Source organism: Pseudomonas sp. 273 (assembly GCF_029201425.1).
In the GTDB taxonomy this organism is placed as follows: Bacteria; Pseudomonadota; Gammaproteobacteria; order Pseudomonadales; family Pseudomonadaceae; genus Pseudomonas; species Pseudomonas delhiensis.
On sequence record NZ_CP116775.1, the window covers coordinates 5697124 to 5754093 of the forward strand.

A 56970-nucleotide genomic window follows, 5' to 3' on the forward strand; every position below is an offset into this window, starting at 1 on the left:
TAGGAACCCAGGCTGCCGTGGCCGGCGCCGTGGTTGTCGTGTGCAGCGGCGCTCATTACACGGCCCCCATCAGGTAGACGACGGTGAATACGCAGATCCAGACGATGTCCAGGAAGTGCCAGAACAGGCTCAGGCACATCATCCGGGTGTTGTTCTGCGCGGTGAGGCCACGAGTGCCGATCTGCGCCATCAGCACCAGCATCCACAGCAGGCCGGCACTCACGTGCAGGCCGTGCATGCCGACCAGGGTGAAGAAGGACGACAGGAAGGCGCTGCGGCTCGGGCCGAAGCCTTCGACGATCAGGTGATGGAACTCGTTGACTTCCATCGCGATGAACGCGGCGCCGCAGAGGAAGGTCACGCCCAGCCAGGCGATGGCCTTGGCCTTGGCGCCCTTGTGCGCGGCCAGCATGGCCAGGCCGTAGGTGCAGCTGGAGATCAGCAGGATCGCGGTTTCGACGGCCACGTAGGGCAGTTCGAAGATGTCCTTGCCGCTGGGGCCGCCGGCCGTATGGCCGACGAGCACAGCGTAGGTGGCGAAGACACTGGCGAACAGGATGCAGTCGGTCATCAGGTACAGCCAGAAGCCGAAGACCGTCATGCCACCCGCGTCGTGGTGTTCGTGATCGTGGTCATGCCCCGCTTCGTGGGCGACCGAGTGTTTGCTCAATACTGCCGTAGACATGGATCAGACCTGTTTGGCGAGTTGCTGGAAGTGGCGGTTCTCGATGCGCTCGATCTCGTCCGGCTGGACGTAGTAGTCCAGGTCGGTGACGTAGCTGCGCACGATGACGGAGGCGATCATGCCGACGAAGCCGATGCCCGCGAGCCACCAGATGTGCCAGATCGCAGCGAAGCCGAAGATGAAGGCGAACAGCGCGATGGAGAAGCCAGCGGCAGTGTTCTTCGGCATGTGGATCGGCTTGTAGGACGCCGGAGCCTGGTAGGCGCGGCCGTTCTGCTTCATTTCGTGGAAGGCGTCGACGTCACGCACCACCGGCAGTTCCGCGAAGTTGTAGTACGGCGGCGGCGAGGAAGTGGACCATTCCAGAGTGCGGCCGCCCCACGGGTCGCCGGTCACGTCGGCCAGTTGCTTGCGGTTCTTGATCGAGACGAACAGCTGGATCAGCTGGCTGAGGATGCCGAACAGGATCAGCACGGCGCCGAAGAAGGCCACCACCAGGTACGGCTTCCACAGCGGGTTGTCGTAGTGGTTCAGGCGACGGGTCATGCCCATGAAGCCGAGGATGTACAGCGGCATGAAGGCCATGTAGAAGCCGACCAGCCAGCACCAGAACGAACGCTTGCCCCACTTCTCGTCCAGCTTGAAGCCGAAGGCTTTCGGGAACCAGAAGGCGAAGCCGGCCAGGTAGCCGAACACCGCGCCACCGATGATGGTGTTGTGGAAGTGGGCGATCAGGAACAGGCTGTTGTGCAGCAGGAAGTCGGCACCCGGGATGGCCAGCAGAACGCCGGTCATGCCACCGATGGTGAAGGTGACCATGAAGCCCAGGGTCCACAGGATCGGGGTGTCGAAGCGCAGGCGGCCACGGTAGATGGTGAACAGCCAGTTGAACAGCTTCACCCCGGTGGGGATGGAGATCAGCATGGTCGCAACGCCGAAGAAGCCGTTGACGTCGCCGCCCGAACCCATGGTGAAGAAGTGGTGCAGCCACACGGTGAAGCCGAGGAAGGTGATCGCGGCGCTCGCCCACACCATCGAGGTGTAGCCGAACATGCGCTTGCCGGCGAAGGTGGCGGTGACTTCGGAGAAGATACCGAAGGCCGGCAGGATCAGGATGTACACCTCAGGATGGCCCCAGGCCCAGAAGAGGTTGATGTACATCATGGCGTTGCCGCCGAGCTCGTTGGTGAAGAAGTGCATGTCCAGGTAGCGGTCCAGCGACAGCAGGCCCAGGGCAGCGGTCAGGATCGGGAAGGACGCGACGATCAGGATGTTGGCGAAGGTGCAGGTCCAGGTGAAGATCGGCATCTGCATCAGCTTCATGCCCGGGGTGCGCATCTTGAACACGGTGACCAGGAAGTTGATGCCGGTCAGCAGCGTGCCCATCCCGGATATCTGCAAGGCCCAGATGTAGTAGTCCACACCCACGCCCGGGCTGTAGGCCAGCTCGGACAGCGGCGGGTAGGCCACCCAGCCGGTACGGGCGAACTCGCCCAGGCCCAGGGACACGTTGACCAGCATCGCACTGACCACCAGCAGCCAGAAGCTGAGGGAGTTCAGGAACGGGAAGGCCACGTCGCGGGCGCCGATCTGCAGCGGCACGGCCAGGTTCATCAGGCCGGTCATGAAGGGCATGGCCATGAAGATGATCATGATCATGCCGTGCGCGGTGAAGATCTGGTCGTAGTGCTCAGGCGGCAGGAAGCCGTGGTTGGCACCTTCGGCCAGGGCCAGCTGGCCGCGCATCATGATGGCGTCGGCGAAGCCGCGCAGCAGCATGATCAGGGCGACGATGATGTACATCACGCCGATTTTCTTGTGGTCGATGGAGGTCAGCCATTCGGTCCACAGGTAGGTCCACTTGCGGTAATAGGTGACCGCGCCGAAGACGCCGAGGCCCACAAGGGCTACGACCGCCAGCGTGATCATGATGATCGGCTCGTGGTAGGGCACGGCCGACAGAGTCAGTTTCCCGAACATCTGCGCGGTTACTCCTGGATACTCGGATTGGATTGCGTGTCGGCTCCGCCTTCGGCGTGCTCACCCTTGCCTTTGCCCATGGCCAGACCGGCACGCTCGTGCTTGGTCAGGATGTGCTGGAACAGGTCGGGGGTGACCGAGGAGAAGTAGGTGGCCGGAACGTTCTCGCTCGGCTTGGCCAGCTCGGGGAAGCCTTCTTCCTGCAGGCCGGCCGGAGCGGCCTTGACCTTGGCGACCCAGTCCTGGAAGCCCTGCTCGGAAGTGGCGATGGCCTTGAACTTCATGCCGGAGAAGCCGGCGCCGCTGTAGTTCGCGGAGATGCCGTCGAACACGCCTTCTTCGTTGGCGATCAGGTGCAGCTTGGTCAGCATCCCGGTCATCGAGTAGATCTGGCTACCCAGCTGCGGGATGAAGAAGGAGTTCATCACGGTGTCCGAGGTGATCTGGAAGTTCACCGGGGTGTCTTTCGGGAAGGCGATCTCGTTGACGGTCGCGATGCCCTGTTCCGGGTAGATGAACAGCCATTTCCAGTCCAGCGAGACGGCCTGGATGGTGATCGGCTTGACGTCGGAATCCAGCGGGCGGTAGGGGTCCAGCTTGTGGGTGGATTCCCAGGTCAGCCAGCCGAGGATGGCGATGATGATGCAGGGCACCAGCCACACCACCACTTCGATGCGGGTGGAGTGCGCCCAGTCGGGCATGTAGGTGGCCTTGGTGTTGGAAGCGCGGTACTTCCAGGCGAATGCCAGGGTCATGACGATCACCGGCACCACCACGAGCAGCATCAGCAGGGTGCAGGTGATGATCAGCGACTTCTCGTCAGCACCGATCTGCCCCTTGGGGTCGAACAGGACCATGTTGCAACCGCCCAGGGAGAGCAGCGGGAGCAGCAAGGACAATCTCTTCAGGTATCCAGAGTACTGGTCTATTTTCATCTTGCGGCCTTAATGGATGAACATAGCTACACCGCCCATGAGATTTACCCACGCAGGGTTCATGCTCGACGAACTGCCCGCCGCGCCTTCCGAGGCGAGACGTCTTGGTGGATCCATGGGGTAGCGAATCGGCGCTGCAAGAAAACAAGGCAAAAGGAACCCAGCCCGGCTTTCGCGTAGCGAAACCGATCCGTGTGCTGATTCGTTCCGTGTTATTCAGCGTGTTGGCACCTGCCCTGCCGCTTCCTTGGGAAGCCTGCCTGGCCAATACCTGTTCACGAGCGGATTGCCCTACTCGTCGTTGAGCAGAAACCCACCACAGTCAGCCCCTCGTTGTTATTCCAGCACCGCCTGCGGCGAGTGCCTGCCAAGGTTCTGCGACGCTGGAACCGAGGCGCTATGGGGTCAGGAATGGGCGGGCGATATTACAAGACATTTCAGAAACCACTGGCAAGGCCCTGCCCCTTCATTTTTAACAAGACATTTTCTCGCCAGGGTTAAGAATGGCTGCCGCGGCTGCTCGAAAAACGATCAATTCCCGCAGAAAATGCAAGGTTGGAAAATCGCTTTCCGGCGCCTTCCGAACGCCATCGTCAAGATGCCTGGATGCCCCATCTGGCGCGGCATCCAGCCGCATCGTGGGCGCCCCTTGAAAGACGCCCTAGAACAGCTTCGCCAGTCTGGAAATGACGCCGATCAAGCCGATTGAAAATGCGCTCGCAGATGCCCTGCGCAGAGTGCGACACATCGCCGCAGCAAGCGGTTCGAGGGGGAAAAGCGTTTCAGATTCTGACGGAATGGCCGTTTTTGACTGGGCAAAAACCGGCCGGATATGACTGATTTCACGAAGGGTACAAACGGTGAAAAACATTAGCCCGGCGAAATGACAGCCTCATTACGGATGGCTCGGCTTTTCGTAGGAGCGAGCTTGCTCGCGAACCGTGCTCACCGGTGACTGCATTGTTTCGGTCTGGCTCCTTACCCTCTCCCCAGCCCTCTCCCTGAAGGGAGAGGGGGCAGACGGTGCCGAGAGAAGGCCAGGTTTCAGCCGGCAGCTCTCGGTGTTGCCGGCTGACTCCAGAACATCAGTGCCTGCCCAACGGTCCCCTCTCCCTTCAGGGCGGGGCGCGCAGCCGAGGGTTAGGGAGAGGGAGCGGAGTTGACCCCGAGCGCAGACGTCACCCGCCGGTTCGCGAGCAAGCTCGCCCCTACGAAATCGAGCAAGCCCCGCCTACCGCCTCGAATGCCACAGCCATGAAACGAAAAAACCCGCGATCTCGACGAGACCGCGGGCTTTTCGTTGCCGTTCGCCTAAGCGATCGGCTGGAAGATGGTGGGTCGTGTAGGATTCGAACCTACGACCAATTGGTTAAAAGCCAACTGCTCTACCGACTGAGCTAACGACCCTCGATATGGTCGGGGTAGAGAGATTCGAACTCCCGACATCCTGCTCCCAAAGCAGGCGCGCTACCGGACTGCGCTATACCCCGCTTGGAAGTTGGCTCCGCGACCTGGACTCGAACCAGGGACCCAGTGATTAACAGTCACTTGCTCTACCGACTGAGCTATCGCGGAACGACGAGCCTTCCAATCCCTTCTACGTTTCGGCTTTCGCCGTTTCCCGTATCAGAGGCGCGCCATTTTACGGGTCTCGAACGGACTGTCAACCCTCTGATCCAAAAAGTTTTTCTTCTTTTTCTTTGCAGGCCGGCAGGCAGATTGCTATATCTGCATAAAACCCAAGTTGCCTCGCCCGCAGGCGATGAGATCACGGACAGGATCGCCCATGAGTTCGAAGGACACCCCGCCGTCTCCCAACGTCGCCAGCCGGGCCATCCAGCCACGCTTCGGCGAACTGGTACAGGGCTGCCGGCAATTGGCGATGAACCACCTGGCAGAGCTCTTGGGTGCGGTCTTCGCACAGGTCGACGACACCCTCTTCGAATGCGCCGAGAAAGCCGAGAACAACCAGGTGCAGGCGCTGTTCTTCGACAGCATGCGCGAGATCCGCCGCCAGCGCCCCACCCTCGAGCGCCTCTATCACCAGCGTTTCGCCAAGGGCCTGAGCGACTTCATGCAGGGCACCCTGCCCTCCCGGGCGCACCTGGAGGAGCTGGACGTCGAGCAGTTGTCCCTGGTCGGCAACGAGGAATACGAGGAAACCCTGCTCGTCACCAACATGGTGAACCAGGTCAAGGCGCAGTGCGCGCAGTCCCTGTTCGCCCTGGACCAGCGCCTGGCCCTGCTCAACAACGGCAGCAAGCTGGCCGAGGACAGCAACCCCTTCGGGCCCCAGGCCATCGCCCAGTGCTTCCGCGAGATGCTCGCGGAAAGCCGCTTCGCCCTGCGCATCAAGACCGTGCTCTATGTATTGTTCGACCAGCAGGTGATGCGCAACCTGCCGCCTCTCTATGAACAGCTGAACCGGCGCCTGACCGAGGCCGGCATCCTGCCCAACCTGCGCTACCGTCCCCAGCAGGGCTCGCACCCGGCACCACGCCCGGCATCACAGGCCCCCGGGCAGGCCACGCCAACGCCGCCGACAGGTGCCGCCGGCGGCAATGCCACGCAGCCCCAGGGCGCTCCGGGCGCCTCCAGCACAACCGAGGCGCCGCCGCTGGACTTCAGCGAGCTGCCGCCCTACCCGCCCAGCGACCAGCAGGCCCTTTACGGCGGCCTCAATGCCCTGCTCGCCGAACACCGGCGGCGCGGCCTGGACAACTTCGGCAACAGCGACAGCATCGTCCGCCTGACCCCACGCAGCGCCACCCGCACCTACAGCGCCGGGGAACTGCTCGACGCGCTCAACCGCCTGCAGCGCATCTCTGCCCAGGACCTCGCCCGGCGCATCCGCCAGCCCCAGGCGGTGCAGCAGTTCAAGGAAGAGCTGCACCAACAGCTGGAGGCCAGCAGCGACCACCCCGGGCAGAACAAGCTGACCGACCAGGAAGCCGACGTCATCGACCTGGTGGGCATGGTCTTCGACTTCATCCTCGATGACGAGAGCCTGCCGGACAGCTGCAAGACTACCCTCTCGCACCTGCACACCCCCTTCCTCAAGGTGGCCCTGCTGGACAAGGCGCTGTTCACCCAGCACCACCACCCGGCCCGCCGCCTGCTCAACGCCATGGCCCAGGCCGGCTCGCTGTACGGCGGCGACGGCGAGGAGCGCGGGCTGCTGGCGAAGATGCACTGGGTGGTGGAACGGGTGATCCAGGACTTCGCCGGCGAGCTGCGCCTGTTCGACGAGCTGCTCGGCGACTTCAACGAATACATCGCCAACATCCGCCAGAAGGCCGAACTGCGCGAACGCCGCGCCACCGAGGCGGCCCGCGGCCGCGACCGCCTGCTGGGCGCGCGCGAGCAGGCGATCGAGGTCATCCGCCGGGCCACCGCCGAGCGCGAGCTGCCGCAACTGGTGCGCAACTTCCTCGACCTCAGCTGGGCGGACGCCCTGACCTTCATCCTCTTGCGCAACGGCGACGACAGCGACGAATGGCGCCGCGCCTGCGAGATCGCCGAGCAGCTGGCCTGGAGCGTCACGCCGCAGGACAGCGCCGGCCGTGACCGCCTGCAGGCCCTGCGCCCGGCGCTGCTGGAGGACCTGCGCAAGGGCCTGGAAGTGCTCGGCGGCTACCATGAGGACGGCATTCGCCGCCTGCTGCAGGACCTGGTCGCCTGCCAGCACGCGATCCAGGCCCAGCAGCCTGAAATCGCCGCCAAGCTGCACCCCGAACTGCCGGAAAGCCCGCTGGGGGCGATGCTCGACGGCGAAAGCGTGGCCGAGCGGCAGACCGAGGAAAGCCTGTCCATCCGCGCCCGGGCGATCATGGAGGAGCTGCGCCGCATCGAGTTCGGCACCTGGTTCGAGTTCACCGACAGCACGCCGCCACGGCGCCTCAAGCTGTCCTGGTTCAGCCCCACCACGCGCAACTATATGTTCGTCGACCACCTGGGGCAGCGCGTCGCGGTCAAACCCATCGGCCAGTTGGCACTGGAGATGGAACAGGGCAAGGTACGCCTGGCCGGGGCCGGACAGCAGCCCCTGGTCGACCGCGCACTGGGTGCCATCTACCGCATGTTGCAGCGCTTTGCCGGGCGCCCCAACAGCCCATCCGAGGAGTAAGCGATGGACGAACGCCGCCAGCACAACCGGCACCGCACGGACCTGAAGGTCGAGGTCTTCGACCGCCACACCGGACGCAGCCTCGGCCGCCTGGCCGACCTGTCCATCGAAGGCTTCATGCTCTGTGGCGTCGACGTGCCGGCGGCGGACTCGGTGCTGGAATGCCGCCTGGTGCCCCTGCCGCCGCTGCACGAGGTGGGCGAGATAACGCTGGGCGCCGACTGCCTGTGGAGCCGCAAGGGCACCGATGGCCAACTGGACTGGGCGGGTTTCCACATCATCGACCTGGCGGACGACCAGGCGAAGGCGCTGGAAGAGCTGATCGCGCATCTCTGAGGGCGCTTCGCGCTATGCGAACCATCCTCCGATATCCCATCACTTGGTGAGCTCCTCGGAGGAGCGAGCTTGCTCGCGAATGGCAGCCGCCGGTAGCGCAGGTGCTTCAGGTTTACTCCGCCCCTCTCCCCAGCCCTCTCCCTGAAGGGAGAGGGGGCTTGTCCGTGCCGAGAGAAGGTATGGTTTCAACCAGAAATCACGGTGCCAGCCGGCTAACTCCAGAACACCCGACTCTGCCCAACGGTCCCCTCTCCCTTCAGGGAGAGGGTTAGGGAGAGGGCGTTCTTCAGGACATGCACCGAACCTGACCAGCAGAACGCTGTTCGCGAGCAAGCTCGCTCCTACAAAAGCAAAAAGCAAAAAAGAAAAAGCCCCGCAATGCGGGGCTTTTTCACAGCTACCGAGGTCAGGCGAAGACGATCTCGTCGTCCTCCACCTTGGCGTGGATCTTCGCGCCGGGGAGGAACTTGCCGGCGAGGATCAGCTGCGCCAGCGGGTTCTCGATCCAGCGCTGGATCGCGCGCTTGAGCGGGCGGGCACCGTACACCGGGTCGAAGCCGACGGCGATCAGCTTGTCCATCGCCTCCGTGCTCAGCTCCAGGCTCAGCTCGCGCTCGGCCAGGCGCTTGCGCAGGCGGCCCATCTGGATCTCGGCGATGCCGGCGATCTGCTCGCGGGCCAGCGGCTCGAACACCACCACCTCGTCGATCCGGTTGATGAACTCCGGACGGAAGTGCGCGTTCACCGCGTCCATCACCGCCGCGTGCTGCGCCTCGCGGTCGCCGATCAGTTCCTGGATCTGCGCCGAACCGAGGTTGGAGGTCATCACCACCACGGTGTTGCGGAAGTCCACGGTGCGGCCATGGCTGTCGGTCAGGCGGCCGTCTTCGAGCACCTGCAGGAGGATGTTGAAGACGTCCGGGTGGGCTTTCTCCACCTCGTCCAGCAGCACCACCGAGTACGGCTTGCGGCGCACGGCCTCGGTCAGGTAGCCGCCTTCCTCGTAGCCGACGTAGCCCGGCGGGGCGCCGATCAGGCGGGCCACCGAGTGTTTCTCCATGAACTCCGACATGTCGATGCGCACCAGCGCTTCCTCGGTGTCGAAGAGGAACTCGGCAAGGGCCTTGCACAGCTCGGTCTTGCCCACCCCGGTCGGGCCGAGGAACAGGAAGGAACCGCTGGGCCGGTTGGGGTCGGCCAGGCCGGCGCGGGAACGGCGCACGGCGTTGGAGACCGCGACCACCGCCTCGTGCTGGCCGATGACGCGCCTGTGCAGCTCGTCTTCCATGCGCAGCAGCTTCTCGCGCTCGCCTTCGAGCATCTTCGATACCGGGATGCCGGTCCACTTGGACACGACCTCGGCGATTTCCTCGTCGGTCACCTTGTTGCGCAGCAGCTGGTTCTCCGGCTTGCCGTGCTGGTCGACCATCTGCAGGCTGCGCTCAAGGTCGGGGATCACCCCGTACTGCAGCTCGGCCATGCGGTTGAGGTCGCCCTTGCGGCGGGCCAGCTCCAGCTCGGTCCTGGCCTGCTCGATCTTCTGCTGGATCTGCGCCGAGCCTTGCACCTCGGCCTTCTCCGACTTCCAGATCTCTTCCAGGTCGGCGTATTCGCGCTCGAGCTTGGCGATGTCTTCTTCCAGCTTGGCCAGGCGTTTCTTGGTGGCCTCGTCGTCCTCCTTCTTCAGCGCCTCGCGCTCGATCTTCAGCTGGATCAGGCGGCGGTCCAGGCGGTCCAGCTCCTCCGGCTTGGAGTCGATCTCCATGCGGATGCGGCTGGCCGCCTCGTCGATCAGGTCGATGGCCTTGTCCGGCAGCTGGCGGTCGGTGATGTAGCGGTGCGACAGCTTGGCCGCGGCGATGATGGCGCCGTCGGTGATGGTCACCCCGTGGTGCACCTCGTAGCGCTCCTTCAGGCCACGCAGGATGGCGATGGTGTCTTCCTCGCTGGGCTCGTCCACCAGCACCTTCTGGAAGCGCCGCTCCAGCGCCGCGTCCTTCTCGATGTACTGGCGGTACTCGTCCAGGGTGGTGGCGCCGACGCAGTGCAGCTCGCCGCGGGCCAGGGCCGGCTTGAGCATGTTGCCGGCATCCATGGCGCCCTCGGCCTTGCCGGCGCCGACCATGGTGTGCAGTTCGTCGATGAACAGGATGATCCGGCCTTCCTGCTTGGACAGCTCGTTGAGCACCGCCTTCAGGCGCTCCTCGAACTCGCCGCGGAACTTGGCGCCGGCGATCAGCGCGCCCATGTCCAGGGCCAGCAGGCGCTTGTCCTTGAGGCCGTCGGGCACTTCGCCGTTGACGATGCGCTGGGCCAGGCCCTCGACGATGGCGGTCTTGCCCACGCCGGGCTCGCCGATCAGCACCGGGTTGTTCTTGGTGCGCCGCTGCAGGACCTGGATGGTCCGGCGGATCTCGTCGTCACGGCCGATCACCGGGTCGAGCTTGCCGTCCTCGGCGCGCTTGGTCATGTCCACGGTGTACTTGTCCAGGGCCTGGCGCGATTCCTCGGCGTTGGGGTCGTTGACCGCCTCGCCGCCGCGCAGGTTGTTCACCGCGTTCTCCAGGGCCTTCTTCGACACGCCCTGGCCGAGCAGCAGCTTGCCGAGCTTGGCGTTGTCGTCCAGGGCGGCGAGCAGCACCAGCTCGCTGGAGATGAACTGGTCGCCCTTCTGCTGGGCCAGGCGGTCGGCCTGGTTGAGCAGGCGCGCCAGGTCCTGCGACAGGTTCACGTCACCCGTGGGGTTCTGGATCTTCGGCAGCGCGTCCAGCTCCTTGTTCAGGGCCGCGCGCAGGGCCGGGATATCGAAGCCGACCTGCATCAGCAGGGGCTTGATGGAACCGCCCTGCTGTTCGAGCAGGGCAGAGAGCAGGTGCACCGGCTCGATGGCCGGGTGATCGTGGCCAACGGCCAGGGACTGGGCATCGGACAGCGCCAGTTGCAGCTTGCTGGTCAAACGGTCGATTCGCATGGAGTTCGTCCTTCCTTCTAGATAGCGGGTCGGAGCGATACCTGCCCCTGGTGAAGAAACAACCCGCCGGGATGCCAGTTAGATAAGGTCGATTTTGGCTGCTTCAAGCCATTTGGCCATGACGCCGGTCAGTTCGTGCCGGCGTAGGGCCACCACGGCAGCGGCATTCGCAGGGGGAACGGCGTAGGCAGGGATTGTGTAGGAGCGAGCTTGCTCGCGAATGGGCCCCGCTGCGGAGCCTGTTCGCGAGCAAGCTCGCTCCTACGAAGATCGGGACCTACAGAGTCAGGCCAACCACACCAGGCTGGCCTGGCGGCCGGTGCGCGGATTGCGGCGGTAGGAATAGAAGCGCTCGGTGTCACTGAAGGTGCACAGGCCACCGCCGTAGACGGCGCTGACGCCCCGCGCGGCCAGGCGGATGCGCGCCAGCTGGTAGATGTCGGCCATGTAGCGGCCGGCATTGGCGCTGGGCACGAAGGCCGCCGCGGCCTCGGCGTGGTCGGCGAGGAAGGCTTCGCGCACCTCGGGGCCGACCTCGAAGGCCTGCGGGCCGATGGCCGGGCCGAGCCAGACCAGCACGTCCTCCGGCGGCACCGCCAGCTTGTCCAGGGTGGCCTCCAGCACTCCGCCGGCCAGCCCGCGCCAGCCGGCATGGGCCGCCGCCACGCGGGTACCGGCGCGGTCGCAGAACAGCGCCGGCAGGCAATCGGCGGTGAGCACCGCGCAGGCGATGCCCGGCGTGGCGCTCCAGTTGCCGTCGGCGGTCGCCACGCGGGACGGGTCGGCTTCCACCACCTCGACGCCGTGCACCTGGCTCAGCCAGGCCGGCCGGCAGCCCTGCGCCTGCTCCAGGCGGCGGCGGTTCTCGGCCACCGCCGCCGGCTCGTCGCCGACGTGGTCGCCGAGGTTGAAGCTGTCGAACGGCGCCTGGCTCACCCCGCCGGCGCGGGTGCTGACGCAGGCGCGCACGTTGGCCGGGGCCGGCCAGTCGGGGATGAGCCAGGGCGTGGTCATACGAAGGATTCGTTGTCCTGGCGCAACAGGCTGAGCAGCCAGGTGAAGTCGTCGGGCAGCGGCGACTCCCACTTCATGTGCTCGCCGCTGGCCGGGTGGTCCAGTTCCAGGAAGCGCGCGTGCAGGGCCTGGCGCGGGAAGTCGCGCAGCGACTCGACCAGGGTCGGGCTGGCCCCCGGCGGAATGCGGAAACGCCCACCGTAGACCGGGTCGCCCACCAGCGGGAAGCCGATGTGCGACATATGCACGCGGATCTGGTGGGTGCGGCCGGTCTCCAGCTTCACCCGGGTGTGGGTGTGCGAGCGGAAGCGCTCCAGCACCCGGTAATGGCTGATCGCCTGCTTGCCGGTGGGCACCACCGCCATCTTCTGGCGCATCACGCCGTGGCGGCTGATGGGCGCGTCGATCGTGCCGCCGGCAACGATCACCCCCACCACTATGGCCTCGTACACGCGGCTGACGCTGCGCGCCTGCAGCTGGGCGACCAGGTTGGTGTGGGCTTCCAGGGTCTTGGCCACCACCATCAGGCCGGTGGTGTCCTTGTCCAGGCGGTGCACGATGCCGGCGCGCGGCACGTTGGCCAGGTGCGGCACGTGGTGCAGCAGGGCATTGAGCAGGGTGCCGTCCTGGTGCCCGGCGGCCGGGTGGACCACCAGCCCCGCGGGCTTGTCGAGCACCAGGATGTGCTCGTCCTCGAAGACGATGTCCAGCTCGATGTCCTGGGCCTTCCACTCGCCCTGGGCCTCCAGCTGCACCTCCAGCGCCAGGCGCGAGCCGGCGTGGATGATGTCCTTCGGGCGCAGCACGGCGCCGTCGACGGTCAGGCGGCCGTCCTTGATCCAGCCGGCCAGGCGCGAGCGGGAGTGTTCGGGGAAGAGTTGCGCGGCGACCTGGTCGAGGCGTTGGCCGCCCAGGTCGAACGGCACTTCTGCCGCCAGTTGGATGAGATCGGACATGATGGGACACAGTAGGCGCGCCACCTTTTGGTGGGCGGCACGCTGTGGTTAAATACGGGGCCTTTGTCCCAGGGGTTCGCCTGGGGCGCCAATCATAACAGACGGATGCGGCCGCGACAGCCGACCGTCCAGGGACGCAAGCCGCCATGCAAGTGAAACACCTGCTGCTGATCGCCACCCTCGTCTTGGTCTCCGCCTGCTCGTCCAAGGGCGACAAGGTCGACGAGAACCTGAGCGAGAGCCAGCTGTACCAGCAGGCGCAGGAAGACCTCGGCAACAACAGCTACACCAACGCCATCAACAAGCTGAAGGCGCTGGAGTCCCGCTACCCGTTCGGCCGCTACGCCGAGCAGGCGCAGCTGGAGCTGATCTACGCCAACTACAAGAACGCCGAGCCGGAAGCCGCGCGTTCGGCGGCGGAACGCTTCATCCGCCTGCACCCACAGCACCCGAACGTCGACTACGCCTACTACATGAAGGGCCTGGCCTCCTTCGACCAGGACCGCGGCCTGATGGCGCGCTTCCTGCCGCTGGACCTGACCAAGCGCGACCCGGGCGCGGCGCGCGACTCCTTCAACGAGTTCGCCCAGCTCACCAGCCGCTTCCCCAACAGCCGCTACGCCCCGGACGCCAAGGCGCGCATGGTCTACCTGCGCAACCTGCTGGCGGCCTACGAAGTGCACGTCGGCCACTACTACCTCAAGCGCAAGGCCTACGTGGCCGCCGCCAACCGCGGCCGCTACGTGGTGGAGAACTTCCAGGAGACCCCGGCCGTCGGCGATGGCCTGGCGATCATGACCGAGGCCTACCAGCGCCTGGGCCTGAACGACCTGGCCGACAGCAGCCTGCAGACCCTCAAGCTCAACTACCCGGACAACCCCAGCCTGAAGGACGGCCAGTTCGTACCCCGCGAGGACGACGACAGCAGCCGCTCCTGGCTGGCCAAGGCCACCCTCGGCCTGATCGACTCCAACACCGCGCCGCCGCAGATGGAAACCCAGGCGAGCAAGGACGTGATGCGCCAGTACGAGGACGCCCGCCAGCAGATCCCGCGGGAACTGCAGCCGGAGCACCAGGACGAGGAAGTCGAGAAGCCCGACACCAGCGGCAAGAAGAGCCACTCCTGGTGGCACTACCTGACCTTCGGCCTGGTCGACTGATCGACCCGCCATGCAGAGGGAGGCTCCGGCCTCCCTTTTTCATGCCCGCACGGATCCTCCGCACAGTAGCGGGCAGCGCGACTTGTACGCCGTGGTGGCTCGGATAAACTGCGGCTCTTCGAGACAAAAGGGAACGCCATGGTCCGCCTGCTGTTCTGGATCCTCCTCATCGCCCTGATCTGGTGGCTGTGGCGCAAGGCCACCCGCCCGCAACGCCCGCCCCAGGCACCGCCGGACGACCAGGCCGAGCCCATGGTGCGCTGCGCCCAGTGCGGCGTGCACGTGCCGCGCGCCAAGGCGCTGCAGCACGAGCAGCGCTGGTATTGCAGCCAGGCCCACCTGCAGCAGGACAGCCAGCGGCATGGCTAGGGCCATCCCCATCAGCGGCCAGCAGGGGCAGCGCATCCTCCGCCTGTACCACCTGTACCGCCTGAGCATCGGCCTGCTGCTGGTGCTGCTGATCTCCAGCGACCTCGACGACCGGGTGCTCAACGTCGGCCAGTCCGCGCTGTTCCATGCCAGTTGCTGGAGCTACCTGATCGTCAACATCCTGATCGCCGTGCTGATGCCGACGCCGCGCCAGCTGCTGCCGATCTTCCTGCTGGCGCTGTTCGACATCCTCGCGCTGTGCGGCCTGTTCTACGCCGCCGGCGGCGTGCCCAGCGGCATCGGCAACCTGCTGGTGGTGGCGGTGGGCATCGCCAACATCCTGCTGCGCGGGCGCATCGGCCTGCTGATCGCCGCCGTCGCCGCCATCGGCATGATCTACCTGACCTTCTACCTCAGCCTAAGCCAGCCCACGGCGATCAACCACTACGTCCAGGCCGGCAGCCTGGGCGCCCTGAGCTTCGCCGCCGCCCTGCTGCTGCAGGGACTGGCACGGCGCCAGCAACTCACCGAGCACCTGGCCGAGGAACGCGCCACCACCGTGGCCAACCTCGAGGAACTCAACGCCCTCATCCTGCAGCGCATGCGCACCGGCATCCTGGTGCTGGACAGCCGGCACCGGGTACTGCTGGCCAACCAGAGCGCCCTGGGCCTGCTGGCCCAGCCGGACCTGGTGGGCAAGCTCGCCACCGCGCAATGCCCGGAACTGCTCGAAAGCCTGCAGCAGTGGGTACAGAACCCCTCGCTGCGCCCGCCGAGCCTGCAAGCACCCGAAGGCGGCCCCATGCTGCAGCCGAGCTTCATCCCGCTGCGCCGCGGCGAGGAGCAGCACACCCTGGTATTCCTCGAGGACATCTCGCAGATCGCCCAGCAGGCCCAGCAACTCAAGCTGGCGGCCCTGGGCCGTCTGACCGCCGGCATCGCCCACGAGATCCGCAACCCGCTGGGCGCCATCAGCCACGCCGCGCAACTGCTGCAGGAATCGGACGCGCTGGACGCCCCCGACCGGCGCCTGACGCAGATCATCCAGGACCAGTCGCGGCGCATGAACCTGGTGATCGAGAACGTCCTGCAGCTGTCGCGGCGGCGCCAGGCCGAACCGCAGCAGCTGGACCTCAAGCAGTGGCTGCAGCGCTTCACCGACGAGCAGCGCGAAGGCCTGCGCGGCGACCAGCAGATCCACCTGCAACTGGGCGGCGGCGAGATCCAGACGCGCATGGACCCCAGCCAGCTCACCCAGGTGCTGGGTAACCTGGTGCAGAATGGGTTACGGTACAGTGCGAGGCAGAACGGCAGCGGCCAGGTGTGGCTGAACCTGTTCCGCGACAAGGACAGCGACCTGCCGGTGCTGGAGGTGCTCGACGACGGCCCCGGCATCGCCCCGGAGCAGCTGGGCAAGCTGTTCGAGCCCTTCTTCACCACCGAGAGCAAGGGCACCGGGCTGGGCCTGTACATTTCCCGCGAGCTGTGCGAAAGCAACCAGGCCCGCATCGACTTCAAGAACCGCGACGAAGGCGGTGGCGGCTTCCGCATCACCTTCGCCCACCCGCGCAAGCAGAGCTGACAGAAAAGAGCATGAGCCGGCAAAAAGCCCTGATCGTCGACGACGAACCGGATATCCGCGAGCTGCTGGAAATCACCCTCGGCCGCATGAAGCTGGACACCCGCAGCGCCCGCAACGTCAAGGAAGCCAAGGAATACCTGGCCCGCGAACCCTTCGACCTGTGCCTGACCGACATGCGCCTGCCCGACGGCACCGGCATGGACCTGGTGCAGCACATCCAGCAGCGCCATCCCCAGGTGCCGGTGGCCATGATCACCGCCTTCGGCAGCCTGGACACCGCGGTCAACGCGCTCAAGGCCGGCGCCTTCGACTTCCTCACCAAGCCGGTGGACCTCGGCCGCCTGCGCGAACTGGTGGCCACGGCCCTGCGCCTGCGCTCGCCGGGCGCGGAGGATGCGCCGGTGGACAACCGCCTGCTCGGCGATTCGCCGCCGATGCGGCAGATGCGCAACCAGATCGCCAAGCTGGCGCGCAGCCAGGCGCCGGTCTACATCAGCGGCGAATCCGGCAGCGGCAAGGAACTGGTGGCCCGGCTGATCCACGAACAGGGCCCGCGCAGCGAAGTGGCCTTCGTTCCGGTGAACTGCGGCGCCATCCCCTCCGAGCTGATGGAAAGCGAATTCTTCGGGCACAAGAAAGGCAGCTTCACCGGCGCGGTCGAGGACAAGCAGGGCCTGTTCCAGGCCGCCAACGGCGGCACCCTGTTCCTCGACGAGGTGGCCGACCTGCCATTGCCGATGCAGGTGAAACTGCTGCGCGCCATCCAGGAGAAGGCCGTGCGCGCGGTGGGCGGCCAGCAGGAAGTGGCGGTGGACGTGCGCATCCTCTGCGCCACCCACAAGGACCTGGCCGCGGAAGTCGCCGCCGGCCGCTTCCGCCAGGACCTCTACTACCGCCTGAACGTCATCGAGCTGCGCGTGCCGCCGCTGCGCGAGCGCCGCGAAGACATCCCGCTGCTCACCGAGCGCGTGCTCAAGCGCTTGGCCAGCGACAGCGGCCTGGCGGCGGCCCAGGTCAGCGCCGAGGCCCTGGAGAAGCTGAAGAGCTACCGCTTCCCGGGCAACGTGCGCGAACTGGAGAACATGCTCGAGCGCGCCTACACCCTGTGCGAGGACGACGTCATCCAGCCCCAGGACCTGCGCTTCGCCGAGGCCACCGGCAACAGCGACGCCGGCGAAGCCAGCCTGGCGCAGATCGACAACCTCGAGGACTACCTCGAAGAGATCGAACGCAAGCTGATCATGCAGGCCCTGGAAGAAACCCGCTGGAACCGCACCGCCGCCGCCCAGCGCCTGGGCCTGACCTTCCGCTCCATGCGCTACCGGCTGAAGAAGCTCGGTATCGATTGATCAAGTGCCCGGGCAGAACCCACCCATGACGTAGGGCGGATAACGTTCCACGTTATCCGCCGTTTAACCTCGCTCCCCGGCCGGCTCGGGATTCGACCTTGGCGTGGGCGCTGACCCCAGGCGGCTCCAAGCTTGACCTTGGCGCTGGCTATCACATGGGATAAACGGCGGATAACCGCGAACGGTTATTCGCCCTACGCAAAACCCGCCCATGATGCAAGGCGTACCCCACGTATCAGGCCAACGGCGTCGCCACCAGGCGCCCTTCCGGCGCATAGGGCTGCGCCTCGATGATCGGCTCGCGCTTCAGCATCAGGTCCGCCAGCAGTCGGCAGGAGGCCGGCGCCAGCACCAGGCCGTTGCGGTAATGCCCGGTGTTCAGCCACAGGCCCTCGTGCCCCGGCACCTGGCCAATGAAGGGAATGCCCTCGGGCGAGCCCGGTCGCAACCCCGCCCAGTGTCCCACCGGCGCCTGCCCGGCAAGGGCCGGCAGCAGTTCCTCGGCGGAAGCGCGCAGGCTGGCCAGGGCCTCGTCCGTGGGCGTCTTGTCGAACCCGGCGTGCTCCAGGGTGCTGCCCACCAGGATATGGCCGTCGCGCCGGGGAATGGCGTAGCGCCCCTTGGCCAGCACCATGCTGGAAAGGAAGTCCGCCGCGCACTTGTAGAGGATCATCTGCCCCTTCACCGGCGCCACCGGCAGCTCCAGGCCCAGGCTGGCCAGCAGCTCGCCGCTCCAGGCGCCGGCCGCCAGCACGGTCGTCTCGGCCCGCAGTTCGCCGGCGGCGCAACGCACACCGCGAATGGCACCCTGCTCATGGATGAAGCCGCTGACCTCGCAAGCTTCCCGCACCTCGACGTTCGGCATGCGCCGCAACGCCTCGCGCAGCGAACGCGCCAGCCGCGGGTTGCGCACGTTGGCCACGCCCGGCATGTGGACCGCTTTCCGGAAACCGGCCCCCAGCGCGGGAACGGCATCGTGGACCGCCGAGATATCCACCTCCCGCAGCGGGCGAGCGTTGGCGCGGGCCCAGGCCAGGGCCTCGGCCTGGTCGTCCAGGTCCAGCCAGTAGAGGCCGGTGACGTGCACCTCGGGATCGACGCCGGTGTCTTCCAGGAGTTGTTGGCCCAGCGCCGGGTAGAAGTCCTGCGACCAGTGCGCCAGGTTCGCCACCGCCCGGCTGTAGCGCCAGGGGTAGAGCGGGGAAACGATGCCGCCGCCGGCCCAGGATGCCTCGCGCCCGGTCTCGCCACGCTCGACGAGGGTCACCCGCAACCCTTCGCGCCCCAGGGTCCAGGCGCTCAACAGCCCGACAACGCCACCACCGACAAGCAGAACATCCGACATACCGCTGCACCTCGAACCGACAGGAAACCGGACGGTCATCCGGCGCGCCACTATACCAACCCCGCCAAAGCGAAGCGCCCTACACCTTCGCCGGAAGCGACGCGCAACACCCTGGGCCCAGGCAGAGCGCCCAAGGCCCGATACTGCGACGGTGGGATAGCGCCAGGGATGGCACCATGCAAAAGAATCGCGGATTCAGCCTGCTGGAAGCACTGCTCTCGATCCTCCTGCTCTGGCTGGTCGCCAGCCTGGCCGTACCGGCCTTCGACAACCTGCTCCAGTCCCAGCGCAGCCTGGTCGCCCTGCACAGCCTGCGCGGCGCCCTGAGCCATGCCCGGCACACCGCGGTCTTCACCGACCGCCCGGTCAGCGTCGCGGCCCGTGAAGGCGACTGGGCCAAAGGCTGGGCGCTGTTCCACGACGACGACAACGACGGCCGGCCGCAACCCGGCGAGCCCCCGCTGCGCCTGCACCCAGCTTTGGAAGATGTGGAAATACGCCCGGACAGCACCTCCCGCCACTACATCCACTACCGCCCCCAGGGCCATGCCATCCGCCCCAACGGTGCCTTCCACGCCGGCCACCTGAAGGTCTGCTCCCGGCACGCCACCAGCCACCGGATCGTGATCAACCGCAGCGGCCGCATCCGCACCGAAAGCGCCCCCAGCTCCAGCCTCTGCCCACGCTGACCAGTACACAACCGCTCTGCGACCGAGGTCACAGATGACCGCCGGGCATGACCGGATATCGCGCGATTTGTATCGGCCATCCAACAAAAAGGGACATTTCCCACACAAATAGGCAGCATTTCCCTCAAGGTAAACAGGAGGAATGCGCCATGTCGCGCCCCAAGGAAATGGCGGGGTTCACGCTGATCGAGTTGATGATCGTGGTAGCGCTGCTGGTGATATTCGCCACCATCGCGCTGCCCAGCTTCAGCTACCTGATCAAGACCAACCGGACTCAGAGCGCCGCCAGCGAACTCGCCTCCCTGCTGCAATACGCCCGCGCCGAAGCGGTGACGCGCAATGTCGACATCACCGCGGCAGCCAGTGACGGGGCCTGGGCGGTCAGCCAGGGCAATACCACCCTTCGCAGGCTGGATAACCAACAGAGTTCGCTCAGCATCGAGCCGGCGACCGTATCGGTGACCTTCCACCCGAACGGTACCGCTTCCAGTAATACCGATATCTATATCTGCCAGGATGGCGATGCTGCTACTGGATACCAGTTGACCGTCAAGTTGACCGGCCAGGTAAGACTGTGGCCTCGGGGACAGGCGGAAGGCAATGAAGCGCTTGGGAGTTGCGGATCATGAATGACACTCGCAAGAAATCCCTCGGCTTCAGCCTGATCGAGGTGCTGGTCGCCCTGCTGCTGATCTGCATTGGCGTGCTGGGCATGGTCGCCATGCAGGGGCGCACGGTGCAGTACACCCAGGACTCGGTGCAGCGCAGCAGCGCCGCCATGCTCGCCAACGAGATGCTGGAGACCATGCGCAGCAATCGCGACCAGGTCTATACCGCCAGCGGCAACCTCAACCCGAACTCGGCGTATTTCACCGGCAGCGACGGCTACCCGGAGGCGCCCGAGGAGGGAACCTGCCAGCCACTGCCCGCCAACGCCGATCCCGCCAAGCAGCTCAACTGCTGGCTGACCCGTGTGCAGGAGACCCTGCCCGGTGCCGCCGGCCTTGCGGCCGAGGTGCACGTCTGCCGGGCGGGGAACACCGCCGGCACTTGTGGAAACGCAGGCCGCGCCATCGAAATCCAGGTGGCCTGGCGGGTGAAGAACGGCGAATGCCTGGATGCGTCGGACAGTGGCGACGACAAGACCATCTGCCGCTATCGGGTAAGAGCAGAAATCTGAGGCGGACCAGCATGCAGAAGCGCCAGCAAGGCCTGTCCCTGATCGAGTTGATGGTCGCCCTGACCGTCAGCAGTTTCCTGATCATCGGGATAGTGCAGATATTCATCGACAACAAGAACACCTTCGTCTTCCAGCAGGCCCAGACGGAGAACCAGGAAAACAGCCGCTACACCTTCCTGCTGCTCGACCAGGAACTGAGCAAGACCGGCTACCGGCGCCAGCCCGACCGTCCGTTCGATACCAGTTTCCCGGCGGCAGGTTCAAGCGATGGAGCCCCGGATGGATGCACATTCGCCAAGGGCCAGACTGTCACACTGGCCAGCAACAGCGGCATCTGCATCCGTTACCAACCCCGCGATCCCGACGAACGCAATTGCCTGGGGACGAAGCCCGCCGACGGAACCGTTCCCGACGAGCCCTACACCACCAGCACGCTGACTGTGATGGAAAGGTTCTTCATTGAAGACAATGATCTCAAGTGTGCAGCGGGTGAAGATGATCCAGAGGCCATCCTGAGCGGTGTCGCCGACATACAGTTCGAATACGGCGTCGGCCCCCAGACCGATGAACGCCAGGTCGATACCTATACGACCGATCCGGGCACCCAGCCGATCCGGGCGGTGCGCTATGCAGCCCTGATGATGAGTTCGGTCAATGCCCGCCAGGGCATGGACAGCGCCACCCTGACGCAATGGAAGGCCCGCTATCCCGACTCCAGCATCGGCACCGACAACGGGCAGCTCTACCAGATCGCCCAAGGCTCGATCACCCTCAGGAACCTCATGCCATGAATGCATCCCGCCAGTCGCAGCAGGGCGCGATCCTGTTCGTCTCGCTGATCATCCTGCTGGTCATCTCCGTGCTGGCCATTTCCAGCGTCCGCCAGTCGGCCCTGGAGGCCCGCATCACCGGCAGCGTGGCCGAGGAGAAGCGCCTGTTCAACAGCTCCGAGTCGGCGCTACGCAACACCGAGGAAAGCCTCAGCGAGTCGCTGCTGCCGCCCGACCGCTGCCCGGCGGACACCACCGCCGATGACCTGCCCTGTATCTGGAACAAGACGCTGGATGGCTATGCCCAGGACTTCGAGGGCGCCCTGGGCTACACCGGCAATGGCGTTACCCCCTCCACGCAGACCACCAGTGTCAGTCGCTACATGATCGCAGCCCCCAGCGGCAGCGTCGGCGGCCAGTCGATCAACCCCGAGTACGGCTCGATGATGCTGGGCAACGGCACCTTCTTCTATGAAGTGAACAGCCGCGCCACCAGCAACAACCGCGAGGCCCCACTGCGTTCCGTGGTGGCCCGGGTATACAACAACTGACCCCCAGGCACTGACATGAAGACTTTCCGCCAAACCGCGATCAACGCCAGCGCCAGCCTGCTCTGCGCACTCCTGCTCCCGTGCGCCGGCGCCTGGGCAGACATCGACATCTCGCGCACCCCGGTCTTCGTCAACGACTCGGTGCCCCCCTGAACATGCTGGTCATGGGGCGTGACCACAAGCTGTATTACGAGGCCTACAACGACGCCTCCGACCTCAATGGCGACGGCATCCTCGACGTGGGCTACAAGGGGCACCTGGACAAGGAACACGGTGGCATCGACTACTACGGCTACTTCAACTCGTTCGCCTGCTACGACTACAGCGACGGCCGCTTCAGCCCAGTCAGCGCCACCACCGACAAGAAATGCCCGGGGCACTGGAGCGGCGACTTCCTCAACTACCTGGCCACCTCGCGCATGGACGCCCTGCGCAAGGTGCTCTACGGCGGCTACCGGGTGGAGGACACCACGACCTCCACCGTGCTGCAAGGCTCCTACGTTCCCCAGGACGACCACGCCTGGGGCAAGGAATACCTGAGCGAGGCCTACGACGGTTACCGCATTTCCGACTATACCCCGCTGAGCCAGCCGGCGGCCGGCGGCTACCGCCACCTGTTCGCCGTGGTATCGCTGACCCAGGATACCGGCGTGCCGCAGTTGCGCACCCTGACCAACACCAGCTTCCGTATCTGGAACTGGGTGTCGAAGGAGCGGCCGGTAGCCGGCAGCACCTGCGTGAACAGTTCGGGCTCGGAGGTCAACTGCACCAGTGGTGGCCCCAGTGGCGGCAACTGGGCCATCGTGCCCGCCGACCAGATGTCGGGCCTCACGCTCACAACCTGGAAGGATTCGCGCGCAACCTCCACCAACAAGTCGCAGATGGACGATCTGTTCAACAACTACAGCAGCGACTCTGCAAAATGCGGTAGCGGAACGGCACCTTTCACCAACATCAACAGCCCGCAGAACTTTACCAACCCCTACTCCGCCAACGGCTGTGGCCAGGATAGCTATCACACGCTGATCACCGGCACCCTGACCCCGGCGCTGACGGGGGTCTATCAGTTCTCGGTGGACGGTGACGACGCAGTCGAATTCCAGGTCAATGGCGTTACCGCGTCCTACTATGGGGACCACGGCAAGGCCGGCAGCGGCGGCAACGGCACCACCGCCTCGGTGACGCTCACCGCGGGTACCGCCTACACCTTCAAGTTCCGCCACGAAGAAAACGGCGGCGACGCCAACTTCTACCTGTACTGGAAGACCCCGGCCACCGGCACCAGCGAGATGACCGACAGGAACGTCAAGGTCTCGGTCTGCCCCAGCGGCGCCGACAACGCCGGCCTGCGCGAAAGCAACTGCATCGCCTACGGCAACGGCTTCAAGCCGACCGGCATCCTTCACGACTACGGCGCCACCAACAAGATGTACTTCGGCCTGCTGACCGGCTCGTTCCAGAAGAACATCAGCGGCGGCGTGCTGCGCAGCCAGTTGCAGAGCTTCGCCAAGGAATACAGCGCGACCACCGGGCAATACTGCTTCGCCGGCACCAACGTGTGCGGCTCCGACGGCGTGAGCAACGGCATCGTGGCGACCATCAACAAGCTGCGCATCATCGACTTCAACTACGGCGACCATACCTATGGCTGTGGCTGGATCACCACGCGCCCGATCACCCAGGACGACACCTGCTACATGTGGGGCAACCCGATCGGCGAGATGATGTACGAGACGATGCGCTACTTCTCCGGCGAAACGGCTCCCACCGGCACCTATGACTATGGTTCCGGCAACAGCAAGGACAAGGACGTGCTGGGTCTTCCGCGGATCGGCACCTGGACCCCGCCCTACAAGTCGACTGCCAACCCCAACGGCTACCCCGTGTGCTCGGTCCCGGCCATGACGGTCATCAGCGACATCAACCCGTCCTATGACTTCAAGCTGCCGGGCAGCAACTGGTCCACCGCCGTTTCGGCGCCCTCCACAGGGTCCCTTGCGGGCCTGAACGTCTCCACCGAAGCGGACAAGATCTGGGCTGCCGAAGGCGGCGGCAGCAAGTCCATCTTCATCGGCGAGTCCAACGGCGTCGCCGACAGCGCCCCCACGGCCAAGACCGTCAGCAACCTGTCCACGGTCCGCGGCCTGGCGCCGGAAGAGCCAAGCAAGCAGGGTACCTACTACTCCGCTGCCGTGGCGCGCTATGGCGCCAACAACAAGATCGGCGGCGACAAGGCCCTGCTGACCTACTCGGTGGCGCTGGCCTCGCCCCTGCCGACCATCAAGTTCCCCGTCACCAGCAATGGCGTCACCAGCGTGGTGACCGTAGTGCCCTTCGCCAAGTCCGTCGGCGGCAGCAGCATCAATGCGGACGGCAGCTTCCAGCCCACCGACCAGATCGTCGACTACTACGTGGAGAAGTTCGCCAACACTTCGCCAGCCTGCAATGGCGGCACGCCCAGCCTGGTCAGCGACTGCGACGCCACCCTCAACGGTGGCCGCCCCTACGCCAAGTTCCGCATCAACTACGAAGACGTGGAGCAAGGCGCCGACCATGACATGGACGCCATCGCCCTGTACGAGTTGCTGGTCAACGACCAGGGCAAGCTGGTCATCAACATGACCTCCGAATACGCCGCCGGCGGCATCGACCAGCACATGGGCTACGTGATCTCCGGCACCACCAAGGACGGTATCTACCTGGAGGTCAAGGACCAGGGCGGCAACAACGTCGCCTACAAGCTGGATACCCCCGATGGTCGCGATCCCAACTACTGCAACGCGACCACCAAACCCAACGACTGCACCCTGAGCCGGCTCAGCTCCTCGCGCACCTTCACCCTGTCGGGCACCCCGGCGGCCACGTTCCTGGAGAACCCATTGTGGTACGCCGCCAAGTACGGCACCAACGCGACCAACAATGACACCGACGGCAACGGCGTACCGGACAACTACTTCCTGGTCACCAACGCCCTGACGCTGAAGGACCAGTTGAACAAGGCGTTCAACGACATCTACCAGCGCAACAGCTCCGTATCCACCCCGTCGGTGGAGCGCCTGCAACCCGGTGCCTCGATCAGCGACGCACGCTCGGTCTATCGCTCCAACTTCCTGGTGGACGACTGGTCGGGCGACCTGATCAAGGAGACCATCAACCCGGCCACCTTCGCCCGTACCGTGGTCTGGCACGCCAAGGACCAGTTCCCGAGCACCCGCAACATCAAGTTCAAGGGCAGCAACGGCGCCCTGACCACCCTCACCTACAGCAACCTGTCGGGCGTGACCTACAACGGCGTCGACCTGCAGACCACCCTGACCTCCGCGCAGCTCGGCTACGTGCTGGGCGACCGCAGCGGCGAGGGCAGCAGTTTCCGCCGGCGCAACACCCTGCTGGGCGACATCATCAACTCCAACCCGGTGGTGGTGTCCGGCGCCCAGTACCTGGCCTACCTGGCAGGCGCCATCGATGGCGGCTACCAGAAGTATGCCGACTTCATCGAAGCCAAGAAGGAACGCCGCAGCCAGGTCTACGTCGGCGCCAACGACGGCATGCTGCACGCCTTCGACGGCGCCACCGGCGCGGAGAAGTTCGCCTTCGTGCCCCGCGCCGTCATCCCGAACCTGCAGTACCTGAGCAGCAAGGACTACACCGCCGCCCAGCACCGCTGGTTCGTCGACGGCAGCCTGACCGTGCGCGACGTCTACTACGACGACGCCTGGCATACCGTGCTGGTGGGCACCCTCGGCGCCGGCGGCAAGTCCGCCTTCGCCCTGGACGTGACCGACCCTGACAACATCGCCCTGCTCTGGGAGTTCGACGACGACAACACCAGCAGCAAGGACGGCACCAACACGACGCTGAGCAACCTCGGCTTCACCATCCCCACCCCGGTGGTCGCCCGCCTGCACAGCGGGCAATGGGGCGTGCTGCTGCCCAACGGCTACAACAGCGCCAACAACAGCAGCGGCAAGGCGGTGATGTACGTGCTGGACATCAAGACCGGCACCGTCCTCAAGACACTGGAGGCACAGGGGGCCAGCGGCACCAACGGCCTGTCCAGCATCCGCGGCGCCGACAACAACAGCGATGGCATCATCGACTACGCCTATGCCGGCGACCTGCAGGGCAACCTGTGGCGCTTCGACCTGATAGACAACAGCGCTACCAATACCGCACCGTTCTCCAGCACCACCATTGCCGCCTCGAAATTCAAGACGTCCTTCAACGGCACCCCGCTGTACGTGGCCAAGGATGCCGACGGTACCGGCGGCGTGCGCCAGCCGATCACCGCACCGCCGTCGCTGGTCCGCCATCCCTCCACCAACGGCTACCTGGTGATCTTCGGTACCGGCCGCTACCTGGGCACCGTGGACAAGACCAGCCCGTTCCAGTTGCAGACGCTCTACGGCATCTGGGACAAGCAGACCAAGGGCGAAGTAGCTACCAGCACGCCTAGCCTGTCGCGGGCCAGCCTGCAAGGGCAGACCATTTCGTCCCAGGTGAACAGTGCGACCTTCGCCGGTAACACGACCAGCACCTTCGACATCCGCCTGCTCAGCCAGAACACCGTGGACTGGACGACGAAAAGTGGCTGGTACCTGAACCTCCAGGTCACCGGCGGCAGCCTGGTGGGCGAGCGGATCGTCGACGAGATGGCCGCCCGCGGGCAGGCGCTGCTGATCAACACCCGCACGCCCAGCCTGGACGTCTGCCAGGCCGGCGTGGAAGGCTGGTCATACGGTCTCGACCCCTATACCGGCGGTCGCGCCGACTTCAATATCTTCGACTTCAGCCAGAACTTCGTGGTGGACCAGGGCGACGCCTATGTTTCCGGCGACACCAGCAACGTGGTCTCCGGCTACAAGACCCCTGCCGGTGGCGCGGCCCTTTCCGGCAATACGCGCTTCACCGCCGATGGCGCCCCGATGAACATCAGCTTCGGCCCCGAGTCCACTGGTCGCCAGACCTGGCGCGTGGCACCGCAATGAGGAATCAGTACGTGAAGAAGACAGCGGGTTTCACCCTGATCGAGATGATGATCGTGGTGGCCATCATCGGCATCCTGGCGGCCATCGCCTACCCCAGCTACCAGGAATACGTCCTGCGCGGCAACCGCAGCGAGGGCCAGGCGTTGCTGAATGACGCGGCCGCGCGCCAGGAGCGCTACTTCGCCCAGAACAATGCCTATGTCACCGCCCAGGCCAATATCGCCAGGCTGGGCATGCGCAATACCAGCGGCACGACCGTGACCTCGGATTCCGGCAAGTACGCCCTCACCATCAGCAGCCCCAACAACAGCGGTGGCTACCTGCTCACGGCAACTCCGCAAGGCGCACAGGCCAAGGACACCAAATGCGGCAACCTGACGCTCAATGCCATGGGCACCCGCGGCGTCAGCGGCAGCACCAGTGTGAACGACTGCTGGAAGTGAAGCGCTGCGGCACGTAGGCGGATAACGCCGACGGCGTTATCCGCCGAATCGCGGACAGAGTCCGCTCCTACAGGAAGGGATGGAACACAGCGTAGGAGCGGATTTATCCGCGATTCCGCCGGCAAAGGCCGGCGTTCGGTCGAATATGGCGATGGGTATTACTTTCGCTCCACCCATCCTGCGCCATGGTTCCTAGGGTGTGGCGGAAGATGCCTCCTGGCAGGAACGGGTTCAGACCGCCTTGACCCGCAGTTCCCTGGGCATCGAGAAGGTAATGTTCTCCTCCCGCCCATCCAGCTCCACCTCGGGTTCCGCGCCCCATTTGCGCAGTTGCTCGATCACCCCGCGCACCAGCACTTCCGGGGCGGAGGCGCCGGCGGTGATGCCGATGCGTTGCTTGCCTTCGAACCATTCGCGCTTGAGGTCCTCGGCGCCGTCGATCAGGTAGCCGGGGGTGCCCATGCGTTCGGCGAGCTCGCGCAGGCGGTTGGAGTTGGAGCTGTTCGGGCTGCCCACCACCAGCACCAGGTCGCACTGGTCGGCGAGTTCCTTGACCGCGTCCTGGCGGTTCTGGGTGGCGTAGCAGATGTCGTTCTTGCGCGGGCCCTTGATGTGCGGGAACTTGGCGCGCAGGGCGTCGATCACCTTGGAGGTGTCGTCCATCGACAGGGTGGTCTGGGTGACGAAGTGCAGGGCCTCGGGGTTGCGCACTTGCAGCGCGGCCACGTCTTCCTCGTCTTCCACCAGGTAGATGTCGCCGCCGTTGTCGCGGTTGTACTGGCCCATGGTGCCTTCCACCTCGGGGTGGCCTTCGTGGCCGATGAGGATGCACTCCTGGCCGTCGCGGCTGTAGCGCACCACTTCCATGTGCACCTTGGTGACCAGCGGGCAGGTCGCGTCGAAGACCTTCAGGCCACGGTTCTCGGCCTCCTTGCGCACGGCCTGGGAAACGCCGTGGGCGCTGAAGATGACGATGGTGTCGTCCGGCACCTGGTCGAGTTCCTCGACGAACACCGCGCCGCGGTTGCGCAGGTTCTCCACCACGAACTTGTTGTGCACCACTTCGTGGCGCACGTAGATCGGCGGGCCGAACACGTCCAGGGCGCGGTTGACGATTTCGATCGCCCGGTCGACGCCGGCACAGAAGCCGCGGGGGTTGGCGAGTTTGATTTGCATGGTCGGTCTGTCTCGGCGCGCAGAGGGGATGGCGCGATGGCTATCGCTTCGCGATACCCATCCTACGCCTGCGAAGGGCCCTCAGAGCGCCCTTACGTCGATGATTTCCACCTCGAAGGTCAGGCTCTTGCCGGCCAGCGGGTGGTTGAAATCGATGGTCACCTGCTGCTCGTCGAAGCTTTTGACCACGCCGGGCAGCTCGGTCTTGGCGGCGTCGTTGAAGATCACCAGCAGGCCCTCGGCCAGCTCCATGTCCTGGAACTGCTCGCGCGGCATGACCTGCACGTTGGCCGGGTTCGGCTGGCCGAAGCCCTGCTCCGGCTCGATGGCCAGGGTGCGCTTGTCGCCGGCCTTGAGACCGAACAGCGCCTGCTCGAAGCCGGGCAGCAGGTTGCCGTCGCCGACCTTGAAGGTGGCCGGCTGCTTGTCGAAGGTGCTGTCGACGACGTTGCCGTCTTCCAGCTTGAGGGCGAAGTGCAGGGTGACCTGGGTATCCGCTCCGATGCGCTGGATATCACTGGAACTGTCAGCCATGGGCGGTCTCTCCGGATTTCTTCGTCTTGAACATGTCCAGCGCCAGCATGATGGCGCCTACGGTGATGGCGCTGTCGGCCAGGTTGAACGCCGGGAAGTACCAGCGGTTCTGCCAGTGCACCAGGATGAAATCGATCACGTGGCCGAGCACGATGCGGTCGTACAGGTTGCCCAGCGCGCCGCCCAGCATCAGGGCCAGGGCGATGGCCAGCCAGGTGTCGCTGGGCTTCAGGCGCTTGAGCCAGACCAGCAGCACGGCGCTGACCACCACGGCGATCAGGGCGAACAGCCAGCGCTGCCAGCCGGAACTGTCGGCCAGGAAGCTGAAGGCCGCGCCGGTGTTGTAGGCCAGGGTCCAGCTGAACAGGTCGGGGATGACCACGATCTGCTGGTACAGGCTCAGCGTGCCTTCGAAATAGGCCTTGCTGGCCTGGTCGAGGACCAGGACCAGCACGGTTATCCACAGCCAGCCGAGGCGGCCGAAGTTAGGACGCGCCATTGACTATTTCTCCTTTGCGTTGCCGCCGGAAATCGCGCCAGGCAAGGCGCTGGCTGCCGATAATGGCGTTCCCTTATCAAGGCCGGCAACGCAGCATGGCGCGATTTCCGGCGCAACCCGAAGGGCCGGGCCTGTATTTGCGCAGGCCTGCGTTACTCGTCGTTCATTTGGACGACCAAACCTCTCTCCTCGCGCCTTGCCCTGCGCAAATACAGGCTCCGGCGCAAAGAGAGAAATAGCCAATGGCGCGTCCTTAGGCATAGTGGCGAACCTCGCCGGCGCCTTCGATGTTCTCCACGCAACGGCCGCAAATTTCCGGGTGCGCGGCGTGGCTGCCGACATCTTCGCGGTGGTGCCAGCAGCGGGCGCACTTGGCGTGGGCCGACTTGACCACCTTCAGCTTGAGGCCGGGCAGCTCGCTCTGCACGGCATCGGCCGGGGCATCGGCCAGTGGCGCGAGGGTGGCGGTGGAAGTGATGAGCACGAAGCGCAGTTCGTTGCCCAGCCTGGCCAGGTCGGCAGCCAGGGCGTCCTCGGCGAACAGGGTGACCTCGGCCTGCAGGTTGCCGCCCACGGCCTTGGCCGCGCGCTGGTTCTCCAGTTCCTTGTTCACCGCGGCCTTCACGGCCATGACCTGGTCCCAGTAGGCGCGGCCCAGCTCGGCGTCGGCCGGCAGCTCGGACAGGCCCTCGTACCAGGTGGTCAGCATCACCGACTCGGCGCGCTCGCCGGGCAGGAACTTCCACACTTCCTCGGCGGTGAAGGCCAGGATGGGCGCGACCCAGCGCACCAGTGCCTCGGCGATGTGGAACAGCGCGGTCTGGCAGGAGCGGCGGGCGACACTGTCGGCCTGGGTGGTGTACTGGCGGTCCTTGATGATGTCCAGGTAGAAGCCGCCCAGCTCCTGCACGCAGAAGTTGTGCACCTTGGAGTAGACGTTCCAGAAGCGGTAGTCGCGGTAGGCCTCTTCCAGTTCGCGCTGCAGCAGCAGGGCGCGGTCCACGGCCCAGCGGTCCAGGGCCAGCAGCTGGTCGTTGGGCAGCAGGTCCCTGGCCGGGTCGAAGCCGGTCAGGTTGGAGAGCAGGAAGCGCGTGGTGTTGCGGATACGCCGGTAGGCGTCGGCGCTGCGCTGCAGGATGGTCTGGGAGACCGCGATCTCGCCGGAGTAGTCGGTGGAGGCCACCCACAGGCGCAGGATGTCGGCGCCCAGGGTGTCGATCACGGTCTGCGGCACCACGGTGTTGCCCAGGGACTTGGACATCTTGCGGCCGGACTCGTCCACGGTGAAGCCGTGGGTCAGCAGTTGGCGGTACGGCGCATGGCCGTCGATGGCGCAGCCGGTCAGCAAGGATGAGTGGAACCAGCCGCGGTGCTGGTCGGAGCCTTCCAGGTAGAGGTCGGCGGCCGGGCCGCTGGCGTGGCCGAGCTCGGCGTGGGAGCCGCGCAGCACGTGCCAGTGGGTGGTGCCGGAGTCGAACCAGACGTCCAGGGTGTCGTTGATCTTGTCGTACTGCGCGGCTTCATCGCCCAGCAGTTCGGCGGCGTCGAGCTTGAACCAGGCCTCGATGCCTTCCTTCTCCACGCGCTGGGCGACTGCTTCCATCAGCTCGACGGTGCGCGGGTGCAGCTCGCCGGTGGCCTTGTGCAGGAAGAACGGGATGGGCACGCCCCAGTTGCGCTGGCGCGAGATGCACCAGTCCGGACGGCCGGCGATCATGCCGTGCAGGCGCGCCTGGCCCCAGCTGGGCACGAACTCGGTCTGGGTGATGGCTTCCAGGGCGCGCTCGCGCAGGGTGGCGCCGCTTTCCGGCTGCTTGTCCATGCCGACGAACCACTGCGCGGTGGCGCGGTAGATCAGCGGCGTCTTGTGGCGCCAGCAGTGCATGTAGCTGTGGTTGATGCTGGCGTGCTTGAGCAGCGCGCCCACTTCGTCGAGCTTGGCGACGATGTTCGGGTTGGCCTTCCAGATGAACTGGCCGCCGAAGAACGGCAGCTCCTGGACGTACACGCCATTGCTCTGCACGGGGCTGAGGATGTCGTCGTTGCTCATGCCGTACTGCTTGCAGGTACGGAAGTCGTCCTCGCCGTAGGCCGGCGCCGAGTGGACGATGCCGGTGCCGGCGTCCAGGGCCACGTACTCGGCCAGGTAGACCGGCGAGAAGCGCTCGTAGAACGGGTGGCGGAAGCGGATCAGGTCCAGCGCCTCGCCCTTGGCGGTGGCGATGACCCGGCCTTCCAGGCCGTAGCGCTGCAGGCAGGACTCGACCAGTTCCTCGGCCAGCACCAGCAGGCGCTCGCCGGTATCGACCAGGGCGTAGGTGAATTCGGGGTGGACGTTCAGCGCCTGGTTGGCCGGGATGGTCCAGGGGTGGTGGTCCAGATGACGATGGCGGCGGGCTTGGCCAGGCTCGGCAGGCCGAAGGCGGCGGCCAGCTTGTCGGCGTCTTCCACCGGGAAGGCGACGTCGATGGCGTCGGACTTCTTGTCGGCGTACTCCACTTCCGCCTCGGCCAGGGCCGAGCCGCAGTCGAAGCACCAGTTCACCGGCTTCAGGCCCTTGAACACGAAGCCCTGCTTGACCATCTCGGCCAGGGCGCGGATCTCGCCGGCCTCGTTGGCGAAGTTCATGGTCTTGTAGGGATTGTCCCACTCGCCCAGCACGCCCAGGCGGATGAAGTCGGCCTTCTGTCCTTCGATCTGTTCGGCGGCGTAGGCGCGGCACAGTTCGCGGGTCTTGTCCGCCGGCAGGTTCTTGCCGTGGGTGGTCTCGACCTTGTGCTCGATGGGCAGGCCATGGCAGTCCCAGCCCGGCACGTAGGGGGCGTCGTAGCCGGCCAGGGTGCGCGAGCGGACGATCAGGTCCTTGAGGATCTTGTTGACCGCGTGACCGATGTGGATGCTGCCGTTGGCGTAGGGCGGGCCATCGTGCAGGATGAATTTCGGGCGACCTTCGCCGATCTTCCGCAGCTTCTGGTACAGGCCGATGTCGTTCCAGAACTTCAGCGTCTCCGGCTCGCGCTGGGGCAGGCCGGCTTTCATCGGGAACTGGGTATCGGGAAGGTTCAGCGTGGCTTTGTAGTCGGTCATCTCAGGGCCTGTTCGGAATTTCTTCAATCAAGCGGTTGGCCCAGCCAGTAGGCCCGGGCGGCGGCTATGTCGGCGAGGATCGCCGCCTTCAGTGCCTCCAGGGAGGCAAAACGCTGCTCATCACGCAGCTTCTGGTGGAAGGTCACATCCAGGTGCAGGCCGTAGAGGTCGCCCGCGAAGTCCAGCAGATGCACTTCCAGGTGGGGCCGGCCGTCGCCGTTGACCGACGGCCGCGTGCCGATGTTGGCCACCCCGTTGACACGCTGGCCAGCCACGACGGTGCTGACCAGATAGACGCCGTTCAGCGGCGCCTTGCGGCGCTTGAGCTGGATGTTGGCGGTGGGCGAACCCAGGGTGCGGCCGAGCTTCTGCCCGTGCAGCACCCGCCCGCTCAGGCGGAACGGCCGGCCCAGCAGGCGCTCGGCCTGGTGCAGGTCGCCGTCGGCGAGCACCTTGCGGATGCGCGAGCTGCTCACCCGCATGCCGTCGACCTCCACCGTGGTGGCGGCCTCGACGGTGAAGCCCTGCTCGGCGCTGGCCCGGACCAGGAAGGCGAAGTCGCCGGAACGGTCGCAGCCGAAGCGGAAGTCGTCGCCCACTTCCAGGTGGCGCACCGCCAGGCCGTCCACCAGCACCTGGCGGACGAACTCGGCGGCCGACAGCTCGCGCAGGCGGCGGTTGAAGGTCAGGCAGAGGACGAAGTCGACGCCCTGCTCGCGCAGCAGCTCGAGCTTCTCGCGCAGGCGCGTCAGGCGCACCGGCGCGGCATCCGGGGCGAAGTACTCGCGCGGCTGCGGCTCGAAGATGACCACGCAGCTGGGCACGCCCAGCTCCTGCGAGCGCTCGCGCAGACGCGCCAGGATCGCCTGGTGGCCAAGGTGGACGCCGTCGAAATTGCCGATGGTGGCAACGCAGCCCCCGGACAGGGGCCGCAGGTTGTGGAGGCCTCGAAGCAGCTGCATAGCGCGCGTATTGCTCAGAAAGTGGTCGATTATACCTGCACCCGCCGCCGCGCGACAGGCACAAAGCCGCCGTGCGTCACGGATGCACCCAAGTGCCCGCGCCGGGCTAGCTCACCGCCCGCCGCGAGAAGTCCCGCAGGCGGAAGCCCAGCAGCGCCAGCATACCGAAATAGGCCACCACGCCGGCCACCACCAGCACGCCCAGGCGCGCCAGGCGCAGCGGCATGCCGCCCAGGTCCCAGGCCGGCATGAAGTGCATCGCGCCCAGCAGCACGGCGGACATCACCAGCACCGCCAGCACCAGCTTGCCGAGGAACTTCGCCCAGCCCGGCTGCGGCTCGAACAGGTCGTGCTTGCGCAGTTGCCAGTACAGCAGGCCGGCATTGAGGCAGGCCGCCAGGCTGATGGCCAGGGCCAGGCCCGCGTGCTTGAGCGGGCCGATGAAGACCAGGTTCATCGCCTGGGTGGAAACCAGGGTGAACAGCGCGATCTTCACCGGCGTGCGGATGTTCTGCCGGGCATAGAAGCCCGGCGCCAGCACCTTGACCAGGATGATGCCGAGCAGGCCCACGGCATAGGCGATGAGCGCGCGCTGGGTCATCAGCGCGTCGTTGGCGCTGAACTTGCCGTACTGGAACAGCGACACGGTCAGCGGCTCGGCGATCAGCGCCAGGGCCAGGGCGCAGGGCAGCACCAGCAGGAAGCACAGGCGCAGGCCCCAGTCGAGCAGGCGCGAGTATTCGTGGCGGTCGTCATTGGCGTAGGTCTTGGCCAGGGACGGCAGCAGGATGGTGCCCAGGGCCACCCCCAGCACGCCGGAGGGCAGCTCCATCAGGCGGTCGGCGTAGTACATCCAGGACACCGAGCCCGCAGCCAGGAAGGAGGCGAAGATAGTGTTGATGATCAGCGAGATCTGGCTCACCGAGACCCCGAGGATCGCCGGGCCCATCTGCTTGAGCACGCGCCACACGCCCGTGTCGCGCAGGTTCAGGCGCGGCAGCACCAGCATGCCGATCTTCTTCAGGTGCGGCAGCTGGTACAGCAGCTGCGCCAGGCCACCGGCCAGCACCGCCCAGCCCAGGGCCATCACCGGCGGATCGAAGTACGGCGTGAGGAACAGCGAGAACAGGATCATGCTAACGTTCAGCAGGGTCGGCACGAAGGCCGGCACCGAGAAGCGGTTCCAGGTGTTGAGGACGGCCCCGGCCAGGGAGGCCAGGGAGATCAGCAGGATGTAGGGGAAGGTCACCCGCAGCAGCGCGGTGGTCAGCTCGAACTTCTCCGGGGTGTCGGCGAAGCCCGGCGCGGTGATCCAGATCACCCAGGGCGCGGCGAGGATGCCGAGCAGCGTGACCACGGCCAGCACCAGGGTCAGCAGGCCGGAGACGTAGGCGATGAAGGTGCGGGTGGCCTCCTCGCCCTGCTGCGTCTTGTATTCCGCCAGGATCGGCACGAAGGCCTGGGAGAAGGCGCCCTCGGCGAAGATGCGGCGCAGCAGGTTGGGCAGCTTGAAGGCGACGAAGAAGGCGTCGGTGGCCATGCCGGCGCCGAACATGCGCGCCACTATGGTGTCCCGGACGAAGCCGAGCACCCGCGAGATCATGGTCATGGAGCTGACCGCGGCCAGCGATTTGAGTAGATTCATTGCATCCGGGACTTGTCAGCGCAGGACGGGCCCTGCCCGCGGGGCGGCCGGATCGCCCGGCGGCCAGTAAAGGGCGTCGAGTGTATGGCCGCTGGTCGAATAAATCACCCACCCAGTCCGCGAATCCCCGGCCACGCCGCTCGTCGGCCGCCGCTCATACCCTTGACAAGGCTCGGACTCGACGGCATCATTCGCGGCCTTAATTTATTCGCTACATCCCAAGTTTTTCTCGAGGAGCTCGACGGTGGCCAACACACCTTCCGCCAAAAAACGCGCCAAACAGGCTGAGAAGCGTCGCAGCCACAACGCCAGCCTGCGTTCCATGGTTCGTACCTACATCAAGAACGTAGTCAAGGCAGTCGACGCCAAGGACCTGCCCAAGGCCCAGGCCGCTCTGGTTGCTGCCGTACCGGTCATCGACCGCATGGCCGACAAAGGCATCATCCACAAGAACAAGGCCGCTCGTCACAAGAGCCGCCTGAACGCCCACGTGAAGGCCCTGGCCACCGCGTAAGCGTTCCGTTCTTGAAAAACCGGCCCCAGTGGCCGGTTTTTTATTGCCCGCGAAAAACCCAAACCCGGCCCCGGACCTGTAGGAGCGAGCTTGCTCGCGAACGCCCCGCTGCGGCGATGCCTCGCGCGAACGCCGGCCTTGCCGGCGGGATCGCGGATGAGATCCGCTCCTACGCTGCCCCACCCGCGCACTCCCCTGTAGGAGCGCGCCCTGCGCGCGAATCGCGGGCAGGGCCCGCCCCTACGAAAAGAAAAAGCGAAAGATGCCTCGCGTGAATACCGGCCTTGCCGGCGGGATCGCGGATGAGATCCGCTCCTACGCCGCCCCACCCACACACTCCCTTGTAGGAGCGCGCCCTGCGCGCGAATCGCGGGCAGGGCCCGCTCCTACGAAAAACGGAAGGCTTTTATTTCGTCGACCAGGGCATGATCGGGATCGCGGTCACCGCGTTCTGCGGGCTGCCTTCGATGATGCGGTCGCTGTAGACGAGGTAGACCAGCGCGTTGCGCTTCTTGTCGAAGAAACGCACCACCTGCATGGACTTGAACACCAGCGAGGTGCGCTGCTTGAACACCTCTTCGCCATCCTTGAGCTCGCCGGCGAAGCGGATCGGCCCGACCTGGCGGCAGGCGATGGACGCCTCGGCGCGGTCCTCGGCCAGGCCCAGGCCGCCCTTGACGCCGCCGGTCTTGGCCCGCGACAGGTAGCAGGTCACCCCTTCCACTTTAGGGTCGTCGAAGGCCTCGACCACGATCTTGTCGTTGGGCCCCACCCACTTGAACACCGTGGAGACCTCGCCGATCTCCTCCGCCCCCGCCAGCACCGGCAACATCAGCAGGCCGGCGCACACGCCCTTCCATAGCTTCATGGGTACTCCTTCAGACCAGCACGAGGTTGTCGCGGTGCACCAGCTCCGGCCCGTCGACGTAGCCCAGCAGGCCCTCGATGGCGTCGGTCGGCTGGCCGATGATCTTCTGCGCCTCCAGGGCGCTGTAGTTGGCCAGGCCGCGAGCGATCTCGCGGCCCTGCGGGTCCACGCAGACCACCATCTCGCCGCGGCGGAAGCTGCCCTGGACCTGCTTCACGCCCACCGGCAACAGGCTCTTGTGGTCTTCCGCGATGGCCTTCACCGCCCCCGCGTCCAGCACCAGGGTGCCGCGCATCTGCAGGTGGCCTGCCAGCCATTGCTTGCGGGCGGCCTTGCGGCTCTGCTCGGGAGTCAGCAGGGTACCCAGGCGCTCGCCGGAACGCAGGCGGTCGAGCACGCGCTCGATGCGCCCACCGACGATCACCGTGTGCGCACCGGAGCGTGCCGCCAGGCGCGCCGCGCGCAGCTTGGTCTGCATGCCGCCGCGGCCGAGGGCGCCGGCGCTGCCGCCGGCCACCAGGTCGAGCTGGGCATCGTCGGCGCGGGCTTCGTAGATCAGCTGGGCTTCGGGGTTGCTGCGCGGATCGGCGTCGAACATACCGTCGCGGTCGGTGAGGATCACCAGCAGGTCGGCCTCCACCAGGTTGGCCACCAGGGCCGCCAGGGTGTCGTTGTCGCCGAAGCGGATCTCGTCGGTGACCACCGTGTCGTTCTCGTTGATCACCGGGATCACGCCGAGATCGACCAGGGTGCGCAGGGTGTTGCGGGCGTTCAGGTAGCGCTTGCGGTCGGACAGGTCGTCATGGGTCAGCAGCACCTGGGCGGTCTGCAGGCCATGCTGGCCGAAGCTGGACTCCCAGGCCTGCACCAGGCCCATCTGGCCGACGGCCGCCGCGGCCTGCAGCTCGTGCATGTCGTTCGGGCGGGAGACCCAGCCCAGGCGGCTCATGCCCGCCGCCACGGCGCCGGAGGACACCAGCACCAGCTCGACGCCCGCGCAGTGCAGCGCGACCATCTGCTCGACCCACACCGCCATGGCGTCGCGATCCAGCCCGCGGCCATCGGCCGTGAGCAGGGCGCTGCCGATCTTCACCACCCAGCGCCGCGCGCCGGTCACTTTCTCACGCATACATCAACCTTACGAAGTCAGGTTTCACCAGGTTGCTTGGGGACCGGCGCACGCGGCGCCGGTCAGGGCACGTAGAAGATTTCCGGCCCGTCGCCGTCGTCCTCGTCGTCGAAATCATCGTCGTCATCGAGGTCGTCGGCATTCTTCAGGCCGGCACGGCGCAGCGCGCGCGCGTCATCCAGGGCCTGCAGACGGGAGCGCGCCTCGTCCTCGATGCGCTGGTCGAGCTCGGCCAGGGCTTCGCCGTAGGCCGGGTCTTCCTCGATGCGCAGGGTGCGCTCGTCGAGGTACTTCATGATGTCCTGGCTGAGCGCCTCGGTGCCTTCGCGCTCCAGGGCGGAGATCACGTAGACCGGACCTTCCCAGCCCAGCCGCGCGACCACGTCCTGCTTGCGCCGCTCCTGCTCTTCCGGCTCGAGGATCTGGTCCATCTTGTTCAGCACCAGCCAGCGGTCACGCTCGGTGAGCGCCGGGCTGAACTTGGTCAGCTCGTTGACGATGGTCTCGGCGGCATCGGCCGGGTCGCTCTCGTCCAGCGGCGCCATGTCGACGATGTGCAGCAGCAGGCGGGTACGCGCCAGGTGCTTGAGGAAGCGGATGCCCAGGCCAGCACCTTCGGCGGCGCCCTCGATCAGGCCGGGGATGTCGGCGACCACGAAGCTCTTGAAGCGGCCGACGCTGACCACGCCCAGGTTCGGCACCAGGGTGGTGAACGGGTAGTCGGCGACCTTCGGCTTGGCCGCGGACACGGCGCGGATGAAGGTGCTCTTGCCAGCGTTCGGCAGGCCTAGCAGGCCGACGTCGGCCAGGACCTTCAGCTCCAGCTTGAGGTCGCGGGCCTCGCCGGGCTTGCCCGGGGTGGTCTGCCGCGGCGCACGGTTGGTGCTGGACTTGAAGCGGGTGTTGCCCAGGCCGTGCCAGCCGCCCTGGGCGACCATCAGGCGCTGGCCGGGCTCGGTCAGGTCGCCGATGACCTCATGGGTAGCGGCATCGATCACGGTGGTGCCCACCGGCACCGGCAGGACCAGGTCGTCGCCCTTGGCGCCGGTGCAGTCCTTGCTGCCACCGTTCTGCCCGCGCTGGGCATCGAAGCGGCGGGTGTAGCGGTAGTCCACCAGGGTGTTCAGGCTCTCGTCGGCCTCGAGGAACACCGAGCCGCCGTCGCCACCGTCACCGCCGTTGGGACCGCCCTTCTCGATGAACTTCTCGCGGCGAAAGCTCATGAGGCCATTACCGCCGTCACCGGCTTTCACGTGGATGGATACTTCGTCGACGAATTTCATGGGAACGCCTCCCGCCAGCGCGGCGGGTTGAATAAGAAAAGGAGCATAGGATACAGCCAAGTCCGCGCAAACGCGCAGGCCGCCCCATGCAGGAAACGCCAGAAACAAAAAAGCCCCGTCGCGAGACAGGGCTTTTTCAGTGAAGGCTCGCTTAGGCAGCGACGACGCTTACATAGCGACGGCCAAAGGCGCCTTTCACTTCGAACTTGATCACGCCGTCGATTTTCGCGAACAGGGTGTGATCCTTGCCCATGCCAACGCCGTAGCCGGCGTGGAACTGGGTGCCGCGCTGACGCACGATGATGTTGCCTGCTTTGACGACCTGGCTGCCGAACAGCTTCACGCCAAGGCGTTTACTTTCGGAATCGCGACCGTTGCGGGTACTACCGCCAGCTTTCTTGTGTGCCATGAGTCATATCCTCCAAAAAAGGAATTAGGCCTGGATGCCGGTGATCTTGATTTCAGTGAACCACTGGCGGTGGCCCTGACGCTTCATGTGGTGCTTGCGGCGGCGGAACTTGATGATGCGCACTTTGTCGTGACGACCGTGGGAAACCACTTCTGCGGTCACTTTCGCGCCTTCTACCACCGGCAGGCCGACCTTGACGTCATCGCCGTTGGCGACCAGCAGGATGCGATCCAGGTTGATCGCTTCGCCGGTGGCGACGTCGAGTTTCTCGACCTTGAGGAATTCGCCTTCGGTGACTTTGTATTGCTTGCCACCGGTAACAATAACTGCGTACATCTGGATGTCTCCGTTAGACCTGCTCACCCGACGCTTTATAGGAAGAGGTATCGGTCGGCATGGCTGCATGGGGCCGGAAGGACGCCCGTGCAATTGCGTAAGGCAGGGTATGCCAGGGAAGTTCGGGGCCGCGATTGTACGCAAAGCCCCCGGCCGACACAAGCCTTGCGGCGCTTTCCTTGACAGCCCCCACCCCGGCACCTAGCATGCCGCGCATTCTTCGAGGAGCGCCTTCGTAATATGCAACCCCAGGCTTTCTATCGGGTGGTGGCGGACGATTTCACCGCCGTCGACGGCATCATCCGCCGCCAGCTCAGCTCCCGCGTTCCCCTGGTCGAGAAGATCGGCGACTATATCATCTCCGCCGGCGGCAAGCGTCTCCGCCCGCTGCTGGTACTGCTCAGCGGCAAGGCCCTGGGCCGTTCCGGGGACGACATGCGCCTGCTGGCGGCGATCATCGAGTTCCTGCACACCTCCACCCTGCTGCACGACGACGTGGTCGACGCCTCCGGCCTGCGCCGCGGCCGCGCCACCGCCAACGCCCAGTGGGGCAACGCGCCCAGCGTGCTGGTCGGCGACTTCCTCTATGCGCGCTCCTTCGAAATGATGGTCGAGCTCGGTTCCATGCCGGTGATGCAGATCATTTCCCAGGCCACCCGGGTGATCGCCGAGGGCGAGGTGCTGCAGCTGACCAAGGTGCGCGACGCCAGCACCACCGAGGAAACCTACATGGAGGTCATCCGCGGCAAGACCGCGATGCTCTTCGAGGCCTCGACCCACAGCGCCGCCGCCCTCGCCGGCGCCAGCCACGAACAGGCCGAGGCCCTGCGCCAGTTCGGCGACGCCCTGGGCATCGCCTTCCAGCTGGTGGACGACCTGCTGGACTACCGCGGCGACGCCAGCACCCTGGGCAAGAACGTCGGCGACGACCTCGCCGAGGGCAAGCCCACCCTGCCGCTGATCGCCACCATGCGCGACGGCACCCCGGAGCAGGCGCTGCTGGTGCGCAAGGCCATCCAGCAGGGCGGCAGCCAGGACCTGGAAGGCATCCGCGCCGCCGTGGAAGCCGCCGGCGCCCTGGACTACACCGCCAGGTTGGCCCGCGAGTACGCCGCGCGCGCCATCGACTGCCTGCAGGTACTGCCGGACAGCGAATACCGCGCCGCGCTGATCGAACTCAGCGAGTTCGCGGTCGCCCGCACGCACTGATCGTCGCTGCCACCGAACGCCCGCCCGGCCCTGCCGCGCGGGCGTTCTGCATTCAGGGCGGTTGATCCAGGCCATGGCATGGGGCGTTTGGCGAAAAAAATTCTGCATAGGGGCTTGCTATCGAGATAATAAGAATTATTCTCATTAACTCGGCAACCAAGGAGATGCAGAGATGACCTACATGATCGATGCCTGGCTGGACCGCCCCCATCCCTATCTGCGCATCCTCAATCGCGATACCGGGGAAGTCTGCGCCCTGCTGCAGGAAGACGCCCTGGACGAGTTGCGCGAGCAGGGCGGCCTGGACCTGCACGAGCTGAGCACCAGCGAACCGCAGGTGCTCAAGGAGCTGGTGCGCAACCTGTTCCTGTTCTGCTACGCCCGTGCGCTGCGTTGAATGCCACCGCTGCTCGCGGGAGCGATGGGGCTTTCGTAGGAGCGGACCTTGTCCGCGATAGCCGGACGTATCGGCGCGGATCGCGGATGAGATCCGCTCCTACGCTACCCCACCCACGCCATTCCCCTGTAGGAGCGCGCCCTGCGCGCGAATCGCGGGCAGGGCCCGCTCCTACAGTGCCGGGGAAGCACGGGCGTAGGAGCGGACCTTGTCCGCGATGGCGGGATGAGAGCCGGCCCTGCCGGCGGAATCGCGGATAAATCCGCTCCGACATCTCATCCGGCAAACATAACGACCCGTAGGATGGGTCAGGTGCGGGCCGTTCGCGAGCAAGCCCGCGCCTACGAAGAGCGGGAGCCGGACGTACAGGGTTTTGCGATGGCGCAGGAGGCGCCATCCGTGCGGTCGCCGCCCGGGAGGCGGCTGCACACCGGGGGCCGCGTGGAGCCCCCCGCATGCCGTGGTGGCCAGGGACGGCCGCCGCGGGTTGCACTCGTCAGAGGATGTCGAGCAGCTCGACGTCGAACACCAGGGTGCTGTGCGGCGGGATGCTGCCCACCGCCTGGCCGCCGTAGGCCAGCTCGGCCGGTACGTGCAGGCGCCACTTGCTGCCGGTGTTCATCAGTTGCAGGGCCTCGACCCAGCCGGCGATCACGCCGCCCACCGGGAACTCGGCCGGCTGGCCGCGCTGGTAGGAGCTGTCGAACACGCTGCCGTCGACCAGGGTGCCGTGGTAGTGGGTGCGCACGGTGTCGTCGCGGGACGGCTTGGCGCCCTCGCCGGCGACCAGCACTTCGTATTGCAGGCCGGACGGCAGCACGGTGACGCCCTCGCGCTTGGCGTTCTCCACCAGGTAGGCCTTGCCTTCGGCGGCGGCCGCCTCGGCCTTGGCCTGGGCTTCGGCCTGCATGCGCTGGCGGATCACCTGGAAGCTGGCGGACAGCTGCTCGGCGGGCACCCGGCTGTCGGCACCGGCGAAGGCGTCGGAGAGGCCGGCCAGCACCGCGTCCAGGCTCATGCCCGGAACCGGGTTCTCACGCAGCTGGTCGCCCAGCTGGCGGCCGACGCCGTAGCTGACACGGGCTTCGTCGGTGGAAAGGTTGAGTTCGCTCATGGCGGGGCTCCGCTGGGTGAAAAAAGGGCGGCCAGCCTAGCACAGTCGACCGCCCCGCCCCACCTCGGCCTCAATGCAGCGGCATGGCCACGCCTTCGTCGTTCTGCGCGCTGCCGCCCGGGGAGCCGCACATCTCGTCCTGCACCGCGGCGTGGACCAGTTGGAAGGGAATCGGCGGCAACGCCGTCAGCAGTTGGCGGGCATGCTCCAGCGAACGCACGCCCAGTACATGCCCCTTGGCGTCCTGGATCGGGATGAAGCGCTGGCCCATGCGCGCCTCCAGCACGTAGATGCCGCCCTCCAGGGATACCAGGTTGAGCTCGTCGATATCCCCGGCGAGTGAACGGTTGGTCAGCTCTTGCAGGTTCATTGCGCACCTCCAGGGTAGGGTCCAACGCAGCCAGTCTGGTACAGCGCGCCGGCTGCGCCCAGCGCAAACGACACCGCCCGTCGCTTGCGGCTGACGGGCGGTACGCGGGAGGCGGCAAAAACGATCAGTGGTCGTGGCGCGTGGCCTTGTCCAGGTAGCCCATGGCGAACGCGGAGAGGACGAAGGTGAGGTGGATGATCACGTACCACATCAGCTTGTTGTCATCGACGTTCTTCGCATCCATGAAGATGCGCAGCAGGTGGATCGAGGAGATCGCCACGATGGAGGCCGCCACCTTGTTCTTCAGCGAGCTGGCGTCCATCTTGCCCAGCCAGCTGAGCTTCTCCTTGCCTTCGGAAATGTCCAGCTGCGAGACGAAGTTCTCGTAGCCGGAGAACATCACCATCACCAGCAGGCCGCCGACCAGGGCCATGTCGATCAGCGACAGCAGCACCAGGATCAGGTCGGCCTCGGCGATCGAGAAGATGTCCGGGAGGATGTGGAAGATCTCCTGGAAGAACTTGATGGTCAGTGCCAGCAGCGCCAGCGACAGGCCGATATAGACCGGCGCCAGCAGCCAGCGGGCGGCGTACATGCTGTTTTCGATGAAACGTTCCATGGCCTTCGCAAAGGGAGTTCAGAAATGGCGCAGGATTATAGCTGAAGGCCCGCGGCGAGTTATCCAGTTATTCTGTGGATAAATATGTGCAGGACGCCGGGAAGAAACGCGCCAGCCCCCGCCCGCCGGGGGTTGGCGGCGGTCGCTCAGAGACTGCGCAATGCGCCTTCAGGACTCGGGGTGGGACTGGTAGTCCCCGAAGTTGCGCACGCGCTCGCCATTGATTCGTCGCAGCTCGGCCTGCAGGTGCAACTGCCAGATGGGCAGGTCGTCGGCGGGCACGTAGCCCTGCTGGGCCAGGCAGTCGGCGATGGCTTCGAGCACGCCCTCGGCCACGAAAGGCCCGTAGAACGGGCCCTGGGCCTTGATGGCGGTGGGCTGCGCCCCCGCCATGCCCGCAGCGCAGAGCAGTGTCCAGAGTCCATTCTCTCCGGCCAGCGGCCTGATCACGCACTCGATGCGCGTGGTCAACCCCAGACAGGGGCGGATAAGGCAGAGGTTACGCGGCATGGCGGCACCCTCGCGGTTGTCCTGTTTTCGAGCCTACACCCGGGGTTGACCTCGGGAAAGCCCGTTTTATCCACGATAGTTGTGGATATCGTTGTGGACACCACGGGGGCAACGGCGCCCGACGAGCGCCATTGCTGGGGACCCCGCCGCTGGTCAAGGACTGGCCAGCGGCAGCGGGCTCAGTCGCTGTCCTTCTTCTTGCGCGCCCGCTCCTTCTCCACCTGCGGCGCCTTGGCGGCCTTGGCCGCGGCCGGCGCGGCCTCCTTGGCGAGCTTCTCCTTGTCCTCCTCGTCCATGCCCATGGCATCGATCTCCTTGAGGCGCTCGACCACCCGCGCGTTGACGCTGCCGGCCGGGAACTGGCCCTTGGCGTCCGGCGCGCCGGCCGGCTCGCCGACCAGCAGGCCCAGCGCCTCGTCGACGTGGCGCACCGCGTAGACGTTGAACAGGCCGTTGCGCACCGCCTGCAGCACGCGCTCGTCGAGCATCAGGGTGCTGACGTTGGAGCGCGGGATGATCACCCCCTGCTCGCCGGTCAGGCCACGGGCCTCGCAGAGGCGGAAGAAGCCCTCGATCTTCTCGTTGACGCCGCCGACCGCCTGCACTTCGCCGAACTGGTTGATCGAGCCGGTGATGGCAAAGCACTGCCGCAGCGGCGTGCGCGACAGCGCCGAGATCAGCGTGCAGACCTCGCCGAGCGAGGCGCTGTCGCCGTCGACGTAGCCGTAGGACTGCTCGAGCGCGATGCTCGCGGAGATTTCCAGCGGGTATTCCTGGGCATAGCGGCTGCCCAGGTAGCCGGTGAGGATCATCACGCCCTTGGAGTGGATCGGCTGGCCCAGGCTGACCTCGCGCTCGATGTCGACGATGCCGCTGCCGCCCGGGTAGACGGTGGCGGAGATGCGCGCCGGCACGCCGAACACCGAGTCGCCCACCTCCAGAACGGTGAGGCCGTTGCACTTGCCCACGGCGGCGCCTTCGGTGTCGATCAGCACGATGCCGGCCAGCATGTCGTCGAGGATCCGCGCCGAAACTCGGCCGGTGCGGGTTTCCTTGGCCTTGAGGGCACGCTCGATGTGCCCCAGGTCGGTAACCGGTTCGCTGGCCAGCTGGCGGATGAAGTCCGCCTCGCTGACCAGCTGGAACAGGTCGCCGATGCGCGCCGACAGGCGCCCCTGGTGCTCGGCCAGGCGCGCGCTGTAGGTGGCCAGGCGCGCCACCGCGGTGGCGGTCAGCGGCGCCATGCCCTCTTCCGAGGTGCGCGTCTTGAGCAGCTGGGCGAACTGTTCGAGGCTGTCCTCGGCCAGCGGGATGTCCTCGTCGAAGTCGACCAGCACGCGGAACATCTCCTGGAAGTCCGGGTCCAGGTCCTGCAGGGTGTAGTAGATCTGCCGCGAGCCGATGATGATGACCTTCAGCTGCAGCGGGATCACCTGCGGCGTCAGGCTCATGGCGGCCAGGCGGCCGAGCTCGGCCAGCGGCGACTCCATTTTCAGCTGGCGCGTTTGCAGGGCGCGCTTGAGCGCGTCCCAGACGAAGGGCTCGCCCAGCAGCTTCTCCGCCTCCAGCACCAGGAAGCCGCCATTGGCGCGGTGCAGCGCGCCCGGGCGCAGCTGCCGGTAGCTGGTGTAGAGGGCGCCCTGGTCGGAGGCGTACTCGATGCGGCCGAACAGGTTGTCGTAGGTCGGGTGCGACTCGAGCACCACCGGCGCGCCGCTGGTGGCGTGGTGGCCGATCACCTGGTTGGGCGCGTACAGCTCCTGCAGCATCAGCTTGCGCTGGGCGTCGCTGCGCTCGGTGTCCACCAGTTGGTCGACCACGGTCTTCAGCAGGTTCAGTTGCATGGCCTGCAGGTAGGTGCAGACCCCGCTGTTGTTGTTGTACTTCTCCACCAGCGGCGCCAGCAGCGGCTGCAGCGCGAGGGTGATGGTCTCCTCGTTGAGCTGGCGCAGCTGGTTGCTGGACTCGCGCTTCCACTGCGGCAGGCTGGCCAGCTCTTCGTTGAGCTGTTCCTCGAGCTCGGCGATGTCGGCGTGGAAACGCTCGCGCTCGGCCTCCGGCAGCTGGGCGAACTCGGCCTCGTCGAGGGCCTTGCCGTCCTTCATCGGGGTGAAGGCAATGTTCGCGCTGTCGCGGTACAGCGCCACGTCCTTCTCCAGGGCGAGGCGCTCGACGGTGTCCAGGGCCTTGTCGTAGCGCTGGTTGAAGGCGCGGTCGATGGCGCTCTTCTTCTGCTGGTAGGCGGGGTTCTCGAACACCGAGGGGAAGGTCGACAGCAGGTTGTCGATCAGTTGGTCGATGTCCGCGCCGAAGTCGGCGGCGCTGCCCGGCGGCAGCTCGATGGCGCGCGGCTCGCGGCCCTCCTCGAAGTGGTTGACGTAGACCCAGTCGGCCGGCGTCGGCAGGCGCTTGGCCTCGGCCTTCAGGTAGCGCTGCACGAAGGAGAAGCGCCCGGTCCCCGGCTCGCCCATGACGAACACGTTGTAACCCGGCCGCGGCATGGCCACGCCGAACTGCAGGGCCTCCACCGCACGCTCCTGGCCGAGGACGCCGAGGAAGGGGTCCAGGTCGTCGGTGGTGGCGAAGGCAAACTGCTCGGGCGAGAAGGGGCGGGTCAGTTCATCGGGCGCCAGGCGCAGGCCGGCGGCAACGGATTGGGGCATCGGAAGTCCTTGCATCGGGCGGCGCAAGGCCGCGGAGAGTTGTCCGCATTCTCGCGCCGGCCGCGCGCCACTGGCAAGGCGCGCGCAAGGGCGGGTCGATCAGTGCTGCAGGTCGGCGCAGCGCAGGCAGTATTCCGTGGCCGGCAGGGCGCGCAGGCGGCGGGGCTCGATGGCTTCGCCGCAGCGTACGCATTGTCCGTAGGTTCCGTCTGCCAGGCGCAGGCGGGCCAGGCCCACCAGGCGCATGCCCGCGTCGGCTTCGGCCAGCAGGGCCCGCAGCACGTCATCGTTCTCCCGCTGCTGGGCCTGCTCGGCGAAGTCCGGCGAGTGGGAGCGCGCCAGGTCGCGGCGGATCGCGGCGGCACGCTGGGAATATTCGCTGGCCAGCGCATCCAGGGCAGAACGGGGGTCGAAATCATCTACGGCCATGACGCCTCTCCGACGGGCAAGGAACTGTTTCAAGTGTGGCCGGTTCCAAGGGAATCGCCGCTGATACCGATCAATAGCCTGTTGTGCGGAGCATGACGCAGTTCGCCCCGCCGTGGGTTGGGAGACATCGCGCCTTGACACCCCCAGGATATTCCTACAAAGCTCTGCCTGGCGCTGTTTGCTGTCAGCGGCTACGTACAGCCATGCATACGAACAAAGAGAGATACGCAGATGAAAAGGATTCTACTCGGTACCCTCCTCGCCACCGTTTCCATCGGCGCCTTCGCCGACGCCCCCGGCAGCGACGGCTGCGGCTGGGGCCAGATGCTCTTCAAGGGCCAGCGCGGCACCGCCACCCACGTGCTGGCGGCCACCACCAACGGCTCCTCGGGCAACAACACCTTCGGCATGACCACCGGCACCAACGGCTGCCACACCAATGGCGCGCTGACCTACGGCGGCAAGCCGATGATCGTGCTGAGCAGCATGATGGACGAACTGTCCGAAGACATGGCCAAGGGTGACGGCGAAGCCCTGACCACCTACGCCGTGGTCCTGGGCGTGAAGCCCGAAGACCGCGCGCACTTCGCCGAAGTGACCCACGAGCACTTCGCGCAGATCTTCAACAAGTCCGACGTCACCGCCGAGGACGTCTATGCCAACACCCAGGCCGTGCTGAAACAGGACACCCGCCTGGCCAAGTACGCGGAACAGGCCTGAGCCTGACGGCCCGCCCCACCGGGGCGGGCTCCCCTACCCCGACCCGCTAAGGTCCCCATGCCCAAACGCCTGTTGCCATGGCTGGCGCTGTGCGCCTGCGCATCCCTGCACGCGAGCCCCCAATTCCCCGAATCCCGCCTCCAGGCCCTGGCCGCGCAGCCCTACTGGCTGGCCCTGGGGCACTACACGCCGAGCAAGCTGGGCGGCTGGCGCAGCTTCGTCGACGACGACAGGTTCTTCCTCGCCGACGACGGCGAGCGCTCGCCCGAGCACGAGCTCAAGGCCACCCTGGACGCCCTCTACGCCGCCCCCGGCCTGGGCGACAAGCATGCCCAATGCGTCTACCCGGCGCGCACCCGCTGGCTGAAGCAGCAACTGCAGCTGACCGACCTGCCGCGGCCCATGTGCCAGGAGTACGACACCTGGTACGGCGACATCAACCCGCACAGCGCGGTGCTGGTGTTCCCCGCCGCCTACCTGAACAGCCCCTCGTCGATGTTCGGCCACACCCTGCTGCGCATCGACCAGGCCGACGTCGACAGCAACAACACCGCCCTGCTCAGCTACGCGCTGAACTTCGGCGCCTTCATCGAGGGCATGGACAACAGCATCCTCTACGCCTGGAAGGGCCTGATGGGCGGCTACCCCGGCCTGTTCGCCCTGGTGCCCTACCGCGAGAAGCTCTCCGAATACAGCCGCCTGGAGAACCGCGACCTCTGGGAGTACCGCCTGAACCTCACGCCCGAGGAGACCGGGCGCATGGTCGAGCACGTCTGGGAGCTCAAGCAGGTCCGCTTCAAGTACTTCTTCTTCGACGAGAACTGCTCCTTCCGCCTGCTCGAACTGCTGGAGATCGCCCGCCCCGGGGTGAAACTGACCGACGAATTCCCGCTCTACGCCATCCCCACCGACACGGTGCGCGCGGTGAAGCAGGCCGGGATGATCGACAAGATCGACTACCGCCCCTCGCGGGAGAAGGAACTGCTGGCCCGCGCCGAGCCGCTGGACGCCGGCGAGAAACAGCTGGCCCGGCGCCTGGCCGACGACGACCGCCTGCTCGACAGCCCCGAATTCAAGGCCCTGCCCGCGCCGCGCCAGGCGCTGGTGCAGGACACCGCCTTCCGCCTGCTGCGCTACCGCGCCACCGGCAAGGAGCGCGATGAGGCCGATGCCGCGCGCAGCTACCAGTTGCTGCGCGCGATCAACCAGAACCCGCCGCCGCCGGCCCGGGTGGAGCGCCCCGGGCAGCCGGAGGAAGGCCACCAGTCGCTGACCTGGCAGCTCGGCGCCGGCAGCCGCGACGGCCAGGCCTTCGCCGACTACGGCTTGCGCATGGCCTACCACGACCTGCTGGACAACAGCTACGGCTTCCCCCAGGGCGCGCAGCTGGAGCTGGGCGACCTGCGCCTGCGCCAGTACGAAGGCAACCGCTGGCAGCTGCAGCGCCTGGACCTGGTCAGCATCCGCTCCATGACCCCGCGCAACGCCCTGCTGCAACCGCTGTCCTGGCAGGTCACCGGCGGCTGGGAGCGGGTGCCGGGCAAGCACAGCGACGACGGCCACGACACCCTGGCCGGCCACGTCAACGGCGGCGCCGGCGGCAGCTGGAAGCTCGCCGACGACCTGCAGGCCTACGCCCTGGGCACCGCGCGCATCGAGAACAACCCCGACTTCGCCGCCACCGTGGCGCCGGCGCTGGGCTTCGACACCGGCGTGCTCTGGCGCAACCCGCTGGGCAACCTGGCCCTGGAGGCCAAGGGCGACTACTTCCACAACGGCGAAGTGCGCCGCAGCCTGAGCCTCGGCCAGCAGGTGGAACTGGGCCGCAACCTCGGCCTGCGCCTGTCCGCCGAACGCCAGTTCAGCCACCAGGCCGGGCCGGTCGGCGAGGTCATGCTGGAGCTGCGCTGGTACCATTACTGAACCACAGGATTCAGCGCCCGCCGCGATGGCGGGCGGGTAGCGCGCCATGAAAACCACAGCCCCCACCCTGCTCGAAGTCGCCGGCGGCAAGCCGATCAAGCTCTGGACCCAGGGCGTCCCGGTCGAGGACGAGGCGCGCCAGCAACTGATGAACACCGCACGCCTGCCGTTCATCTTCAGGCACCTGGCGGTGATGCCCGACGTGCACCTGGGCAAGGGCTCGACCATCGGCAGCGTGATCCCCACCGTCGGCGCCATCATCCCGGCCGCGGTCGGCGTGGACATCGGCTGCGGCATGATCGCCGCGCGCACCTCGCTGGTCGCCGCCGACCTGCCGGACAACCTGCACGGCCTGCGCAGCGCCATCGAGAAGGCGGTGCCCCACGGCAAGACCTTCGGCCGCCGCGACCAGGGCGCCTGGGACGCCGTGCCGGCACCCGCCGACCAGGCCTGGAAGGGCCTGGCCCGGCGCTTCCGCGCCATCACCGACAAGTACCCGCGCCTGGAGAAGACCAACAACCGCAGCCACCTGGGCACCCTGGGCACCGGCAACCACTTCATCGAGGTCTGCCTGGACGAGGCCGACCGCGTCTGGTTCATGCTGCACAGCGGCTCGCGCGGGGTGGGCAACGCCATTGGCTGCCTGTTCATCGAACTGGCCCAGGCCGACATGCGCCAGCACCTGGCCAACCTGCCGGACAGGGACCTGGCCTACTTCGAGGAAGGCAGCCGGCACTTCGACGACTACGTCGAGGCGGTGGGCTGGGCCCAGGACTTCGCCCGGCAGAACCGCGAACTGATGATGCAGGCGGTGGTGGCCGCGGCGCGCAAGGTGATCAGCAAGCCCTTCGAGGCCAGCCTGGAGGCGGTGAACTGCCACCACAACTACGTGCAGCGCGAGCAGCATTTCGGCCGCGAGGTGCTGGTCACCCGCAAGGGCGCGGTCTCGGCGCAGCGGGGCCAGCTCGGCATCATCCCCGGCTCCATGGGGGCGAAGAGCTTCATCGTCCGCGGGCTGGGCAACCAGGAGGCGTTCTGTTCCTGCAGCCACGGCGCCGGCCGCAGCATGAGCCGCACCCAGGCGAAGAAGCGCTTCGGCGTCGAGGACCAGGTGCGCGCCACCGCCCACGTCGAGTGCCGCAAGGACAAGGACGTGATCGACGAGATCCCCATGGCCTACAAGGACATAGACGCGGTGATGGCCGCCCAGCGCGACCTGGTGGAAGTGGTGCACACCCTGCGCCAGGTGGTCTGCGTGAAGGGCTGAACGACGCCTTCGCCTGAACCGGCCCCTGCGCCCCTCGCCTTCCCCCGAGCACCTGCGGCAAATCCCCGCAGCCCCCCGAGAGAGCCGGCTTGATCCCGATCAATTCGCGCCCTCCCGGCCTGGCCTCTCCTTGAATCAGAAAAACCAATAGCCTGAAACGAGGAGATCACTCCATGCAGCCCCTGAAACTGGCCCTGGGCGGCCTGTTGTTGGCCGCCAGCAGTACCGCCGCACACGCCGACGCCCTGCGCGACCAGGCCAACGCCATCTTCAAACCCATCCCCGAACAGGCGGCCGGGCTGGATGCGGCCCAGGTGGAGCTGGGTCGCCAGTTGTTCTTCGAGCCACGCCTGTCGGCCAGCCACGTGATCAGCTGCAACACCTGCCACAACATCGGCACCGGCGGCGCCGACAACGTGCCCGCCTCCAGCGGCCACGCCTGGCAGAAAGGGGCGCGCAACTCGCCGACGGTGTTCAACGCGGTGTTCAACGTGGCGCAGTTCTGGGACGGCCGCGCCAAGGACCTGGAAGAACAGGCCAAGGGGCCGGTGCAGAACCCGGTGGAGATGCACAACACGCCGAAGAACGTCGAGGCCGCGCTCAAGAGCATGCCCGAGTACGTGGCGGCCTTCGGGAAAGCCTTCCCCGGCGACAAGCAGGCGGTGAGCTTCGACAACATGGCCCGCGCGCTGCAGGCCTTCGAATCGACGCTGATCACCCCCGACTCGCGCTTCGACCAGTACCTCAAGGGTGACGACAAGGCCCTGGACGCCAAGGAGAAGAAAGGGCTGCAGGCCTTCATGAGCGCCGGCTGCATCAGTTGCCACAACGGCGTGAACCTCGGCGGCCAGGCCTACTTCCCGTTCGGCCTGGTGAAGAAACCCGATGCCAGCATCCTGCCCAGCGGCGACAAGGGCCGCTTCGCGGTGACCAAGACGCAGAACGACGAATACGTGTTCCGTGCCGCGCCGTTGCGCAACGTGGCCCTCACCGCGCCCTACTTCCACAGCGGGCAGGTGTGGGACCTGGAGGAAGCGGTGACGATCATGGGCACCGCGCAGCTGGGCAAGCAGCTGGATGCCGGCGAAGTGGGCGACATAGTCGCCTTCCTCAAGACCGTCACCGGCAAGCAGCCGCAGGTGCAGTACCCGCTGCTGCCGCCGAGCACGGCCACCACGCCGCGCCCGGTGGATTGACCACGGGACCCCACCTGTAGGAGCAGGCCCTGCCTGCGATTTCGCGCGCAGGGCGCGCTCCTACAGGGGAACGGCGCAGGACCTCATCCGCGAACTGCACCAGGATCTCCGGCGATCGCGGGCAGAGTCCTACGGGTAGGAATACCGTACATCCCGGGAACTGTAGGAGCGAGCTTGCTCGCGAACCTGATGCCCCGCAGCGGAGTTCGTTCGCGAGCAAGCTCGCTCCTACGAAAAGCACTTCGGCGCGCTCGCGTAGGATGGGTGGAGCGAAGCGATACCCATCGCCATGCTCGCCCTACACCTCGCCTGGAGCCAAGGCCGAACGGAGGATAACGTCGAACGTTATCCGCCCCACCGGGCTTCGGCGTTTCGGCCGGTCAGACCACCCCTTGCGCCAGCATGGCGTCGGCGACCTTGACGAAGCCGGCGATGTTGGCGCCCTTCACGTAGTTGATCCGGCCGTTCTCCTCGCCGTGGGCGACGCAGGCGTGGTGGATGTTCTGCATGATGCCGTGCAGGCGCTGGTCCACCTCGCCGGCGCTCCAGTGCAGGCGCATGGCGTTCTGGCTCATCTCCAGGCCGCTGGTGGCGACGCCGCCGGCGTTGGAGGCCTTGCCCGGCGCGTAGAGGATGCCGGCTTCGAGGAAGATATCCACGGCCTCCAGGGTCGACGGCATGTTGGCGCCTTCGGCCACGCAGATGCAGCCGTTGGCCAGCAGAATGCGGGCGTCCTCGGCGTCCAGTTCGTTCTGCGTCGCGCAGGGCAGCGCGATGTCGCAGGGCAGCGACCAGGGGCGCTGGCCGGCCAGGAAGCGCAGGCCGGGGCCGGTCATTTCGCTGAGACGGCCGCGGCGGACGTTCTTCAGCTCCATCACTTCTTCCCACTGTTCCAGGCTCAGGCCGCCTTCGGCGAACAGGGTGCCTTCGGAGTCGGACAGCGAGATCACCTTGCCGCCCAGTTCCATCACCTTCTGCGCCGCGTACTGGGCCACGTTGCCGGAGCCGGAGATGGCCACGCGCTGGCCGTCGAAGCCGCTTTCGCGGGCCTTGAGCATCTCCTGGGCGAAGTACACGCAGCCGTAGCCGGTGGCTTCCGGGCGGATCAGGCTGCCGCCGTAGGCCAGGCCCTTGCCGGTGAGCACCGAGCTGAATTCGTTGGCCAGGCGCTTGTACTGGCCGAACAGGTAGCCGATCTCGCGGGCGCCGACGCCGATGTCACCGGCCGGCACGTCCAGGTCGGCGCCGACGTGGCGGTACAGCTCGCTCATGAACGACTGGCAGAAGCGCATCACCTCGGCGTCGCTCTTGCCCTTGGGGTCGAAGTCCGAGCCGCCCTTGCCGCCGCCCATGGGCAGCGAGGTCAGGGAGTTCTTGAACACCTGCTCGAAGGCCAGGAACTTGAGCACGCCCAGGTTCACCGAGGGGTGGAAGCGCAGGCCGCCCTTGTAGGGGCCGATGGCGCTGCTCATCTGTACGCGGAAGCCGCGGTTGACCCGTACCCGGCCCTGGTCGTCGACCCAGGGCACGCGGAACAGGATGGCGCGTTCGGGCTCGACGATGCGCTCGACGATGCCGGCCTGCAGGTAATGCGGGTGGGCTTCGAGGAACGGCCAGAGGGAACGCAGCACTTCCTCCACCGCCTGGTGGAATTCGGGCTGATCGGGGTCGCGCCGCTTGAGGCGCTCGAGGAACGAGTCAACGGATTGCATCATGTCTACACCGGTCTTTCTGATTATGGGCGGGGCCCTTTTGCGGCGAGACTCTAACAACCGATACCGCACCGAGACAGTGCGACATGACGCCTTTATGAATCTTTTTGGTGCAAATCTGTAAGAAAGCCCTTTCAGAGACTGGGCTGCAGCAAATATTGCAAGATATTTCAGAACACCCTGCACGCCATGAAAAACGGGGCCCGAAGGCCCCGTTTCCACTGGCAGGCGGCTTACGCCAGCTTCTTGTAGCGCACGCGGTGCGGCTGCGCGGCAGCCTCGCCCAGGCGCTTCTTGCGGTCGGCTTCGAACTCGGTGTAGTTGCCTTCGAAGAACACCACCTTGCCGTCGTCCTCGTAGGACAGGATGTGGGTGGCGATACGGTCCAGGAACCAGCGATCGTGGGAAATCACGATGGCGGCGCCGGGGAAGTCCAGCAGCGCCTCTTCCAGGGCGCGCAGGGTTTCCACGTCGAGGTCGTTGGACGGTTCGTCGAGCAGCAGCACGTTGCCGCCCTGCTTCAGGGTCAGGGCCAGGTGCAGGCGGCCGCGCTCACCACCGGAGAGGTCCTTGACGAACTTCTGCTGGTCGGCGCCCTTGAAGTTGAAGCGGCCGACGTAGCTGCGCGAGGGGACCTCGTAGTTGCCGATCCTGATCTGCTCGAAGCCGTCGGAAACCTGCTCCCACACGGTCTTGGTGCCTTCCAGGCTGTCGCGGCTCTGGTCGACGCTGGCGATCTGCACGGTGTCGCCGATCTCGATGGTGCCCGAGTCCGGTTGCTCCTTGCCGGTCAGCATGCGGAACAGGGTCGACTTGCCCGCGCCGTTGCCGCCGATCACGCCGACGATGGCGCCCTTGGGAATGCTCAGCGACAGGTCGTCGATCAGCACGCGGTCGCCATAGCCCTTGCTGACGTTGTGCAGCTCGATGACCTTGTCGCCCAGGCGCGGACCGGCCGGGATGTAGATCTCGTTGGTCTCGCTGCGCTTCTGGAATTCCTGCGACTGCATTTCCTCGAAGCGCTGCAGGCGCGCCTTGGACTTGGCCTGGCGGCCCTTGGCGCCCTGGCGCACCCACTCCAGCTCGGCCTTCATGGCCTTGGCGTGGGAGGCTTCCTGCTTGGCTTCCTGGGCCAGGCGGCTGGCCTTGGATTCCAGCCAGCCGGAGTAGTTGCCTTCGAACGGGATGCCGTGGCCACGGTCCAGTTCGAGGATCCAGCCGGCTACGTTGTCGAGGAAGTAGCGGTCGTGGGTGATCGCCACCACGGTGCCGGGGAAGTCGTGGAGGAAGTGCTCCAGCCAGGCGACGGAGTCGGCGTCCAGGTGGTTGGTCGGTTCGTCCAGCAGCAGCATGTCCGGGGCCGACAGCAGCAGGCGGCACAGCGCCACGCGGCGCTTCTCGCCACCGGAGAGGTGCTCGATCTTCGCCTCCCACGGCGGCAGGCGCAGGGCGTCGGCGGCGACTTCCAGCTGGCGCTCCAGGTTGTGGCCGTCGGAGGAGTGGATGATGGCCTCCAGCTTGGCCTGCTCGGCGGCCAGGGCGTCGAAGTCGGCATCCGGCTCGGCGTAGGCGGCGTAGACCTCGTCCAGGCGGGCCTGGGCCTGCTTGACCTCGTCCACCGCTTCCTCGACCACCTCGCGCACGGTCTTCTGCGGGTCGAGCTGCGGCTCCTGCGGCAGGTAGCCGACCTTGATGCCCGGCATCGGGCGGGCTTCGCCCTCGATCTCGGTGTCGACACCGGCCATGATGCGCAGCAGGGTGGATTTACCCGCGCCGTTCAGGCCCAGCACGCCGATCTTGGCGCCGGGGAAGAACGACAGGGAGATGTCCTTGAGGATTTCACGCTTGGGCGGCACGACCTTGCCGACCCGGTGCATGGTATAGACGTATTGAGCCATGGATACCTAGCTTCTGGGATGAAAGTGAATGGCCGTCATGGCTGTCGCGTCCGGCGGGCCGGTGCACCCCGGTACTCGGGGCGCGACCATTGGCCGCGGGCGACGGGCGAGGCGGGCGACGGCAGGGCCGGACTCGCGGAAACAGGACGCAGCGATCAACGCGCGCGTGCGGCAAAGCTACCGGAATGGACCGTGAAGGGCAAACGACGCTCGTCGGCGATACTGGCACTTGGCCCTGCTTCCGGGCATGCTACTGCGCGCCGAACCCCGTCGCCCCGTTCCAGGTAGCCGCTCCTTGTCCAGACCTCCCCGCCCTCCGGCCAGCCTGGCCCGGCCTGAACGGCTGGCCATCAGGAGCGCCCTGCTGCTGGTGCCGCTGATGCTCGGCCTGCTGCTCTGGCAGCTGGGCCAGGAGTACTTCGGCCAGGCGCGGCTCGAGCGCGAGCGCATCGTGCACCAGAGCCAGGAGCTGGCCCACCAACTGTCCCTGGCCCTGGAGCTCAAGGCCGTGGCCGCGCGCACCCTGGCCCGGCAACGCCTGGGCCGTGGCGAGGAGCCGGCGCTGCTGCTCGACGACCTGCGCCAGGTCTACCCCGCCCTGAGCAGCCTGGCCTGGTACGCCGCCAGCGCTGGCAAACAGCTGGACACCGCGCCCGACAGCGGCGACGACGCCTTCGTCGCCGAGCTGCGGCAACGCACGGCCGGCCGCCCCTTCCACTATGCCTACAGCGATGCCGCTGGTGGCCGTATCTACCTGCTGCTGCGCCCCTGGGACGACGCTGCAGGCCCCTTCGCCGTGCTCCGCCTGGACGCCGGCGAAGCACGCCGGCAATGGGCCGCACGACTCTCGCCCGCCAGCCGCGGCTGGGTGCTGGAAGACCAGGCCGGCCATCAGGTCCTGGCCACCCCCGACAGCCCGGCGGGCACGCCGGCGGCGGCCGCCCGGGAAGCAGCCAGCGAGTCGCCGGCGCTGAAGGTCGCCAACAGCGACTGGCAGGTCCGTCCGCGGGTCGACGCGCTCACCATGGCACCCCGGGTACCGACACGCCTGCTCGGCGAACTGGGCCTGCTG

Annotated in this window: 48 protein-coding genes, 3 tRNA genes and 1 pseudogene (2 of these 52 cut by a window edge); 22 read left to right on the top strand and 30 right to left on the bottom strand. The window is 66.4% G+C overall.

Annotation, left to right across the window (positions count from 1 at the left end; all coding sequences use genetic code 11):
- The 7 genes from cyoD to PKO50_RS26035 all read right to left on the bottom strand — a co-directional run.
- A protein-coding gene (gene cyoD, locus PKO50_RS26005; protein WP_109934233.1) for a cytochrome o ubiquinol oxidase subunit IV crosses the window boundary here: on the bottom strand, window positions 1–56 show its beginning. It extends 283 nt beyond the left edge of the window; 56 of the gene's 339 nt are visible here — the first part of the coding sequence; its start codon is at window positions 54–56; its stop codon lies off the left edge, out of view.
- Window positions 56–685, bottom strand: coding sequence for a cytochrome o ubiquinol oxidase subunit III (cyoC, locus tag PKO50_RS26010; RefSeq protein ID WP_109934234.1), 630 nt, complete (start codon window positions 683–685; stop codon window positions 56–58). The genes cyoD and cyoC overlap by 1 nt, the downstream gene beginning before the upstream one ends.
- Window positions 686–688: 3 nt before the next feature.
- Window positions 689–2665, bottom strand: coding sequence for a cytochrome o ubiquinol oxidase subunit I (cyoB, locus tag PKO50_RS26015; protein ID WP_109934235.1), 1977 nt, complete (start codon window positions 2663–2665; stop codon window positions 689–691).
- 8 nt (window positions 2666–2673) lie between these two features.
- On the bottom strand, window positions 2674–3600 hold the full coding sequence (gene cyoA / locus PKO50_RS26020) for a ubiquinol oxidase subunit II (protein WP_275627647.1): 927 nt from the start codon (window positions 3598–3600) through the stop codon (window positions 2674–2676).
- 1331 nt (window positions 3601–4931) lie between these two features.
- Window positions 4932–5007 (bottom strand) — tRNA-Lys (locus PKO50_RS26025).
- 6 nt (window positions 5008–5013) lie between these two features.
- Window positions 5014–5090: transfer RNA gene (locus PKO50_RS26030), tRNA-Pro, on the bottom strand.
- 9 nt (window positions 5091–5099) lie between these two features.
- Window positions 5100–5175, bottom strand: a tRNA-Asn gene (locus PKO50_RS26035).
- A 211-nt stretch (window positions 5176–5386) separates the two neighbouring features.
- Between PKO50_RS26035 and PKO50_RS26040 the strand changes: the two genes are divergently transcribed.
- Window positions 5387–7726: a DUF1631 domain-containing protein gene (locus tag PKO50_RS26040; RefSeq protein WP_275627648.1), complete on the top strand. Its 2340-nt coding sequence runs from the start codon at window positions 5387–5389 to the stop codon at window positions 7724–7726.
- A gap of 3 nt (window positions 7727–7729) precedes the next feature.
- Window positions 7730–8062 (top strand): PilZ domain-containing protein, encoded by a 333-nt coding sequence (locus PKO50_RS26045; protein WP_109934238.1) that lies wholly within the window; start codon window positions 7730–7732, stop codon window positions 8060–8062.
- Between the two features lie 406 nt (window positions 8063–8468).
- Here PKO50_RS26045 and clpB read toward each other — a convergent pair whose 3' ends face one another.
- The 3 genes from clpB to rluD form a co-directional block, all read right to left on the bottom strand.
- Complete coding sequence (gene clpB / locus PKO50_RS26050; RefSeq protein WP_275627649.1) at window positions 8469–11033, bottom strand: ATP-dependent chaperone ClpB; 2565 nt, start codon at window positions 11031–11033, stop codon at window positions 8469–8471.
- 285 nt (window positions 11034–11318) lie between these two features.
- Window positions 11319–12047, bottom strand: a complete 729-nt coding sequence (gene pgeF / locus PKO50_RS26055) for a peptidoglycan editing factor PgeF (RefSeq protein ID WP_275627650.1) — start codon at window positions 12045–12047, stop codon at window positions 11319–11321.
- The gene (rluD, locus tag PKO50_RS26060; RefSeq protein ID WP_275627651.1) at window positions 12044–13003 is read right to left on the bottom strand and encodes a 23S rRNA pseudouridine(1911/1915/1917) synthase RluD; all 960 of its coding nucleotides are present in this window, start codon (window positions 13001–13003) and stop codon (window positions 12044–12046) included. The genes pgeF and rluD overlap by 4 nt, the downstream gene beginning before the upstream one ends.
- Window positions 13004–13149: 146 nt before the next feature.
- Between rluD and PKO50_RS26065 the strand changes: the two genes are divergently transcribed.
- From PKO50_RS26065 to PKO50_RS26080, 4 genes are all read left to right on the top strand, one after another.
- Window positions 13150–14163, top strand: coding sequence for an outer membrane protein assembly factor BamD (locus tag PKO50_RS26065; protein ID WP_089390498.1), 1014 nt, complete (start codon window positions 13150–13152; stop codon window positions 14161–14163).
- 138 nt (window positions 14164–14301) lie between these two features.
- Window positions 14302–14532 (top strand): PP0621 family protein, encoded by a 231-nt coding sequence (locus PKO50_RS26070; protein ID WP_089390497.1) that lies wholly within the window; start codon window positions 14302–14304, stop codon window positions 14530–14532.
- Window positions 14525–16114 (top strand): ATP-binding protein, encoded by a 1590-nt coding sequence (locus tag PKO50_RS26075; RefSeq protein WP_275627652.1) that lies wholly within the window; start codon window positions 14525–14527, stop codon window positions 16112–16114. Before PKO50_RS26070 ends, PKO50_RS26075 begins: the two co-directional genes overlap by 8 nt.
- 11 nt (window positions 16115–16125) lie before the next feature.
- A complete protein-coding gene (locus PKO50_RS26080; RefSeq protein WP_275627653.1) occupies window positions 16126–17463 on the top strand; it encodes a sigma-54 dependent transcriptional regulator in 1338 nt (445 codons plus the stop codon).
- Window positions 17464–17698: 235 nt separating this feature from the next.
- Here PKO50_RS26080 and thiO read toward each other — a convergent pair whose 3' ends face one another.
- Window positions 17699–18808, bottom strand: a complete 1110-nt coding sequence (thiO, locus tag PKO50_RS26085) for a glycine oxidase ThiO (RefSeq protein WP_275627654.1) — start codon at window positions 18806–18808, stop codon at window positions 17699–17701.
- 176 nt (window positions 18809–18984) lie between these two features.
- Here thiO and PKO50_RS26090 point away from each other — a divergent pair, with 176 nt between their 5' ends.
- The 8 genes from PKO50_RS26090 (at window position 18985) to PKO50_RS26125 (ending at window position 27429) form a co-directional block, all read left to right on the top strand.
- The gene (locus PKO50_RS26090; protein WP_275627655.1) at window positions 18985–19497 is read left to right on the top strand and encodes a GspH/FimT family pseudopilin; all 513 of its coding nucleotides are present in this window, start codon (window positions 18985–18987) and stop codon (window positions 19495–19497) included.
- Between the two features lie 149 nt (window positions 19498–19646).
- Window positions 19647–20126, top strand: coding sequence for a GspH/FimT family pseudopilin (locus PKO50_RS26095; protein ID WP_275627656.1), 480 nt, complete (start codon window positions 19647–19649; stop codon window positions 20124–20126).
- The gene (pilV, locus tag PKO50_RS26100) at window positions 20123–20677 is read left to right on the top strand and encodes a type IV pilus modification protein PilV (protein ID WP_275627657.1); all 555 of its coding nucleotides are present in this window, start codon (window positions 20123–20125) and stop codon (window positions 20675–20677) included. Before PKO50_RS26095 ends, pilV begins: the two co-directional genes overlap by 4 nt.
- Window positions 20678–20688: 11 nt before the next feature.
- Window positions 20689–21468 (top strand): PilW family protein, encoded by a 780-nt coding sequence (locus PKO50_RS26105; protein WP_275627658.1) that lies wholly within the window; start codon window positions 20689–20691, stop codon window positions 21466–21468.
- Entirely contained in the window at window positions 21465–21998 is a 534-nt protein-coding gene (locus PKO50_RS26110; RefSeq protein WP_275627659.1) for a PilX N-terminal domain-containing pilus assembly protein, read from the top strand. The genes PKO50_RS26105 and PKO50_RS26110 overlap by 4 nt, the downstream gene beginning before the upstream one ends.
- 15 nt (window positions 21999–22013) lie before the next feature.
- Entirely contained in the window at window positions 22014–22151 is a 138-nt protein-coding gene (locus PKO50_RS26115) for a hypothetical protein (protein WP_275627660.1), read from the top strand.
- 11 nt (window positions 22152–22162) lie between these two features.
- Window positions 22163–26986, top strand: a complete 4824-nt coding sequence (locus PKO50_RS26120; protein WP_275627661.1) for a PilC/PilY family type IV pilus protein — start codon at window positions 22163–22165, stop codon at window positions 26984–26986.
- Between the two features lie 11 nt (window positions 26987–26997).
- Window positions 26998–27429: a type IV pilin protein gene (locus PKO50_RS26125; protein ID WP_275627662.1), complete on the top strand. Its 432-nt coding sequence runs from the start codon at window positions 26998–27000 to the stop codon at window positions 27427–27429.
- Between the two features lie 231 nt (window positions 27430–27660).
- On the opposite strand, the gene ispH is transcribed toward PKO50_RS26125, so the two are convergent.
- From ispH to murJ, 6 genes and pseudogenes are all read right to left on the bottom strand, one after another.
- Window positions 27661–28605, bottom strand: a complete 945-nt coding sequence (gene ispH, locus PKO50_RS26130) for a 4-hydroxy-3-methylbut-2-enyl diphosphate reductase (RefSeq protein WP_109934253.1) — start codon at window positions 28603–28605, stop codon at window positions 27661–27663.
- 81 nt (window positions 28606–28686) lie between these two features.
- Window positions 28687–29139 (bottom strand): FKBP-type peptidyl-prolyl cis-trans isomerase, encoded by a 453-nt coding sequence (gene fkpB / locus PKO50_RS26135; protein WP_109934254.1) that lies wholly within the window; start codon window positions 29137–29139, stop codon window positions 28687–28689.
- Window positions 29132–29638, bottom strand: coding sequence for a signal peptidase II (lspA, locus tag PKO50_RS26140; RefSeq protein ID WP_275627663.1), 507 nt, complete (start codon window positions 29636–29638; stop codon window positions 29132–29134). Before lspA ends, fkpB begins: the two co-directional genes overlap by 8 nt.
- Before the next feature lie 253 nt (window positions 29639–29891).
- Window positions 29892–32725: pseudogene (gene ileS, locus PKO50_RS26145) on the bottom strand (isoleucine--tRNA ligase).
- Window positions 32726–32748: 23 nt separating this feature from the next.
- Entirely contained in the window at window positions 32749–33687 is a 939-nt protein-coding gene (gene ribF / locus PKO50_RS26150; RefSeq protein WP_109934257.1) for a bifunctional riboflavin kinase/FAD synthetase, read from the bottom strand.
- Between the two features lie 106 nt (window positions 33688–33793).
- Window positions 33794–35332 (bottom strand): murein biosynthesis integral membrane protein MurJ, encoded by a 1539-nt coding sequence (murJ, locus tag PKO50_RS26155; RefSeq protein WP_109934258.1) that lies wholly within the window; start codon window positions 35330–35332, stop codon window positions 33794–33796.
- 244 nt (window positions 35333–35576) lie between these two features.
- On the opposite strand from murJ, the gene rpsT reads away from it, so the two are divergent.
- Window positions 35577–35846, top strand: coding sequence for a 30S ribosomal protein S20 (gene rpsT, locus PKO50_RS26160; protein WP_009617555.1), 270 nt, complete (start codon window positions 35577–35579; stop codon window positions 35844–35846).
- A 406-nt stretch (window positions 35847–36252) separates the two neighbouring features.
- On the opposite strand, the gene PKO50_RS26165 is transcribed toward rpsT, so the two are convergent.
- The 5 genes from PKO50_RS26165 to rplU all read right to left on the bottom strand — a co-directional run bounded on the left by PKO50_RS26165 (window position 36253) and on the right by rplU (window position 39871).
- Window positions 36253–36714: a CreA family protein gene (locus PKO50_RS26165; protein ID WP_275627664.1), complete on the bottom strand. Its 462-nt coding sequence runs from the start codon at window positions 36712–36714 to the stop codon at window positions 36253–36255.
- 10 nt (window positions 36715–36724) lie between these two features.
- Window positions 36725–37843: a glutamate 5-kinase gene (proB, locus tag PKO50_RS26170; RefSeq protein ID WP_109934260.1), complete on the bottom strand. Its 1119-nt coding sequence runs from the start codon at window positions 37841–37843 to the stop codon at window positions 36725–36727.
- Window positions 37844–37905: 62 nt separating this feature from the next.
- A complete protein-coding gene (gene cgtA, locus PKO50_RS26175) occupies window positions 37906–39126 on the bottom strand; it encodes an Obg family GTPase CgtA (protein ID WP_109934261.1) in 1221 nt (406 codons plus the stop codon).
- Window positions 39127–39277: 151 nt separating this feature from the next.
- Window positions 39278–39535 carry a 50S ribosomal protein L27 gene (rpmA, locus tag PKO50_RS26180; RefSeq protein WP_089391111.1) on the bottom strand — a complete coding sequence of 86 codons (258 nt, stop codon included), beginning with the start codon at window positions 39533–39535 and terminating at the stop codon, window positions 39278–39280.
- A gap of 24 nt (window positions 39536–39559) precedes the next feature.
- Window positions 39560–39871 carry a 50S ribosomal protein L21 gene (gene rplU / locus PKO50_RS26185; RefSeq protein WP_275627665.1) on the bottom strand — a complete coding sequence of 104 codons (312 nt, stop codon included), beginning with the start codon at window positions 39869–39871 and terminating at the stop codon, window positions 39560–39562.
- 240 nt (window positions 39872–40111) lie between these two features.
- Here rplU and PKO50_RS26190 point away from each other — a divergent pair, with 240 nt between their 5' ends.
- Window positions 40112–41080, top strand: a complete 969-nt coding sequence (locus tag PKO50_RS26190; protein ID WP_275627666.1) for a polyprenyl synthetase family protein — start codon at window positions 40112–40114, stop codon at window positions 41078–41080.
- Window positions 41081–41252: 172 nt separating this feature from the next.
- Window positions 41253–41477, top strand: coding sequence for a hypothetical protein (locus PKO50_RS26195; protein WP_109934264.1), 225 nt, complete (start codon window positions 41253–41255; stop codon window positions 41475–41477).
- Between the two features lie 496 nt (window positions 41478–41973).
- On the opposite strand, the gene PKO50_RS26200 is transcribed toward PKO50_RS26195, so the two are convergent.
- The 6 genes from PKO50_RS26200 to PKO50_RS26225 form a co-directional block, all read right to left on the bottom strand.
- Window positions 41974–42591, bottom strand: coding sequence for an FKBP-type peptidyl-prolyl cis-trans isomerase (locus tag PKO50_RS26200; protein ID WP_109934265.1), 618 nt, complete (start codon window positions 42589–42591; stop codon window positions 41974–41976).
- Between the two features lie 70 nt (window positions 42592–42661).
- Entirely contained in the window at window positions 42662–42961 is a 300-nt protein-coding gene (locus PKO50_RS26205) for a DUF6482 family protein (protein ID WP_089391114.1), read from the bottom strand.
- Window positions 42962–43085: 124 nt separating this feature from the next.
- On the bottom strand, window positions 43086–43580 hold the full coding sequence (locus PKO50_RS26210) for a TIGR00645 family protein (RefSeq protein ID WP_064581933.1): 495 nt from the start codon (window positions 43578–43580) through the stop codon (window positions 43086–43088).
- A 168-nt stretch (window positions 43581–43748) separates the two neighbouring features.
- Window positions 43749–44090 (bottom strand): hypothetical protein, encoded by a 342-nt coding sequence (locus PKO50_RS26215; protein WP_089391115.1) that lies wholly within the window; start codon window positions 44088–44090, stop codon window positions 43749–43751.
- A gap of 179 nt (window positions 44091–44269) precedes the next feature.
- Window positions 44270–46753 carry an AAA family ATPase gene (locus PKO50_RS26220; protein WP_275627667.1) on the bottom strand — a complete coding sequence of 828 codons (2484 nt, stop codon included), beginning with the start codon at window positions 46751–46753 and terminating at the stop codon, window positions 44270–44272.
- 99 nt (window positions 46754–46852) lie between these two features.
- Window positions 46853–47182: a TraR/DksA family transcriptional regulator gene (locus PKO50_RS26225; RefSeq protein ID WP_109934267.1), complete on the bottom strand. Its 330-nt coding sequence runs from the start codon at window positions 47180–47182 to the stop codon at window positions 46853–46855.
- A gap of 231 nt (window positions 47183–47413) precedes the next feature.
- Here PKO50_RS26225 and PKO50_RS26230 point away from each other — a divergent pair, with 231 nt between their 5' ends.
- The 4 genes from PKO50_RS26230 (at window position 47414) to PKO50_RS26245 (ending at window position 52288) form a co-directional block, all read left to right on the top strand.
- Entirely contained in the window at window positions 47414–47902 is a 489-nt protein-coding gene (locus tag PKO50_RS26230) for a DUF3015 domain-containing protein (protein ID WP_009617533.1), read from the top strand.
- Window positions 47903–47959: 57 nt separating this feature from the next.
- On the top strand, window positions 47960–49825 hold the full coding sequence (locus PKO50_RS26235) for a DUF4105 domain-containing protein (RefSeq protein WP_275627668.1): 1866 nt from the start codon (window positions 47960–47962) through the stop codon (window positions 49823–49825).
- Window positions 49826–49871: 46 nt separating this feature from the next.
- Window positions 49872–51092, top strand: coding sequence for an RtcB family protein (locus PKO50_RS26240; protein ID WP_275627669.1), 1221 nt, complete (start codon window positions 49872–49874; stop codon window positions 51090–51092).
- A 173-nt stretch (window positions 51093–51265) separates the two neighbouring features.
- Window positions 51266–52288, top strand: coding sequence for a cytochrome-c peroxidase (locus tag PKO50_RS26245; RefSeq protein WP_109934271.1), 1023 nt, complete (start codon window positions 51266–51268; stop codon window positions 52286–52288).
- 380 nt (window positions 52289–52668) lie between these two features.
- Here the strand turns inward: PKO50_RS26245 and gdhA are convergent, their stop codons facing one another.
- On the bottom strand, window positions 52669–54003 hold the full coding sequence (gene gdhA, locus PKO50_RS26250; protein ID WP_275627670.1) for an NADP-specific glutamate dehydrogenase: 1335 nt from the start codon (window positions 54001–54003) through the stop codon (window positions 52669–52671).
- 230 nt (window positions 54004–54233) lie between these two features.
- Window positions 54234–55898 (bottom strand): energy-dependent translational throttle protein EttA, encoded by a 1665-nt coding sequence (gene ettA, locus PKO50_RS26255; RefSeq protein WP_275627671.1) that lies wholly within the window; start codon window positions 55896–55898, stop codon window positions 54234–54236.
- A 379-nt stretch (window positions 55899–56277) separates the two neighbouring features.
- Between ettA and PKO50_RS26260 the strand changes: the two genes are divergently transcribed.
- Window positions 56278–56970: the 5' portion of an EAL domain-containing protein gene (locus tag PKO50_RS26260; protein WP_275630532.1), read on the top strand. 3453 nt of this gene lie beyond the right edge of the window; only the first 693 of its 4146 coding nucleotides appear in the window; the start codon lies at window positions 56278–56280; its stop codon lies beyond the right edge, outside the window.

Excerpts from the sequence above, each read along its gene's own strand:
- cyoC (WP_109934234.1), bottom strand. The coding sequence starts at position 685 with ATGTCTACGGCAGTATTGAGCAAACACTCGGTCGCCCACGAAGCGGGG.
- cyoB (WP_109934235.1), bottom strand. The coding sequence starts at position 2,665 with ATGTTCGGGAAACTGACTCTGTCGGCCGTGCCCTACCACGAGCCGATC.
- cyoA (WP_275627647.1), bottom strand. The coding sequence starts at position 3,600 with ATGAAAATAGACCAGTACTCTGGATACCTGAAGAGATTGTCCTTGCTG.
- PKO50_RS26040 (WP_275627648.1), top strand. The coding sequence starts at position 5,387 with ATGAGTTCGAAGGACACCCCGCCGTCTCCCAACGTCGCCAGCCGGGCC.
- PKO50_RS26045 (WP_109934238.1), top strand. The coding sequence starts at position 7,730 with ATGGACGAACGCCGCCAGCACAACCGGCACCGCACGGACCTGAAGGTC.
- clpB (WP_275627649.1), bottom strand. The coding sequence starts at position 11,033 with ATGCGAATCGACCGTTTGACCAGCAAGCTGCAACTGGCGCTGTCCGAT.
- pgeF (WP_275627650.1), bottom strand. The coding sequence starts at position 12,047 with ATGACCACGCCCTGGCTCATCCCCGACTGGCCGGCCCCGGCCAACGTG.
- rluD (WP_275627651.1), bottom strand. The coding sequence starts at position 13,003 with ATGTCCGATCTCATCCAACTGGCGGCAGAAGTGCCGTTCGACCTGGGC.
- PKO50_RS26065 (WP_089390498.1), top strand. The coding sequence starts at position 13,150 with ATGCAAGTGAAACACCTGCTGCTGATCGCCACCCTCGTCTTGGTCTCC.
- PKO50_RS26070 (WP_089390497.1), top strand. The coding sequence starts at position 14,302 with ATGGTCCGCCTGCTGTTCTGGATCCTCCTCATCGCCCTGATCTGGTGG.
- PKO50_RS26075 (WP_275627652.1), top strand. The coding sequence starts at position 14,525 with ATGGCTAGGGCCATCCCCATCAGCGGCCAGCAGGGGCAGCGCATCCTC.
- PKO50_RS26080 (WP_275627653.1), top strand. The coding sequence starts at position 16,126 with ATGAGCCGGCAAAAAGCCCTGATCGTCGACGACGAACCGGATATCCGC.
- thiO (WP_275627654.1), bottom strand. The coding sequence starts at position 18,808 with ATGTCGGATGTTCTGCTTGTCGGTGGTGGCGTTGTCGGGCTGTTGAGC.
- PKO50_RS26090 (WP_275627655.1), top strand. The coding sequence starts at position 18,985 with ATGCAAAAGAATCGCGGATTCAGCCTGCTGGAAGCACTGCTCTCGATC.
- PKO50_RS26095 (WP_275627656.1), top strand. The coding sequence starts at position 19,647 with ATGTCGCGCCCCAAGGAAATGGCGGGGTTCACGCTGATCGAGTTGATG.
- pilV (WP_275627657.1), top strand. The coding sequence starts at position 20,123 with ATGAATGACACTCGCAAGAAATCCCTCGGCTTCAGCCTGATCGAGGTG.
- PKO50_RS26105 (WP_275627658.1), top strand. The coding sequence starts at position 20,689 with ATGCAGAAGCGCCAGCAAGGCCTGTCCCTGATCGAGTTGATGGTCGCC.
- PKO50_RS26110 (WP_275627659.1), top strand. The coding sequence starts at position 21,465 with ATGAATGCATCCCGCCAGTCGCAGCAGGGCGCGATCCTGTTCGTCTCG.
- PKO50_RS26115 (WP_275627660.1), top strand. The coding sequence starts at position 22,014 with ATGAAGACTTTCCGCCAAACCGCGATCAACGCCAGCGCCAGCCTGCTC.
- PKO50_RS26120 (WP_275627661.1), top strand. The coding sequence starts at position 22,163 with ATGGGGCGTGACCACAAGCTGTATTACGAGGCCTACAACGACGCCTCC.
- ispH (WP_109934253.1), bottom strand. The coding sequence starts at position 28,605 with ATGCAAATCAAACTCGCCAACCCCCGCGGCTTCTGTGCCGGCGTCGAC.
- fkpB (WP_109934254.1), bottom strand. The coding sequence starts at position 29,139 with ATGGCTGACAGTTCCAGTGATATCCAGCGCATCGGAGCGGATACCCAG.
- lspA (WP_275627663.1), bottom strand. The coding sequence starts at position 29,638 with ATGGCGCGTCCTAACTTCGGCCGCCTCGGCTGGCTGTGGATAACCGTG.
- ribF (WP_109934257.1), bottom strand. The coding sequence starts at position 33,687 with ATGCAGCTGCTTCGAGGCCTCCACAACCTGCGGCCCCTGTCCGGGGGC.
- murJ (WP_109934258.1), bottom strand. The coding sequence starts at position 35,332 with ATGAATCTACTCAAATCGCTGGCCGCGGTCAGCTCCATGACCATGATC.
- PKO50_RS26165 (WP_275627664.1), bottom strand. The coding sequence starts at position 36,714 with ATGAAGCTATGGAAGGGCGTGTGCGCCGGCCTGCTGATGTTGCCGGTG.
- proB (WP_109934260.1), bottom strand. The coding sequence starts at position 37,843 with ATGCGTGAGAAAGTGACCGGCGCGCGGCGCTGGGTGGTGAAGATCGGC.
- cgtA (WP_109934261.1), bottom strand. The coding sequence starts at position 39,126 with ATGAAATTCGTCGACGAAGTATCCATCCACGTGAAAGCCGGTGACGGC.
- rpmA (WP_089391111.1), bottom strand. The coding sequence starts at position 39,535 with ATGGCACACAAGAAAGCTGGCGGTAGTACCCGCAACGGTCGCGATTCC.
- rplU (WP_275627665.1), bottom strand. The coding sequence starts at position 39,871 with ATGTACGCAGTTATTGTTACCGGTGGCAAGCAATACAAAGTCACCGAA.
- PKO50_RS26190 (WP_275627666.1), top strand. The coding sequence starts at position 40,112 with ATGCAACCCCAGGCTTTCTATCGGGTGGTGGCGGACGATTTCACCGCC.
- PKO50_RS26195 (WP_109934264.1), top strand. The coding sequence starts at position 41,253 with ATGACCTACATGATCGATGCCTGGCTGGACCGCCCCCATCCCTATCTG.
- PKO50_RS26200 (WP_109934265.1), bottom strand. The coding sequence starts at position 42,591 with ATGAGCGAACTCAACCTTTCCACCGACGAAGCCCGTGTCAGCTACGGC.
- PKO50_RS26205 (WP_089391114.1), bottom strand. The coding sequence starts at position 42,961 with ATGAACCTGCAAGAGCTGACCAACCGTTCACTCGCCGGGGATATCGAC.
- PKO50_RS26210 (WP_064581933.1), bottom strand. The coding sequence starts at position 43,580 with ATGGAACGTTTCATCGAAAACAGCATGTACGCCGCCCGCTGGCTGCTG.
- PKO50_RS26215 (WP_089391115.1), bottom strand. The coding sequence starts at position 44,090 with ATGCCGCGTAACCTCTGCCTTATCCGCCCCTGTCTGGGGTTGACCACG.
- PKO50_RS26220 (WP_275627667.1), bottom strand. The coding sequence starts at position 46,753 with ATGCCCCAATCCGTTGCCGCCGGCCTGCGCCTGGCGCCCGATGAACTG.
- PKO50_RS26225 (WP_109934267.1), bottom strand. The coding sequence starts at position 47,182 with ATGGCCGTAGATGATTTCGACCCCCGTTCTGCCCTGGATGCGCTGGCC.
- PKO50_RS26230 (WP_009617533.1), top strand. The coding sequence starts at position 47,414 with ATGAAAAGGATTCTACTCGGTACCCTCCTCGCCACCGTTTCCATCGGC.
- PKO50_RS26235 (WP_275627668.1), top strand. The coding sequence starts at position 47,960 with ATGCCCAAACGCCTGTTGCCATGGCTGGCGCTGTGCGCCTGCGCATCC.
- PKO50_RS26240 (WP_275627669.1), top strand. The coding sequence starts at position 49,872 with ATGAAAACCACAGCCCCCACCCTGCTCGAAGTCGCCGGCGGCAAGCCG.
- PKO50_RS26245 (WP_109934271.1), top strand. The coding sequence starts at position 51,266 with ATGCAGCCCCTGAAACTGGCCCTGGGCGGCCTGTTGTTGGCCGCCAGC.
- gdhA (WP_275627670.1), bottom strand. The coding sequence starts at position 54,003 with ATGATGCAATCCGTTGACTCGTTCCTCGAGCGCCTCAAGCGGCGCGAC.
- ettA (WP_275627671.1), bottom strand. The coding sequence starts at position 55,898 with ATGGCTCAATACGTCTATACCATGCACCGGGTCGGCAAGGTCGTGCCG.